46 protein-coding genes (2 of these 46 only partly in view) are annotated in these 47,899 nt (G+C 67.9%); 28 read left to right on the top strand and 18 right to left on the bottom strand.

The features are described from left to right. Positions 1 to 725, bottom strand: partial view of a tyrosine--tRNA ligase gene (gene tyrS / locus ACZK45_RS01495; RefSeq protein WP_180838593.1) — the 5' portion only. 487 nt of this gene lie to the left of the window's left edge; the window shows 725 of its 1,212 coding nt (coding positions 1–725); its start codon is at positions 723 to 725; its stop codon lies off the left edge, out of view. A gap of 167 nt (positions 726 to 892) precedes the next feature. Between tyrS and ACZK45_RS01490 the strand changes: the two genes are divergently transcribed. Further along, positions 893 to 2,365, top strand: a complete 1,473-nt coding sequence (locus ACZK45_RS01490) for a M23 family metallopeptidase (RefSeq protein WP_032128447.1) — start codon at positions 893 to 895, stop codon at positions 2,363 to 2,365. Between the two features lie 65 nt (positions 2,366 to 2,430). Continuing rightward, positions 2,431 to 3,558: an anhydro-N-acetylmuramic acid kinase gene (locus ACZK45_RS01485; protein ID WP_180838592.1), complete on the top strand. Its 1,128-nt coding sequence runs from the start codon at positions 2,431 to 2,433 to the stop codon at positions 3,556 to 3,558. 70 nt (positions 3,559 to 3,628) lie between these two features. Here ACZK45_RS01485 and ACZK45_RS01480 read toward each other — a convergent pair whose 3' ends face one another. From ACZK45_RS01480 to ACZK45_RS01470, 3 genes are all read right to left on the bottom strand, one after another. Next, on the bottom strand, positions 3,629 to 3,859 hold the full coding sequence (locus tag ACZK45_RS01480; RefSeq protein WP_180838591.1) for a hypothetical protein: 231 nt from the start codon (positions 3,857 to 3,859) through the stop codon (positions 3,629 to 3,631). A gap of 78 nt (positions 3,860 to 3,937) precedes the next feature. Next, a complete protein-coding gene (locus ACZK45_RS01475) occupies positions 3,938 to 5,311 on the bottom strand; it encodes an AmpG family muropeptide MFS transporter (protein ID WP_032128445.1) in 1,374 nt (457 codons plus the stop codon). Further along, positions 5,308 to 6,108: an exodeoxyribonuclease III gene (locus ACZK45_RS01470; RefSeq protein ID WP_014035707.1), complete on the bottom strand. Its 801-nt coding sequence runs from the start codon at positions 6,106 to 6,108 to the stop codon at positions 5,308 to 5,310. Before ACZK45_RS01470 ends, ACZK45_RS01475 begins: the two co-directional genes overlap by 4 nt. A gap of 162 nt (positions 6,109 to 6,270) precedes the next feature. On the opposite strand from ACZK45_RS01470, the gene pyrE reads away from it, so the two are divergent. From pyrE to ACZK45_RS01430, 8 genes are all read left to right on the top strand, one after another. Beyond that, on the top strand, positions 6,271 to 6,930 hold the full coding sequence (pyrE, locus tag ACZK45_RS01465) for an orotate phosphoribosyltransferase (RefSeq protein ID WP_010486876.1): 660 nt from the start codon (positions 6,271 to 6,273) through the stop codon (positions 6,928 to 6,930). 19 nt (positions 6,931 to 6,949) lie between these two features. Continuing rightward, entirely contained in the window at positions 6,950 to 7,618 is a 669-nt protein-coding gene (locus ACZK45_RS01460) for a hypothetical protein (protein ID WP_125894852.1), read from the top strand. A 174-nt stretch (positions 7,619 to 7,792) separates the two neighbouring features. Beyond that, a complete protein-coding gene (locus ACZK45_RS01455) occupies positions 7,793 to 7,885 on the top strand; it encodes a potassium-transporting ATPase subunit F (protein WP_005407770.1) in 93 nt (30 codons plus the stop codon). A 12-nt stretch (positions 7,886 to 7,897) separates the two neighbouring features. Beyond that, the gene (kdpA, locus tag ACZK45_RS01450) at positions 7,898 to 9,604 is read left to right on the top strand and encodes a potassium-transporting ATPase subunit KdpA (RefSeq protein ID WP_253146021.1); all 1,707 of its coding nucleotides are present in this window, start codon (positions 7,898 to 7,900) and stop codon (positions 9,602 to 9,604) included. A 10-nt stretch (positions 9,605 to 9,614) separates the two neighbouring features. Then, entirely contained in the window at positions 9,615 to 11,672 is a 2,058-nt protein-coding gene (gene kdpB / locus ACZK45_RS01445; protein WP_478445330.1) for a potassium-transporting ATPase subunit KdpB, read from the top strand. Then, a complete protein-coding gene (kdpC, locus tag ACZK45_RS01440; RefSeq protein ID WP_346486561.1) occupies positions 11,669 to 12,319 on the top strand; it encodes a potassium-transporting ATPase subunit KdpC in 651 nt (216 codons plus the stop codon). Before kdpB ends, kdpC begins: the two co-directional genes overlap by 4 nt. Before the next feature lie 51 nt (positions 12,320 to 12,370). Next, positions 12,371 to 15,031, top strand: coding sequence for an ATP-binding protein (locus ACZK45_RS01435; RefSeq protein ID WP_478445329.1), 2,661 nt, complete (start codon positions 12,371 to 12,373; stop codon positions 15,029 to 15,031). Next, positions 15,012 to 15,725 (top strand): response regulator transcription factor, encoded by a 714-nt coding sequence (locus ACZK45_RS01430; protein ID WP_478445328.1) that lies wholly within the window; start codon positions 15,012 to 15,014, stop codon positions 15,723 to 15,725. Before ACZK45_RS01435 ends, ACZK45_RS01430 begins: the two co-directional genes overlap by 20 nt. 361 nt (positions 15,726 to 16,086) lie before the next feature. Here the strand turns inward: ACZK45_RS01430 and ACZK45_RS01425 are convergent, their stop codons facing one another. From ACZK45_RS01425 to coaBC, 3 genes are read right to left on the bottom strand one after another with little or no spacing between them, the layout of a single operon-like run. After that, positions 16,087 to 18,432, bottom strand: a complete 2,346-nt coding sequence (locus ACZK45_RS01425; RefSeq protein WP_478445327.1) for a phosphomannomutase/phosphoglucomutase — start codon at positions 18,430 to 18,432, stop codon at positions 16,087 to 16,089. 12 nt (positions 18,433 to 18,444) lie between these two features. Then, positions 18,445 to 18,918, bottom strand: a complete 474-nt coding sequence (dut, locus tag ACZK45_RS01420; RefSeq protein WP_180838585.1) for a dUTP diphosphatase — start codon at positions 18,916 to 18,918, stop codon at positions 18,445 to 18,447. Continuing rightward, positions 18,915 to 20,177, bottom strand: a complete 1,263-nt coding sequence (gene coaBC / locus ACZK45_RS01415) for a bifunctional phosphopantothenoylcysteine decarboxylase/phosphopantothenate--cysteine ligase CoaBC (RefSeq protein WP_478445326.1) — start codon at positions 20,175 to 20,177, stop codon at positions 18,915 to 18,917. The genes dut and coaBC overlap by 4 nt, the downstream gene beginning before the upstream one ends. 228 nt (positions 20,178 to 20,405) lie before the next feature. Here coaBC and ACZK45_RS01410 point away from each other — a divergent pair, with 228 nt between their 5' ends. The 4 genes from ACZK45_RS01410 (at position 20,406) to ACZK45_RS01395 (ending at position 24,537) form a co-directional block, all read left to right on the top strand. Next, positions 20,406 to 21,032, top strand: coding sequence for a response regulator (locus ACZK45_RS01410; protein ID WP_293798007.1), 627 nt, complete (start codon positions 20,406 to 20,408; stop codon positions 21,030 to 21,032). A gap of 70 nt (positions 21,033 to 21,102) precedes the next feature. Continuing rightward, the gene (gene radC, locus ACZK45_RS01405) at positions 21,103 to 21,807 is read left to right on the top strand and encodes a RadC family protein (protein WP_478445325.1); all 705 of its coding nucleotides are present in this window, start codon (positions 21,103 to 21,105) and stop codon (positions 21,805 to 21,807) included. A gap of 114 nt (positions 21,808 to 21,921) precedes the next feature. Further along, entirely contained in the window at positions 21,922 to 23,610 is a 1,689-nt protein-coding gene (gene argS / locus ACZK45_RS01400; protein ID WP_012478915.1) for an arginine--tRNA ligase, read from the top strand. Positions 23,611 to 23,631: 21 nt separating this feature from the next. Beyond that, positions 23,632 to 24,537, top strand: coding sequence for an SPOR domain-containing protein (locus ACZK45_RS01395; RefSeq protein ID WP_049399052.1), 906 nt, complete (start codon positions 23,632 to 23,634; stop codon positions 24,535 to 24,537). Positions 24,538 to 24,692: 155 nt separating this feature from the next. Here ACZK45_RS01395 and ACZK45_RS01390 read toward each other — a convergent pair whose 3' ends face one another. Continuing rightward, positions 24,693 to 25,445 (bottom strand): SDR family NAD(P)-dependent oxidoreductase, encoded by a 753-nt coding sequence (locus tag ACZK45_RS01390; RefSeq protein ID WP_019337645.1) that lies wholly within the window; start codon positions 25,443 to 25,445, stop codon positions 24,693 to 24,695. Positions 25,446 to 25,562: 117 nt separating this feature from the next. On the opposite strand from ACZK45_RS01390, the gene ACZK45_RS01385 reads away from it, so the two are divergent. Next, complete coding sequence (locus ACZK45_RS01385; RefSeq protein ID WP_005411992.1) at positions 25,563 to 26,030, top strand: YehS family protein; 468 nt, start codon at positions 25,563 to 25,565, stop codon at positions 26,028 to 26,030. Here the strand turns inward: ACZK45_RS01385 and ACZK45_RS01380 are convergent. After that, positions 25,999 to 26,886, bottom strand: a complete 888-nt coding sequence (locus ACZK45_RS01380; protein WP_149909351.1) for a LysR family transcriptional regulator — start codon at positions 26,884 to 26,886, stop codon at positions 25,999 to 26,001. The two genes, ACZK45_RS01385 and ACZK45_RS01380, sit on opposite strands and share 32 nt — an antisense overlap. A gap of 143 nt (positions 26,887 to 27,029) precedes the next feature. Here ACZK45_RS01380 and ACZK45_RS01375 point away from each other — a divergent pair, with 143 nt between their 5' ends. Continuing rightward, positions 27,030 to 28,178: an MFS transporter gene (locus tag ACZK45_RS01375; RefSeq protein WP_332838306.1), complete on the top strand. Its 1,149-nt coding sequence runs from the start codon at positions 27,030 to 27,032 to the stop codon at positions 28,176 to 28,178. On the opposite strand, the gene ACZK45_RS01370 is transcribed toward ACZK45_RS01375, so the two are convergent. Next, positions 28,175 to 28,873: a TorF family putative porin gene (locus tag ACZK45_RS01370; protein WP_032130339.1), complete on the bottom strand. Its 699-nt coding sequence runs from the start codon at positions 28,871 to 28,873 to the stop codon at positions 28,175 to 28,177. The genes ACZK45_RS01375 and ACZK45_RS01370 overlap by 4 nt on opposite strands. Positions 28,874 to 29,051: 178 nt before the next feature. Here ACZK45_RS01370 and ACZK45_RS01365 point away from each other — a divergent pair, with 178 nt between their 5' ends. Further along, entirely contained in the window at positions 29,052 to 29,441 is a 390-nt protein-coding gene (locus tag ACZK45_RS01365) for a DUF6165 family protein (protein WP_032130333.1), read from the top strand. Between the two features lie 7 nt (positions 29,442 to 29,448). On the opposite strand, the gene ACZK45_RS01360 is transcribed toward ACZK45_RS01365, so the two are convergent. Both ACZK45_RS01360 and ACZK45_RS01355 read right to left on the bottom strand, forming a co-directional pair. Further along, positions 29,449 to 30,120 (bottom strand): response regulator, encoded by a 672-nt coding sequence (locus ACZK45_RS01360; RefSeq protein ID WP_478445324.1) that lies wholly within the window; start codon positions 30,118 to 30,120, stop codon positions 29,449 to 29,451. Between the two features lie 190 nt (positions 30,121 to 30,310). Further along, on the bottom strand, positions 30,311 to 30,883 hold the full coding sequence (locus ACZK45_RS01355) for an OmpO family porin (protein ID WP_032130335.1): 573 nt from the start codon (positions 30,881 to 30,883) through the stop codon (positions 30,311 to 30,313). Between the two features lie 210 nt (positions 30,884 to 31,093). Between ACZK45_RS01355 and ACZK45_RS01350 the strand changes: the two genes are divergently transcribed. Further along, positions 31,094 to 33,496, top strand: coding sequence for a S9 family peptidase (locus ACZK45_RS01350; protein ID WP_478445323.1), 2,403 nt, complete (start codon positions 31,094 to 31,096; stop codon positions 33,494 to 33,496). A 91-nt stretch (positions 33,497 to 33,587) separates the two neighbouring features. Beyond that, positions 33,588 to 33,947 (top strand): DUF1428 domain-containing protein, encoded by a 360-nt coding sequence (locus ACZK45_RS01345; RefSeq protein WP_005407745.1) that lies wholly within the window; start codon positions 33,588 to 33,590, stop codon positions 33,945 to 33,947. A gap of 15 nt (positions 33,948 to 33,962) precedes the next feature. On the opposite strand, the gene ACZK45_RS01340 is transcribed toward ACZK45_RS01345, so the two are convergent. Next, a complete protein-coding gene (locus ACZK45_RS01340) occupies positions 33,963 to 34,658 on the bottom strand; it encodes a hypothetical protein (RefSeq protein WP_253143740.1) in 696 nt (231 codons plus the stop codon). Positions 34,659 to 34,765: 107 nt separating this feature from the next. After that, positions 34,766 to 35,674 (bottom strand): histone, encoded by a 909-nt coding sequence (locus ACZK45_RS01335; protein WP_478445322.1) that lies wholly within the window; start codon positions 35,672 to 35,674, stop codon positions 34,766 to 34,768. Positions 35,675 to 36,165: 491 nt separating this feature from the next. On the opposite strand from ACZK45_RS01335, the gene ACZK45_RS01330 reads away from it, so the two are divergent. The 9 genes from ACZK45_RS01330 (at position 36,166) to ACZK45_RS01290 (ending at position 44,080) form a co-directional block, all read left to right on the top strand. Then, a complete protein-coding gene (locus ACZK45_RS01330; protein ID WP_049421476.1) occupies positions 36,166 to 37,599 on the top strand; it encodes a Do family serine endopeptidase in 1,434 nt (477 codons plus the stop codon). A 101-nt stretch (positions 37,600 to 37,700) separates the two neighbouring features. Next, positions 37,701 to 38,066, top strand: a complete 366-nt coding sequence (locus ACZK45_RS01325) for a hypothetical protein (RefSeq protein WP_032128158.1) — start codon at positions 37,701 to 37,703, stop codon at positions 38,064 to 38,066. Positions 38,067 to 38,074: 8 nt separating this feature from the next. Beyond that, positions 38,075 to 38,545: a phage holin family protein gene (locus ACZK45_RS01320; RefSeq protein ID WP_049398102.1), complete on the top strand. Its 471-nt coding sequence runs from the start codon at positions 38,075 to 38,077 to the stop codon at positions 38,543 to 38,545. Further along, on the top strand, positions 38,542 to 39,009 hold the full coding sequence (locus ACZK45_RS01315; protein ID WP_071229379.1) for a protein sip-5: 468 nt from the start codon (positions 38,542 to 38,544) through the stop codon (positions 39,007 to 39,009). The genes ACZK45_RS01320 and ACZK45_RS01315 overlap by 4 nt, the downstream gene beginning before the upstream one ends. A gap of 67 nt (positions 39,010 to 39,076) precedes the next feature. Beyond that, complete coding sequence (locus ACZK45_RS01310) at positions 39,077 to 40,186, top strand: AI-2E family transporter (protein WP_253143741.1); 1,110 nt, start codon at positions 39,077 to 39,079, stop codon at positions 40,184 to 40,186. Between the two features lie 31 nt (positions 40,187 to 40,217). Further along, a complete protein-coding gene (locus ACZK45_RS01305; RefSeq protein ID WP_121505148.1) occupies positions 40,218 to 40,937 on the top strand; it encodes an HAD family hydrolase in 720 nt (239 codons plus the stop codon). A 3-nt stretch (positions 40,938 to 40,940) separates the two neighbouring features. Then, positions 40,941 to 42,308: a leucyl aminopeptidase family protein gene (locus ACZK45_RS01300; protein ID WP_253143743.1), complete on the top strand. Its 1,368-nt coding sequence runs from the start codon at positions 40,941 to 40,943 to the stop codon at positions 42,306 to 42,308. A gap of 135 nt (positions 42,309 to 42,443) precedes the next feature. After that, positions 42,444 to 43,547 (top strand): catalase family peroxidase, encoded by a 1,104-nt coding sequence (locus ACZK45_RS01295; RefSeq protein WP_180838488.1) that lies wholly within the window; start codon positions 42,444 to 42,446, stop codon positions 43,545 to 43,547. Continuing rightward, positions 43,544 to 44,080 (top strand): cytochrome b, encoded by a 537-nt coding sequence (locus ACZK45_RS01290; RefSeq protein WP_012509795.1) that lies wholly within the window; start codon positions 43,544 to 43,546, stop codon positions 44,078 to 44,080. The genes ACZK45_RS01295 and ACZK45_RS01290 overlap by 4 nt, the downstream gene beginning before the upstream one ends. A gap of 624 nt (positions 44,081 to 44,704) precedes the next feature. On the opposite strand, the gene ACZK45_RS01285 is transcribed toward ACZK45_RS01290, so the two are convergent. The 4 genes in view from ACZK45_RS01285 to ACZK45_RS01270 are tightly spaced (at most 6 nt apart) and all read right to left on the bottom strand, a layout consistent with a single transcriptional unit that may run on beyond the window. Beyond that, positions 44,705 to 45,307 carry a response regulator transcription factor gene (locus tag ACZK45_RS01285; RefSeq protein ID WP_005407733.1) on the bottom strand — a complete coding sequence of 201 codons (603 nt, stop codon included), beginning with the start codon at positions 45,305 to 45,307 and terminating at the stop codon, positions 44,705 to 44,707. After that, on the bottom strand, positions 45,304 to 46,518 hold the full coding sequence (locus ACZK45_RS01280; RefSeq protein ID WP_478445321.1) for a sensor histidine kinase: 1,215 nt from the start codon (positions 46,516 to 46,518) through the stop codon (positions 45,304 to 45,306). Before ACZK45_RS01280 ends, ACZK45_RS01285 begins: the two co-directional genes overlap by 4 nt. A gap of 6 nt (positions 46,519 to 46,524) precedes the next feature. Then, positions 46,525 to 47,301 carry an ABC transporter permease gene (locus ACZK45_RS01275; protein ID WP_125894892.1) on the bottom strand — a complete coding sequence of 259 codons (777 nt, stop codon included), beginning with the start codon at positions 47,299 to 47,301 and terminating at the stop codon, positions 46,525 to 46,527. Then, positions 47,298 to 47,899, bottom strand: the 3' portion of a protein-coding gene (locus tag ACZK45_RS01270) for an ABC transporter ATP-binding protein (protein WP_125894894.1). Its footprint extends 295 nt past the window's final position; 602 of the gene's 897 nt are visible here — the last part of the coding sequence; its start codon lies beyond the right edge, outside the window; the stop codon is at positions 47,298 to 47,300. Before ACZK45_RS01270 ends, ACZK45_RS01275 begins: the two co-directional genes overlap by 4 nt.

Raw genomic sequence — 47,899 nt, 5'->3', positions numbered from 1 at the left:
ATGGCCGGCTCGCTGATACCAATGTAGTTGCCCAGCGACTTGGACATCTTGTTGACGCCGTCCAGGCCTTCCAGCAACGGCATGGTCAGCACCACCTGCGGCCTCTGGCCGTGGTGCTCCTGCAGGCCGCGGCCCATCAGCAGATTGAACTTCTGGTCGGTGCCGCCGAGCTCGACGTCCGCTTCCAGGGCCACCGAGTCGTAGCCCTGCACCAGCGGGTACAGGAACTCGTGGATGGCGATGGACTGCTGGGCGGCATAGCGCTTGGCGAAGTCGTCGCGCTCGAGCATGCGCGCCACGGTGTGCTGGCCGGCCAGGCGGATCATGTCGGCGGCGCCCATCTTGCCGAACCACTCCGAGTTGAAGCGGACTTCGGTACGGTTGCGGTCCAGCACCTTGAATACCTGCTCTTCATAGGTACGGGCATTGGCCAGCACGTCGTCCTTGCTGAGCGGCTTGCGGGTCAGGCTCTTGCCGGACGGGTCGCCGATCATGCCGGTGAAGTCGCCGATCAGGAAAATGACCTGGTGGCCGAGGTCCTGGAACTGGCGCATCTTGTTCAGCAGCACCGTATGGCCCAGGTGCAGGTCGGGCGCGGTGGGGTCGAAGCCGGCCTTGATCCGCAGCGGGCGGCCTTCCTGCAGGCGCGCACGCAGATCCTCGAGCTTGAGGATCTCGTCGGCACCACGGCCGATCAGGGCAAGGGCTTCTTCAATCGAGGACACGTGACTACTCCCGGCAACGCCGATTCTTGTGTGGGGTGTTAAAGCAAAGTTAACCCGATTGGCTTCACAAAAGCCAATGGGCACAAGGGTTTGACGCGGTTTTCTCAGGTGTCTATGGTAACCGGCGATCAGGCCCGCGCTCCCGGGCTGCCAGGAAAAAACCGCCGATGCACAATTCCGAACAAGGGCGCGCACGCAAGCAGCGCTTCCAGGAACGCCTCCACGTCCTGCACGACAACGCCCTGCATCGGAAGCTCAGGCAACATCTTCCCGCCGCCTTCAATGAGCGCTGGACGCGCCGCCATTGGATGCATGCCAGCCTGTTCGCGACCATCGGCGCCCTGGTGGCGACGATCGTTCCCGGCTTCTCGCACACCATCGATGCGCCCTTCGCCGACAGCCACACCAGCCTGGCGCTGCCGTTGCCGCCGCTGACCATGGCCCGCCAGCAGCAGGTGCCCGGAGACAGCTGGCAGGTGCTGCGGGTGCAGCGCGGCCAGACCCTGAGCGACCTGTTCGACAAGGCCGGCATTCCGGCCACCACCCTGCACCGGGTACTGGACCACCCAGGTGCACGTGAGGCGCTGACCAAGCTGCGCCCGGGTGCCGAGATCGCCTTCGACATGCCGCTGTCCGGTGACCTGCGCAGCATCCGCTTCGACCGCGATGCCGACAACCGGGTGGAACTGAGCCTGGCCGGCGATGACATCAAGGAGAAGGTGACCAAACGCGAGACCTCCACGCGCACGGTGGTCACCAGCGGCGAGATCACCAGCTCGCTGTATGCCGCGGCCCGCCGCGCCGGGCTGTCGCCGTCGGCGATCGCGACGATGACCGACGACATCTTCAAGTACGACATCGACTTCTCGAAGGACCTGCAGCCGGGCGACCGCTTCAGCGTGGTGATGGATGAAACCTGGCGCGAAGGCGAGAAGGTGGACACCAGCAAGATCCTGGCGGCGACCTTCACCACCGGTGGCAAGACCTATTCCGGCTTCCGCTTCGACCGCAACGGCAAGTCCGAGTACTACGACATCAACGGCCGTTCGCTGAAGAAGAGCTTCATCCGCATGCCGATCCCGTTCGCACGGCTGAGCTCGACCTTTGGCGCGCGCAAGCACCCGGTGCTGGGCAAGATGCGCATGCACAAGGGCGTGGACTACGCCGCGCGCACCGGCACCCCGATCATGGCCGCCGGCGACGCCCGCGTGCAGTTCGCCGGGGTGCAGCGCGGCTACGGCAACGTGGTGATCCTCGACCACGGCCGCGGCCACACCACCCTGTACGGCCACATGTCGCGCTTTGCGAACATCAAGACCGGCCAGCGTGTGGCCCAGGGCACGGTGATCGGCTATGTCGGCTCGACCGGCCTGGCGACCGGCCCGCACCTGCACTACGAATTCCGCGTCAACGGCGAGCACCGCAACCCGCTGACCGTGACCATGCCGCCGCCGGAGCCGCTGAAGGGCGCCGAGCTGGTCGCCTTCCGCGCGCAGACCGCACCGGCGATGGCGCGCATCCAGGGCATGGAGAAGCTGATCTACGCCGACGCCAGCCCGGCACCGACCAGCCGCGACGAGGCCGCCCCCGAGGTTGCCAGCGCCAAGGACAAACAGGCAACCGGCCGCAAGCGCGGCTGAGCCCCTGCGTTGACGAAGAAGGACGCGGCAGCCCAAGCTTGCCGCGTCCTTTTTTTATGCCTGCCATGAACACAACTGTCGACGCTGACGCCCCCCTGTACCTTGGCCTGATGTCGGGCACCAGCGCCGATGGCATCGATGCCGCGCTGGTGCAGTTCCCCAGCGGCGCTGGCTGCCGCTTCGTGCATGGCCTGACCGCCCGCTGGGAGCCGGTGCTGCGGGCGCGGCTGGTGGCACTGGGCGAAGGGGGCCCGCTGGACTCGCTGGAGGAGCTGGGCGAACTGGACGCGCGGATCGCGATCAGCTTCGCTGAAGCCGCCAATCAACTGCTGGCCGAGGCCGGTGTGGACCGCAGCCAGGTCCGCGCGATCGGCTCGCACGGCCAGACCGTGCGCCATCGCCCGCTGGCCAATCCGGCCTTCACCGTACAGCTGGGCGACGGCAACCGCATCGCCGAGCTGACCGGGATCACCACGGTGTGTGATTTCCGCCGCCGCGACGTGGCAGCCGGAGGCCATGGTGCGCCGCTGATGCCGGCCTTCCACCTCGGCATGCTGGGCACGGCTGATGAAGACCGCGCCGTGCTCAACCTGGGCGGGATCGCCAACCTGACCCTGATCCCGCGCGAAGGCGCGGTGCGTGGCTTCGATACCGGCCCGGCCAACGCGCTGATGGATGCCTGGTGCCAGCGCCACACCGGCCGCACCTTTGATGCCGACGGCGCGTATGCCGCCAGTGGCGCGGTGGACGAGAGCCTGCTGGCGGGTTGGCGTTCGGAGCCGTGGTTCGCGCTGCCGCCGCCGAAGAGCACCGGCCGCGAACAGTTCCACCTGGCCTGGGCCGAGGCCCACATGGGCGAAGGCCAGTACGCTGCCGCCGATGTGCAGGCCACCCTGCTGGAGCTGACCGTGGCGACGGTGGCCGATGCGCTGCTGGCGCAGCAGCCGCAGACCCGGCGCCTACTGGTCTGCGGCGGCGGGGTGCGCAACCGGCAGCTCATGAAGCGGCTGGCTGCACGGCTGCCGGGGGTGCAGGTGGAGTCCAGCGCAGTGCATGGGCTGGACCCGGAGTACGTGGAAGCGATGGGCTTCGCCTGGCTGGCGCAGCGGACGATGGACGGGCTGGCCGGCAACCTGCCGGGCGTGACCGGGGCAACGGGGCCGCGGATCCTGGGGGCGATCCACCTGGCGTGAGGTGGTCATCCACGCATGGCGTGGATCTACCGGGAACGGCGGTCGAGCGTGGCTCGACGCTACATGGGCACTAATCGAAGCCCTGCCCTGCGGGCAGGGCCTGCAGGGCGGCGATGGCGTCGGAGAGCGCGTTCACTTCGGGATCGCCGAAGCCGGAGCGGACCTCCAGTTCACTGCCGAACAGGCCCTGCTCCAGCAAGGCGGCGCAGGTCTGTTCGTGGGTCCAGCCGCGGGCAACCGCGACACGTCGGATACGTTCCAGCAGCAGCGGGTCCAGGTCCCGCAGCACAACGTCGGCCATGCTCACTTCCCCGTTCGCAAGGCACCGCCCCCTCGGCGCGTCGGGGGCGATGATCCCGCAGACCGGGCGGGCAGGCAATCAGGTGGCGCTTGCGGCCTGGCGACGACGCTGCTGCAGGATCAGCAGGGCGCAGAGGATCACCACCGGGATCGCCACCAGCGCGGTACCGACGAAGAACAGCGCGTAGCCTTCCAGCAGCGTCCGGCCCTGCGCGAGCGTCTGTACCGACCACCCCGAGAGCCCCTTGAGCGCCTTGCCTGGCATCGCGTAGAACGAACTCAGCAGCGCGTACTGGGTTGCGGTGTATCCGATGCTGGTCAGGCTCGACATATAGGCGATCAGCGCCGTACCGGCGAAACCGCTGGCGAAGTTGTCGATTGCCATGGCCACCGCGAAATGGGTGGTGTCCGGGCCCGAATAGGCCAGCCAGGCAAACGCCAGGTTGGAGGCCGGACCCAGCACGGCGCCCACCATCAGCGCCGCCAGCACCCCCCAGCGCACCGAGACCAGGCCCGCCGCAGCAATGCCGACGAAGGTCGCGACCAGACCCACCGAGCCTCGCACAGCGCCAACGGTGTCCTCGTCCAGGCCGAGATCGACGTAGAACGGGTTGGCCATCGGCCCCATGACGAAGTCGGCCATGCGATAGACGCTGATGGCCACCAGGATCAGGATCGCACCACTACGATGCTCGCGGACGAAGGCGATGAACGGCCCCGCCACGGCGTCGAACAGGCCCCGCGGCGTCCACAGCGAGGTCGCCTGAGCCTGCACGGCAGCCACTTCCCGCGCAGGCTCACGGGCCATGACCACGGCCACCACGCCAAGCGCCATGAGGACGGCCATGATCTCGTACGAGACCTGCCAGCCGACACGGGCCGCGATGATCAGGATCAGCGCATCGGTGACCAGCAATGCGGTGCGATAGCCCAGCGCCGAGGATGAGGTCAGCAGGCCCAGCTGCTCGCTGTTGTCAGCACTTTCAATGCGCCAGGCATCGATGACGATGTCCTGGGTGGCCGAAGCAAACGCCACGATCACGGCCATCACGCCGAACACGACGATGTGCTGCCAGGCGATACCCAGGAACTGGATCTGGCCCCCCTTGGGCTGGACCAGCGCCATGCCGACCAGGCCCACCACCACGACCAGCTGCGACAGCAGCATCCAGCCACGGCGGCGGCCAAAGCGACCGAACAGAGGCACGTCGGTCTTATCAACGATCGGCGCCCACAGGAACTTCATGGTGTAGGCCAGCCCGACCCATGACAGGAAACCGATCGTGCTCAGCTCGATGCCTTCCTTGCGCATCCAGAAGCCGAGCGTGTTGCCCACCAGATAGATCGGCAGGCCGGAACTGAAGCCGAGCAGCAGCATCGCCAGCACCTTGCGCTGGCTCAGGTTGGACACCACCTGCTGCCACGGCCGACGCGGCTTGGCAGCCTCGGTCACAGGTCGTAGTCCACGATGAACGGCGCGTGGTCGGAGAAGCGCTCGTCGCGGTAGATCGAGCAGCTGCGCAGGCGGTCACGCAGGCCCGGGGTGATGAACTGGTAGTCGATGCGCCAACCGACATTGTTGGCACGGGCCGCGCCACGGTTGCTCCACCAGGTGTAGTCCTCGCCGGTGGGGTTGAGCAGGCGGTAGGCATCGGCCCAGCCACGTCCGGCGGCGACATCGGTGGCCTGGCCATGGTCGGCGCACAGGGCATTGAGCCAGTCGCGCTCTTCCGGCAGGCAGCCGGAGTTCTTCTGGTTGGACTTCCAGTTCTTGATGTCCAGCGCCGAACGCACGATGTTCCAGTCGCCGCACAGCACGTAGTCGCGGCCGCTGCGCGCCCATTCCTCGAGGATCGGCCGCAGCCATTCCATCACTTCGAACTTGAAGCCCTGGCGCAGGTCGCCCGAGCTGCCCGACGGGATATAGAAGGAGACCACGCTGAGGTTGCCGTAGCGCGCCTCGATGTAGCGGCCTTCGTCGTCGAACGGGGCCCAGCCCAGCGAGGTGATCACCTGGTCCGGCTCGCGCTTGCTGTAGATCGCTACACCGCTGTAGCCCTTCTTGGTGATGGCGTCGCGGTAGAAGCAGTGGTGGCCGTCCGGGCGGAACATCGGATCGGTCAGCTGGTCTTCCTGGGCCTTGGTTTCCTGGATGCACAGGACGTCGGCGTCCTGGGCCCGGAACCAGTCGAGGAAGCCCTTGGTCGCGGCGGAACGGATGCCATTGGCGTTGAAACTGATGATGCGCATGCGGGGGACCTGCGGCGGGAAACCGGGCAAGCATACCGGTTGCCCGCCGGGCTGCGCAGTCCGCCAGGCTGGGCCTGGACGGCTTTCACATGGCGCTGGACGAGCGCGAAACGCCCAGCTGGATTAGGATTTGTGCTCCAAATGAAGATGAATCGAGTTTTGATGAGCGACCACCGCCACCGTTTCCTGCAGCTGGCCCTGACCGCCGACGCCCTGCGCTTCGGCCAGTTCACCCTCAAGTCCGGCCGGCTGAGCCCCTATTTCTTCAACGCCGGTCGTTTCGACTCCGGTTCGCTGCTGTCGCAGCTCGGCGCCTGCTACGCCGATGCCATCGATGCCACCGGGATCAAGTACGACGTGGTGTTCGGCCCGGCCTACAAGGGCATTCCGCTGGCCACCGCGATGGCCTGCGAGCTGGCCCAGCGTGGCCGTGACCTGCCGCTGTCGTTCAACCGCAAGGAAGCCAAGGACCACGGTGAAGGCGGCCAGCTGATCGGCGCCGACATGAATGGCAAGCGCGTGCTGATCGTCGACGACGTGATCACTGCGGGTACCGCGATCCGGGAAGCGCTGGGCATCATCCGCGCCGCCGGTGGCACCCCGGCCGGCATCGTGGTGGCACTGGACCGCCAGGAGATCGCTTCGGAAACCGATCGCCGTTCGGCGGCACAGTCGGTGGCCGAAGAGGCCGGCATTCCGGTGATCGCCGTGGCGTCGCTGGCCGACCTGCTTGATTTCGCCTCCGGCAACCCGGAACTTGTGGGTTACCGGCAGCCGCTGGAAGCCTACCGGGCCCAGTACGGCGTCCGTTCGATCCGCTGACCGACCCAGGGGAAAGGTCATGTCCCGAGTTCCTGCTGTCCTCTTTGCCGGCCTGCTGCTGGCCGTGCCGTTCACCGTACTGGCGCAGTCGCGCGACAGCGGCAAGACGGAAAAGAAGCTGTACTGCTGGAACGAGGGCAAGGAGCGGATCTGCAGTGATTCGCTGCCGGCCGATGCGGTCAACCATGCCCGCGAGGAGTTCAACGCGAAGAGCGGCCTGCGCAATGCGCAGGTCCAGCGCGCGTTGACCGACGAAGAGCGCGCCGCCGCCAGCACGGAGGCGGCGCAGCAGCAGCTGGACCTGATGGCCGCGCAGACCCGCCAGCGCACCGAGCAGGCGATGCTGACCACCTATGGCAGCGAGGACGACCTGCGCCGGGTGTTCGCCGAGCGCCAGGAAGTGCTGGACAACAACCTGAAGACCGCCGAGTACAACGTCACCAGCCTGCGTGAGTCGCTGGTGGCGCTGCTGGCGGCCGCAGGTGACCGCGAACTGGCCGGTGGCAAGGTGGCCGACAAGCAGGCCGAGGCGATCCGCCAGCGGCATGTGCAGCTGCAGTCGCAGCAACGGCTGCAAGCCGGGTTCCTGCAGCAGCAGCAGGCGTTGAAGGCCGAGATCGACAGCACCCTGCAGCGCTATCGCGAGCTGAAGGGGCTGGTGCCGGCGAGCCAGGCTCCGGCGGGCTGACCACGCTCCCGTCGCCGGGCATGGCCCGGCGCTACCCAGGGCCTGGTTACGGATTGGACCACGGAATTTATGCACTCTTTACGCGTCGGCCCGGTCCGGCGCGTAGTGCGTTTATGGGGGGCAGGACGACGATGACGGCCTGAGGTGGAGGGGTTCCACCAGGACGCTATTGCAATGTCCCCCTGGCTGTCGTTGTTGTGTGGCGTGCTGGTGCTGGTCGCCGCCGCCTATCTTCTTTATGTCGTGCTGCGGCCCGAGTCGTTCTGAGCGGAGCCGGCCATGACTGAGATGCTTGTGATTATTGCCGCCAGCCTGCTGCTGGCGTGGCCGCTGGGCCTGTACCTGGCCCGCGTGATGCGTGGCACGCCGATGAAGGTCGACGTGCTGTTCCACTGGATCGAGAAGCCGCTGTACAGGGTGTTCGGGGTCGATCCGTCGCGCTCGATGTCCTGGCGCGGCTACGTGCTGGCCTTCGTGCTGAGCAACGTGGTGGTTGCTGTGTTGACCCAGGCGGTGTTCATGACCCAGGCCTGGTTGCCGCTGAATCCGGACCAGATCCCGAACATGCGCTGGGACACCGCGCTGCACACGATGATCTCGTTCCTGACCAACACCAACCAGCAGCACTATTCGGGTCAGGCGCAGCTGTCCTATCTCTCGCAGATGACCGGCATCACCGGCCTGCAGGTGGTGACGCCGATGATGGGCCTGGCGCTGGCAGTGGCGACGCTGCGCGCGTTGTTCTCGCGTGCGCCGCAGGCGGCGGCGACGGGTACCGGCGATGACCGCCAGGTGGCGGTGGGCAACTACTACGTGGACGTGGTGCGCCTGTGCGTGCGCTTCCTGTTGCCGCTGTGCCTGGTGTGGACCCTGCTGCTGACCAGCCAGGGCGTGCCGTCGACGATGACCGGTGGGCCGCAGGCCACGCCGATCGACGCCAGCGCCGGCATGGCCGAACAGAAGCTGCCGCTGGGCCCGGTCGCGGCGATGGTCGCGGCCAAGCAGCTGGGCGCCAACGGTGGCGGCTGGTACGGCCCGAACAGCAGCTTCCCGCTGGAGAACCCGACCCCGCTGTCGAACGCGCTGGAAATCGTCGGCATCCTGTTGGTGCCGATGGCAGTGATCTTCATGATCGGTGCGTTCACCGGCCGACGTCGCTTCGGCGCCCTGGTGTTCAGCTGCATGCTGGGCATGTCGCTGCTGTCCACCGGCGCGATGATGTGGAGCGAAGGACATAGCGCCAGCGCCGCCACGCCGCTGCTGATGGAAGGCAAGGAAGTGCGCTTCGGCGCCGATGGCACCGCGCTGTGGGCGGCAGTGACTACCCAGGTCTCCAATGGCTCGGTCGACGGCATGCACGATTCGCTGGCGCCGCTGAGTGGCGGCATCGCGATGGTCAACATGCTGGTCAGCGCGATCTGGGGCGGCATCGGCTGTGGCCTGCAGCAGTTCATCGTGTACCTGCTGCTGGGTGTATTCCTGGCCGGGTTGATGACCGGGCGTACGCCGGAACTGTTCGGCCGCAAGCTGGAGACGCCACAGGTGCGCCTGCTGGCCCTGCTGGTGCTGCTGCAGCCGATCACCCTGCTGGTGTTCACTGCGATCACCCTGGCCGTGCCCGGCCTGGCGGGCACCTCCAACCCCGGCTTCCATGGCATCAGCCAGGTCTTCTACGAGTACGTCTCGGCCTACGCCAACAACGGCTCGGGCTTCGAAGGGCTGGGCGACGCCACGCTGTGGTGGAACCTGAGCTGCTCGCTGGTACTGCTGCTGGGCCGCTTCCCGCTGCTGATCATTCCGCTGGTGGTGGCCACACAGCTGGCTGCCAAGCGCCAGGCCCCGGAGTCTGCCGGCAGCCTGCAGATCGAAACCCCGACCTTCGCCCTGACCCTGGTCTCGGTGATCGTCATCCTGACCGTGCTGCAGTTCATGCCGGCGCTGGTACTCGGCCCGATCGCCGACCACCTGAGCCTGGGACTGCACTAAGGACACCCTGATGAGTACCCAAGCAAGTTCAACCCGTAGTACCCATGCAGCGCGCCCTGCCCTGCTGGATGGCGCCGGCCTGCGCCGTGCGCTGGTCGAAGCGGTTCTCAAGCTGTCGCCGATGCATCTGGTGCGCAGCCCCGTGATGGCGGTGGTGATGGCCGGCACGATCGTCGCCGCGATCGTCACCCTGACCGGCAACGCGCCGCTGGGCTTCGGCCTGGCGGTGACCGCGATCCTGCTGGTGACCGTGCTGTTCGGCAACTTCGCCGAAGCCGTAGCGGAAGCGCGTGGCCGTGGCCAGGCCGCGTCGCTGCGGCGTGCCCGCCAGGACCTGGTGGCACGCCGGCTGGCGGCGCCGCAGCCAGGCGCCGCCGAAACCCAGGTGCCGGCCGCCGAGCTGCGCCCGGGCGACCACGTGATCGTCAGTGCCGGTGAGCTGGTGCCGGCCGATGGCGAGATCGTGCAGGGCCTGGCCACCATCAACGAAGCGGCGGTGACCGGCGAATCGGCACCGGTGTTGCGCGAGGCCGGTACCGACCGTTCCGGCGTGATCGGCGGCACCAAGGTGCTGTCCGACCAGATCATCGTGCGGGTGACCGCCGAGCCGGGCCACAGCTTCCTGGACCGGATGATCGCGCTGGTGGAAGGTGCCAACCGCCAGAAGACCCCCAACGAGATCGCGCTGACCCTGCTGCTGGCGGCGATGACACTGACCTTCCTGGTGGTGGTGGCGACGCTGCCGGCGATCGGCGCGGCCGTAGGCGTGCAGGTCGATCCGCTGCTGTTGATCGCGCTGCTGGTGTGCCTGATCCCGACCACCATCGGCGGCCTGCTGCCGGCCATCGGCATCGCCGGCATGAACCGTGCGCTGGCCGCCAACGTGCTGGCCAAGTCGGGCAAGGCAGTGGAGGTGGCCGGCGACGTCGACGTGCTGCTGCTGGACAAGACCGGCACCATCACCTACGGCGACCGTCAGGCCAGCCACTTCCATCCGCTGGCCGGCATCGATGCCAGCCAGCTGCGCGAGGCCGCACTGCTGTCCTCGCTGGCCGACCCGACCCCGGAAGGCAAGTCGATCGTGCGCCTGGCGCGCGAACAGGGCTGCGCTACCGCCGAACCGCACCACGCCGAGTACCTGGCGTTCAGTGCGCAGACCCGCATGTCCGGCGTGGACCTGGAACATGGGCGGCAGATCCGCAAGGGTGCCGCCGATGCGATCCGTGCCCACGTGCAGGCGCTGGGCGGCAACGTGCCGGCGGAACTGGCCGGGCGCGTCGAGCAGGTCGCACGCAACGGTGCCACCCCGCTGGTGGTGGCCGAGGGCCGCCACGTGCTGGGCGTGATCGAGCTGTCGGACGTGGTCAAGCACGGCATGCGCGAGAAGTTCGCGCAGCTGCGGGCGATGGGTATCCGCACGGTGATGATCACCGGCGACAACCCGCTGACCGCCGCCGCAATCGCCGCCGAAGCCGGCGTCGACGACTACATCGCCGAGGCTCGCCCGGAGGACAAGCTGGCACGCATCCGCCAGGAGCAGGCCGGCGGCCGCCTGGTGGCGATGGTCGGCGATGGCACCAATGACGCGCCGGCGCTGGCCCAGGCAGACATCGGTCTGGCGATGAACTCCGGTACGCAGGCGGCGAAGGAGGCCGGCAACATGGTCGACCTCGATTCGGACCCGGCCAAGCTGCTGGCGGTGGTGGAAGTAGGCAAGCAGCAGCTGATCACCCGCGGCGCGCTGACCACCTTCTCGCTGGCCAACGACGTCTCCAAGTACTTCGCGATCCTGCCGGCGCTGTTCGCCGCGGCCGTGCCGACCATGGCCGCCTTGAACGTGATGCAACTGTCGAGCCCGCGCAATGCGGTGCTGGCAGCGCTGATCTTCAACGCCCTGGTGATTCCCGCCCTGATCCCGCTCGCCCTGCGTGGCGTGCGCTTCCGCCCGGCCACTGCAACCGCACTGCTGCGCCGGAACATGCTGGTGTACGGCCTCGGCGGCGTGCTGCTGCCGTTCGCAGCGATCAAGGCGATCGACCTTCTTCTTGTCCTGGTATTCGGCGCATGAACCGTACTGCTTCCACTTCATCTTCCCTTCCGCGCGAACAGAAGGCCGAGGCCCGCGTGGCCAGCCTGCAGGATGGTGCCAGCTGGCGCCCGGCGATCGGCCTGGGCCTCGCCACCCTGCTGCTGGCCGGTGCGGTCTACGCCGGTATCGCCACCGGTTTTGCCGGCCTGGCCTACCCGACCCAGGCCGAGGGCAGCCTGCTGCGCGATGGCAACGGCCAGGTACGCGGCTCGGCATGGTTGTCGCAGCCGTTCACCGGTGACGGCTACTTCCAGGCACGTCCGTCGGCAGCCAACTACGACCCGATGGCCGCGGCCGGTTCCAACATGGCGCGCAGCAATCCGGCCCTGGCCGAGCGTGTTGCCGCCAGCACCGCTGCGGTGGCCGCGCGCGAAGGCGTCACCCCGGCGCAGGTACCGGCAGACCTGGTCACGCAGTCCGCAGGTGGCCTGGATCCGCAGCTGTCGCCGGCGGCGGCGCGCCTGCAGGTGGCACGCGTGGCACGTGCCCGCGGCCTGCCGGTGGAGCGCGTGCAGGCACTGGTGCAGGCGCATACCGAAGGGCGCCAGTGGGGCCTGTTCGGCCAGCCGCGGGTGAACGTGGTGACGCTGAACTTCGCGCTGGACCACGCGGCCAAGGCACCGTGATGCCGGCCTGCACCGGCTGCGCGCACAATGGCGCCCATGACAGCGGCACCCATGACTGATGCGCGTACCCGCCAGGCCGATGCCCTGGTTGAAGGCCTGCAACGCGAAGCCGGCGGCAAGCTGACCGTGTTCCTCGGTGCGGCGCCGGGCGTGGGCAAGACCTACACCATGCTGACCCGCGCACAGGAACAGCTGCGCCGCGGTGTCGACCTGGTGGTGGGCCTGGTGGAAACCCACGGCCGCGCCGATACCCAGGCGCTGCTGGAGGGCCTGCCACAGCTGCCGCTGAAGGCAGTGGCCTACCACGGCCATACCCTGCAGGAAATGGACCTGGATGCCGTGCTCGCACGGCATCCGGCGCTGGTGCTGGTGGACGAACTGGCCCATCGCAATGCGCCGGGCAGCCGCCATGAGCGGCGCTGGCAGGACGTGATCGAGCTGCTGGATGCCGGCATCGATGTCTGGACCACGGTCAACATCCAGCATCTGGAAAGCCTCAACGATGTGGTGATGCGCATCACCGGCGTGCGCGTGAGCGAGACCGTGCCGGACGGCGTGCTCGACCGCTTGCATGACATCGTGCTGGTCGACCTGCCGCCGCGCGAGCTGATCGCGCGCCTGCAGCAGGGCAAGGTCTATGTGCCCGAACAGGCCGCGCAGGCGCTGCAGGCGTTCTTCTCGCCGGCCAACCTCACCGCACTGCGCGAGCTGGCCATGCAGGAGGCCGCCGACCGCGTCGACAGCAGCCTGCGTGAAGCGCGCGCCGCGCGCGGCGAGAGCAACCTGCCACTGCGTCGTGGCGTGCTGGTGGCCATTGATGGCGGCGGTCAGAGCGAGTACCTGGTGCGGGTGGCGCGGCGCATCGCCGAACGTCGCGATGCGCCGTGGACGGTGGTGACCGTGCAGGGCCGACGCCAGGACGAGGCGACCCGACGCGAAATCGATGCGGCCTTCGCCCTGGCACGCCGCCTCGGCGGCGACGCCGAACTGCTGCATGGATCGAGCATCGCCGATGCCCTGCTCGATCACGCCGCGCACAACGGCGTGTCGACCCTGGTGCTCGGCCGGACCCGCGAACGTCCACTGGCGCGGATGTTCAACCGCACCCTGACCCAGCAGCTGATCCAGCGCGGCGCGCATTACGAGATCACCATCATCAGCACCCCGCAGGCACGTGCGCGCTCGCGTCGCGAGGGCCTGCTGCCGCCGGTGCGCGGCATCAGCTACGAACCGGTACAGGCGCTGATCGCCACCGCGCTGGCCTGTGCGGTGGCATGGCTGGCCGAACGCTGGGTCGGCATGGCCGACCTGTCGATGGTGTTCATCGTGGCGGTGGTGCTGGTGGCCGCACGCACGCGCGCCAGCGTGGCGGTGATGGCGGCGATCCTGTGCTTCCTCGCCTACAACTTCCTGTTCATCGCGCCGCGCTTCACCTTCGCCATCGGCGCGCGCCAGGGCGTGATCACCGTGTTCCTGTTCCTGGCCGCCGCGCTGGTGGCCGGACGCCTGGCCTCGCGCCTGCGCATGCAGGTGATCGCGCTGCGTGCGGCGAATCGACATGCGCGTGCGCGCCAGCAGCTGGGACGGCAGCTGGCCAGCGCGGCCGGCAACGGCGAGGTGGCGCAGGCGGGTCGGCATGCACTGGAACAGGCCATGGACGTGCCGGCGTGGCTGCGGATCGGCGCCGATACCGCAACCGGTGGCCGCAGCCAGCCGGGCGATACCGACTTGGCCGCCGCCGATTGGGCACTGCGCCACGGCCAGCCGAGCGGGCGCTTCACCGACACCCTGGCCGGTGCGCAATGGTGGTTCCTGCCGCTGCTGGATGGCGAGGACCGCGCGATCGGCGTGGCTGGCCTTTACCTGCCCGACGCACAGGCGCGCCTGCTGCCCGAACAACGGCAACTGGCCGAAGCGATGGTCGATGACATCGCGCAGGCCGCGCTGCGCACCCGGCTGGTGGCGGAACTGGAGCAGGCGCACGTCAGCAACGAGACCGAGCGGCTGCGCTCGGCCCTGCTCTCTTCGGTGTCGCACGACCTGCGCTCGCCACTGGCGGCGATGATCGGCTCGGCCGACAGCCTGGCCAGCTATGGTGCGGCAATGGATACGGCCGATCGCCGTGCCCTGCTCGACACCATCCTGGTCGAGGGCGAACGGCTGGACCGCTACATCCAGAACCTGCTGGACATGACCCGCCTCGGCCACGAGGGATTGAAGATCAACCGCGACTGGATCGGCGTGGACGAACTGATCGGCTCGGCCGCACGGCGCCTGCAGCGCTACCAGCCGAAGGTGCGGCTGGAGCTGGACATTCCGGCCACGCTGGCGCCGATCTGGGTACACCCGGCGCTGGTCGAACAGGCGGTGTTCAACGTGATGGAAAACGCGGCCAAGTTCTCACCGCAGGATGCGGCCGTGCAGGTGCAGGCGCGTGAACTGGACGGCCAGCTGCGCATCGACGTGATCGATGCCGGCCCCGGCATTCCCGACGACGAGCGTGCGCGCATCTTCGACATGTTCTACAGCGTTGAACGTGGCGACCGTGGCCGCCATGGCACCGGCCTGGGCCTGACCATCTGCCAGGGCATGATCGGCGCACATGGCGGCAGCGTGCAGGCGCTGCCCGGACGCGACGGTCGCGGTACCCTGATCCGCATCACCCTGCCCCTGCTCAAGCCAGCCTCCCACGATGAGCCCGACCCCGATTGATGCCAGCGTGCCGGCCGCGCGCGTGCTGGTGATCGATGATGAAACCCAGATCCGCCGGTTCCTGGACATCAGCCTGCGCGCGCAGGGCTACCAGGTGCGGCAGGCCGCCACCGGCCAGGAAGGCCTGCAGCTGGCCGCCAGCGAGGACATGGATCTGGTGATCCTGGATATCGGCCTGCCGGACATGGAAGGCCACGAGGTGCTGGAACAACTGCGGCAGTGGAGCCAGGTGCCGGTGATCATGCTGACCGTGCGTGCCGGCGAGGCGGAGAAGGTGCGTGCGCTGGATACCGGCGCGAATGACTACGTGACCAAGCCGTTCGGCACGCAGGAGCTGATGGCGCGGGTGCGGGCGCTGCTGCGCACGCGCAGCGTACCCAGTGATGGCACGCCACCGGTATTCGACGATGGCCACCTGCATGTGGACCTGGTCCGCCGTGAAGTGGCGCTGGATGGCGAGCCGGTAGCGTTGACCCGCAAGGAGTACGCGCTGCTGTCGCTGCTGCTGCGCAACGCCGGGCGGGTGGTGACCCAGCCACAGATCCTGCAGGAGATCTGGGGCCCGACCCACCAGCACGACACCCATTACCTGCGCATCCTGGTCGGCAAGCTGCGGCACAAGCTGGGCGATTCAGCGCTGGATTCGCGCTACCTGTTCACCGATCCGGGCGTCGGGCTGCGGTTCAAGGGGTGAGGGTGTGCCGACCAACGGTCGGCACCCACCAAAGCGAATCCGGAAGAGCATCCACGCATGGCGTGGATCTACTGTGTCGACCAAGGTCGACACCTACCAACAGCGGTCCATGCCGTTCCGACAGATCGCGGAAATTGTCAGGGGTGGGGCGGTGTCGGAGTGCGGGGTGTCAGCCGCATGGATGCGGCTGCCAAGCCTACAGGGACGTACTTGCGGCGTCCCCGCACTCCGACACCGCCCCGCCATTTCGCGGATAGCTCGCTATTGATGTTGATGTTGATGTTGATGTTGATGTTGATGTTGATGTTGATGTTGCTGCTGCCGTTGCTTCGGCGGGTGCCGGGCGCAGCCCGGCCCCACCTCAGAACCCCAGCGGGGTGTCGCCCAGCACCGGCTGCAGCTGGCTGCGGAACAGCGCCTGGATGCGTTCCAGCGCCGCCTCGTCATTGCCCTCGAAGCGCAGCACCAGCACCGGCGTGGTGTTGGAGGCGCGCACCAGGCCCCAGCCATCGGGGAAGTCCACGCGCAGGCCATCGATGGTCGACAACCGACCGCCCACATACGGGTTGTCCGGCGACTGCGCCGCCGCCACCAGCATCGCCACCAGCGCGTGCGGCGTACCGTCGGCCACCGGCACCTTCAGTTCCGGCGTGGCCACCATCTCCGGCAGCTCTGCCAGTACCTCGTCCGGAGTCTCCTCGCGCTGGGCCAGGATCTCCAGCAGGCGCGCAGCCGCATACAGGCCATCGTCAAAACCGAACCAGCGCTCCTTGAAGAAGAAGTGGCCGCTCATCTCGCCAGCCAGCTCGGCATCGGTCTCGCGCATCTTCGCCTTCATCAGCGAATGCCCGGTCTTCCACATCAGCGGGCTGCCACCATTGCGCAGCACGTGGTCGGACAGCTTGCCGGTGCACTTCACGTCGTAGATCACCATCGCGCCCGGATTGCGCATCAGCACGTCGGCGGCGAACAGCATCAGCAGGCGGTCGGCATAGATGATCTTTCCTTCGCCGGTGACCACGCCCAGGCGGTCACCGTCGCCATCGAAGGCGACGCCGAGATCGGCACCGAAGCGCTTCACCGTCTGCACCAGGTCTTCCAGGTTGGCCGGCTCGCTGGGGTCGGGATGATGGTTGGGGAAGGTACCGTCGACATCGCAGTACAGCGGGATGACTTCCGCACCGATCGCTTCCAGCAGCTGCGGCGCGAGCGCGCCGGCCACGCCGTTGCCGGCATCGGCCACGACCTTCAACGGGCGGTCCAGCTGCACGTCGTCGGCGATGCGCTGGATGTAGTCGGCGCTGACATCGCGCTGCTGGTAATCGCCCGGCTCGGCGGCCTGTACCAGGCGGCCTTCGACGATGCGCTGGTACAGATCGGTGATGGCATCACCGGACAACGTCTCGCCGCCGATGACCACCTTGAAACCGTTGTACTCGGGCGGGTTATGGCTGCCGGTGACCGCCACGCAGGTGCCGGTACGCAGATGGAAGGCGGCGTAGTACACGACCGGGGTCGGTGCCAGGCCGATGTCGATCACCGCGCAACCGGCGCGCCTCAGGCCCTCGGCCAACCCTGCGGCCAGTTCCGGGCCGGACAGGCGGCCGTCGCGGCCGATCACCACCTCGCGCAGGCCCTGCTCCAGGGCCACGGTGCCGATGGCCTGGCCGATCAGCGCCGCCGTTTTCGGCGTCAGTTCACTGCCAACCACGCCGCGGATGTCGTAGGCGCGGAAGATACCGGCCGCCAGTTCCTCGGCCGGAACCGGTGGCGGGGGCGGCGGTGCACTTTCAGTTGTGCTGGCCTCGGCCACCGGCGGCGGCGCCATCTGCAGGCTCTCGCTCAGGGTCGGGCCATGATCGGCTTCCGCCACGGTCGCCCGGCGCGGCAGCGGCAGCGACTTCGGCAGGCGGCCGCGCCCCACCACCAGCAGCACGGCGATGAACGCCAGCAGCAGCGCAACGATGGCGCTGGCCAGCGAACCCAGGCCCAGCGGACCAGGTTCGACATTGGGTACCGCGGCCACCAGCCGCAACGGCGTCCCCGGAATCGGCCGCGCCAATGCTTCGGCGCTTTCGGCCAGGCCGGCATCGCCCTGGGCGACGAGGTCATGCGCGCCCTGGCGCAGGCCAAGGAAACCGGCCGATGGCGCACTCACCTGGTCCAGCGGTGAGGTCAGCCGCAGCAATGGCTGGCGCACGTAGAGCACCGCCGGGCCGAGACTGCCCAGTTGAACCGGCGCTGCCAGGCCCAGGCGATTGCCACCGCCATCGCGGACCACGCGCAGGCTGGGCTTGCCTTCGGCCAATGCCGCTTCCAGCAGCGCCAATCGCGCATAGCCAAAGGCGGCCGGGTCGGCGTAGGCGTTGGCCAGATCAGCGGCCAGTACCTCGGCGTGCTCGACGCCGGTCCAGCTCTCGCGGACCGCGAGTGCCGCCGCAGCGGCATCACCGGCCTGCAGCGCCTGCTGCACGCGCTCGTTCTTCAGCTGCTGCTGCAGCTGCTTCAGCTGGCCGGCAGCGGCCTCCTGCAGGCCCTGCACGGCCTGGTCACGTGCAGCTTCCAGCGCCTGGCCGTTGGCCTCCTGGCGCCATTGCTGGACTGCGCTCCATCCGAACCAGCCGGCCAGCAGGATCAGCAGCACCCCCAGTAGTGGCGCACTGCGTCCCAACGACCGTCCCCGCTGTCCTTCCCCGATGCCGCTCATCGATGTCCCCTGTCAACGCACCCCGGTGTGGCCGAATCCACCCGTTCCCCGCACGCTGTCGGTGAAAGTATCCACCACCTGCAGGCTGACGCGGGCAATCGGCACGATCACCAGTTGCGCGATGCGATCGCCCGGCTCGATGGTGAAGGCCTCGCGGCCACGGTTCCAGACGCTGATCAGCAGCGGGCCCTGGTAATCGGCGTCGATCAGGCCGGTGCCATTGCCGAGCACGATGCCGTGGCGATGGCCCAGCCCCGAGCGCGGCAGGATCACCGCGCACAGGTTCGGATCGGCGATGTGGATGGCCAGGCCGCTGGGAACCAGCGCGGTGTCGCCCGGCTGCAGGGTCAGCGCGGTATCCAGCGCCGCGCGCAGGTCCATGCCGGCGCTGGCCTCGGTGGCGTAGGCCGGCAGCGGCCAGCTGTCGCCGAAGCGCGGATCGAGCAGCTTGACCTGCAGCGGTTGGGAAGTGGATGCCTGGGTCATGCCTGGAGTCTCCGCGCGATCAGCGCCAGCAGTTGTTCGGCCAGCTCGCGCTTGGAGGTGGCCGGGAATACCTGTTCACCGTCCTGCCAGAAGGCCGTGGCGGCATTGTTGTCGCTCTCGAAACCGCCGCCGCTGATGCCGACCTGGTTGGCGATCACCAGGTCCAGGCGCTTGTCGACCAGCTTGCCACGCGCGTATTTCTCCACGTCGTGGGTTTCGGCGGCAAAGCCGACCACCAGCTTCAGCGACTGCGTCTGCGCAGCCACCTCGGCAAGGATGTCCGGCGTGCGCACCAGCTCGATCACCAGCGACTGGCTGTCGGCGGTCTTCTTCAGCTTCTGCGGCGCGACCTGGCGCGGCGTGTAGTCGGACACTGCAGCGGCACCGATATAGATGTCGGCCGGCAGCGACTTCAGCACGGCATCGCGCATCTGCGCAGCCGAGCGCACGTCCACACGCTGCACGCCGGGCGGCGTCGGCAGCTGTACCGGGCCGCTGACCAGCACCACCTGAGCACCCATCGCGGCGGCGGTCGCGGCCAGGGCAAAGCCCATCTTGCCGCTGCTGCGGTTGCCGACATAGCGCACCGGATCGATGTCTTCATAGGTCGGGCCGGCGCTGATCAGCAGGCGCAGGCCCTGCAGCGCGCGGGTTTCCGGCGCGGCAACGGACGCCGCGCTGCTGCCATTGGCGGCCAGCGCGGCCACGATGTCGCCCGGTTCGGCCAGACGCCCCGGACCGGACTCGCCTTCGGCCAGCGGGCCATCGACCGGGCCGATCACCTGCGCGCCGCGCTGGCGCAGCAGGGCGATGTTGGCCTGGGTGGCCGGGTGCAGCCACATGCGATGGTTCATCGCCGGGCAGATCGTCAACGGCGCGGTACTGGCCAGGCACAGCGTGCTGACCAGGTCATCGGCATGGCCCTGGGCCAGCCGGGCCAGCAGATCGGCGGTTCCCGGGGCAACCACGATGCGGTCGGCCCAGCGCGCCAGCTCGATGTGGCCCATGGCCTGTTCGGCGGCGCTGTCCCACAGCGTGGTGCGGGTAGGCTGCCCGGACAGGGCCTGGAAACTGAGCGGAGTGACGAACTGCTGGGCACCGGCGGTCATCGCCACCTGCACCTGGGCACCGGCGTCGCGCAGGCGCCGCACCAGTTCCAGGGCCTTGTAGGCCGCGATCCCGCCTCCGACGCACAACAGCAGTTTCTGACCTTCCAGCGCGCGGGCCTGCGCGGGGGAAGCGTTGGGGGAGTCAGCCACCTGGAATTCCTGTGCAAACGAGGGCGCTAGCTTACCCGATGGTCGGTAATGTCCCGGTGCAGGGTGCACATAGCGGACAGCTATCAGTAGATGGAGCGCGCTGCGCCTGACCCTGGGCTAGCCGGGCATCGGTTTCGGACCTTTCCTATACCTCTACGGGTCTGCGCTTTTGCAGAATCAGGCATTGGCTGCCGTCTGCCGTGGCCTGTTCGACCTTCGAGGAGCCTCGTGCATCCACGCATCATCATTGCCGACGACCATCCCGTGGTCCTGCATGGCATCCGTATCGTGCTGCAGACCCACCTGATGGACATCGTCGGCAGTGCACGTGACGGCGCCCAGCTGCTGGAGCTGGTGGACCACCACGACTGCGATGCGGTGCTGACCGACCTGTCGATGCCGGGTGACGGCCCGGACGGTCCAGAGCTGATCGACGCGCTGCGCGTGCGTCACCCCGGGCTGCCGGTGGTGGTGCTGACCGGCGCCCGCCATCCCGGGCTGCTGGACGGACTGCTGCGCGAGGGCATCAGTGGGCTGGTCGACAAATGCGCCGATTTCGCCGAACTGCCGCAGGCACTGAACGCCGCACTGGCCGGCCAGGTGTTCGTTTCCCAACAACTGCGCCACCACCTGCAGGCGCGCGACCTGCTGTTCCCGCGCGAACCGGCGCCGCTGTCGGCGCGGGAACAGGAAGTGCTGGATCTGCTGGCGGCCGGGCTCAGCGTGAATGCCGTCGCCGAGCGTTGCGGGCGCAGCCCGAAGACCATCAGCCGGCAGAAGGCCGAAGCCAAGCGCAAGCTGGGCCTGCAGAACAACCAGGAACTGTTCGACTATCTGCAGACCCGGCGCGGGTGAGGCATCGCCCGACCCGGTGCTGCGGTATGCACTGATGGGAGCCGCCACCCGGGCTGGCGATGATGCAGGCATGCCCATCCATGACTGGCCCGAACAGGAACGCCCCCGTGAGAAGCTGATCGCGCGCGGGCCCACGGCACTTTCCGACGCCGAACTGCTGGCCCTGTTTCTCGGCTCCGGGTTCGGTGGCCGCGATGCCGTGCAGACCGCGCGCGACCTGCTGCAGGCGCACGGCCCGTTGCGGGTGCTGCTGGACCGCCCCGCGCGTGATCTGGCCCGCCTGCCCGGGCTCGGCCCGGCGCGCAGCTGTACGCTGGCTGCCGGGCTGGAACTGGCCCACCGCTACCTGGCTGCCGAGCTGGAACACGGCGAAGCGGTCGGCAACAACCCGGCCGCGGTCGGCCGCTATCTGCAGCACCGCCTGCGGGGGCAGGCCCGGGAGATCTTCATGGCCCTGTTCCTGGACAACCGGCACCGCCTGATCGCTTGCGAGGAGCTGTTCCACGGCACCATCAACGCCGCACCGGTCTACCCCCGCGAAGTGGTGCGGCGCGCCCTGCTGCACAACGCGGCGGCGGTGATCCTCAGCCACAACCACCCCTCCGGCGACCCGGAACCCTCCAGCGCCGATACCCGCATCACCGACGAACTGCAGCAGGCACTGGCGCTGGTGGATGTCCGCCTGCTGGACCACTTCGTGGTCGGTGAGGGCCGCCCCGTTTCGTTTGCTGAACGAGGCCTGCTGTCGCCGCCCCAGCCCCGCCTGTTCGGCTGAGCGCCCGCCCTCCAGGCGCCATCGGTCGCCCCCACAGGCAGGTTTCGGTCAGCGTGGCCGCTGGTATCTGCGCTAAAATGGGCGATTCCGCCGCTCATTCTCACAGCAGGCCTCGTGAAAAATCTCCTCCGCGCCCTGATCAGCCAAGGCATCGAAGCCTTGCGCGCCAATGGCACCCTGCCCGCCGACTCCCTGCCGCCGGACTTCGTGGTCGAGCGCCCGAAGACCCGTGACCACGGCGACTTCGCCACCAATGCCGCGATGCTGCTGGCCAAGGCCGCGCGCAGCAATCCGCGCGCACTGGCACAGGCGCTGGTCGAGGCACTGCCGCGCAGCGAGGACGTCAGCAAGGTCGAGATCGCCGGCCCCGGCTTCATCAATTTCCACCTGGCGCCGGCCGCGTACCAGCGTGAAGCCGCGTCGGTCATCAAGGAAGCCCACGACTACGGCCGCAACCTGTCCGGCAATGGCCGCACGGTGGGTGTGGAGTACGTGTCGGCCAACCCGACCGGCCCGCTCCATGTCGGCCATGGCCGCGCGGCGGCGATCGGCGACTGCGTGGCGCGTGTGCTCGACGCCAACGGCTGGAACGCCAAGCGTGAGTTCTACTACAACGACGCCGGCGTGCAGATCGAGAACCTGGCGCTGTCCACCCAGGCGCGGATCAAGGGCATCGCGCCGGACCAGGATGGCTGGCCGGAAGGTGGCTACCGCGGTGAATACATCGCCGACGTCGCCCGCGCCTACATGGCCGGCGCCAGCGTCGATCTGGAAGGCAGCACCGTGGTCGGTGCCAAGGACCCGGACGACATGCAGGCGATCCGCCGCTTCGCCGTGGCCTACCTGCGCAACGAGCAGAATCTGGACCTGGCCGCGTTCGGCGTCGACTTCGACATCTACTTCCTGGAAAGCTCGCTGTACGCCGATGGCAAGGTGGCCGAAGCGGTGGCCAAGCTGCAGGCGTCGGGTCATACCTATGAAGAAGGTGGCGCGCTGTGGCTGCGCAGCACCGACTTCGGTGACGACAAGGACCGCGTGATGCGCAAGTCCGACGGCACCTTCACCTACTTCGTGCCGGACGTGGCCTACCACCTGTCCAAGTGGCAGCGCGGCTACGAGCGCGCGATCACCGAGCTCGGCGCCGATCACCATGGTTCGCTGGCACGCGTGCGCGCCGGCCTGCAGGCCATGGAAGTGGGCATCCCGCAGGGCTGGCCGGAGTACGTGCTGCACCAGATGGTCACCGTCATGCGTGGCGGCGAGGAAGTGAAGCTGTCCAAGCGTGCCGGCAGCTACTTCACCCTGCGCGACCTGATCGAGGAAGCCGGCCGCGATGCCACCCGCTGGTTCCTGATCGCGCGCAAGCCCGATTCGCAGCTGACCTTCGACATCGACCTGGCCCGCCAGCAGAGCAACGACAACCCGGTGTTCTACGTGCAGTACGCGCACGCCCGCGTCTGCAGCCTGCTGCGCCAGGCACAGGAGAAGGGCCTGGTGTACGAACAGGGCAATGGCCTGGCCAACCTCGGCCGCCTGGCCGACGACGCCTCGCTGCTGCTGATGAACGAGATCTCGCGGTACCCGGAAGTGGTGGAGGCGGCCGGCGTGGCGCTGGAACCGCATCTGGTGGCGCAGTACCTGCGTGAATTGGCGCACGCGTTCCACACGTGGTATCACGGGACGCCGGTGCTGGTGGAAGACGCTGCGGATCGCAACGCCAAGCTGACCCTGGCCTGCGCCGCGCGCCAGGTGCTGGCCAACGGCCTCGAACTCCTGGGCGTCAGCGCCCCGGAAAAAATGTAAGCATCAGGAGACGCAGTACACATGGCAGCACGACGCGGCAAAAACCAGGCACGACGCAACAGCAGCAGCCAGGGCACACCCGGATGGGTGTGGCTGGTCGCTGGCGTGGCGATTGCGGCCGTGGTGTTCCTGGCGGCGCCGAACCTGTTCAAGGGCGAAGGCGATGGCTTCCTTCGCGCCGGTCCGCAGCCGAACCCGAACGCGCAGCCTGCCCCGGTCGCTGATGCCGACAGCGATGTCGGCACCCAGCCGGCCGCGCAGCCGGCCACGCCGAAGCCGGCCGAACCGGAAAAGCCGGCCGCCACCCAGTACGACTTCTACACCCTGCTGCCGGGCAAGGAAGTTGAAATGTCCGACGCCGAACTGGCTGCCAGCGCGCGTGCCGAGGACCAGCGCCGGGCCAAGGCCGAAGCGCAGCGCGCGCAGGCGGCACTGGAAGGCAAGCCGGTTCCGCCGCCAGCGGCTACCGCGCCGGCACCGACGGCAACCGCCAGCGTGGCCAGCACCGCGCCGGTGACCGCCACCAGCCGTCCGCTGCCGGCACCGCTGAGCGAACGACCGGCTGCGGCAACGCCTCCGGCCAGCACGCCGACGGCGTCGACCAGCACCGCCGCCGCCACTCCGGCAGCGCGTGCGGAAACCGCGCCGACCGCGGCCACTACCCCCGCCGCTGCGGCACCGGCTGCCGCCGACAATGCCCGCTACATCCTGCAGGCGGGTGCGTTCGGTGCCTCCGGCGATGCCGAAGCGACCAAGGCCAAGCTGGCGATGATGGGCCTGGCGGCACGCGTCGAATCGGCGCAGATCAACGGCAAGACCGTGTACCGCGTGCGCATGGGACCGTATGGCAGTGCAGGTGAACTGTCTGAAGCCAAGCAGAAGCTGGATGGCACCGGCCTGCAGGCGATGGCGATCAAGGCACAGTGAGTCTGCCGAAGTGAATGAAAAAGCCGGGCACAGCCCGGCTTTTTTTTGTCTGTGTAGAGTCGAGCTTGCTCGACTGCCGTTCAAAGCAGTCGAGCAAGCTCGACTCTACAAAGGGCGAAGAGCAGTCGAGCATGGCTCGACTCTACAAATGAACGTCAGCCTTCGCGGGCGACCTGGAAACCGGCGAAGGACTGGCTGACCGGCATCAGTTCCAGGCGATTGATGTTCAGGTGCGGCGGCAGGCTGGCCACCCAGAAGATCTGTTCGGCGATGTCTTCGGCGGTCATCGGGTTGGCGCCGGTATAGAGCTTGTCCGACGCCGCCTGGTCGCCATGGGTACGCACCACGGTGAACTCGGTTTCGGCCATGCCCGGCTCGATCGTGGTCACGCGCACGCCGGTGCCGTGCAGGTCCGAACGCAGGCCGAGCGAGAACTGGCTGACGAAAGCCTTGGTGCCACCGTAGGCATTGCCGCCCGGGTACGGGTAGACGCCGGCCACCGACGAAATGTTGATGATTGCGCCCTTGCGCTCCACCAGCTGCGGCAGCAGGCGGTGGGTCAGGGTCACCAGCGCGGTGATGTTGGTGTCGATCATCGTGGTCCAGTCCGACAACTTGGCGCTCTGTGCCGGCGCAGTGCCCTGCGCCAGACCGGCGTTGTTGACCAGCAGATCGATCTCGCCAAAGGCCGGCGGCAGTGCCAGCAGCGCCGCTTCCATCGCCACCGGATCGCGGATGTCGAAGGCGGCGGCATGCACCACGTCCTTGCCGTAGCGCTCGACCAGCGGCTGCAGGCGTTCGCCGCGGCGGCCGGTGGCGATCACCTTCCAGCCCGCCTGGGCGAAGCGGTGGACGGCGGCGGCGCCGAAGCCGGACGTGGCGCCGGTAATCAGGACAGTGCGGGTCATCAGGCAACTCCAGGGGGAAAAACCAGACCCCCATTCTGGCACCGTCGGCCGGGGGTTGCGTTGCCTGATCGGCCAGATCCGGCCCCACCTGTCGGGGTGACCGGTACAATTGGGGCCATGATCAACAACGATGTCCTGCGCAGCGTGCGCTACTCCCTGGACCTGGGCGACCACCACGTGGTGACCCTGTGCCAGATGGCCGACCCGGCCTTCGCCGTGGATCCGGAACAGGTGAAGGCCTGGCTGCGCCGCGAGGACGAAGCCGGTTTCGAGGCGATGAGCGACAGCGCGCTGGCGCACTTCCTCGACGGCCTGATCGTGCACCTGCGCGGTCGCGACGAAAGCCAGCCGCAGCGTGCGGTGGAAACCCGCATCGACAACAACCTGGTGCTGAAGAAGCTGCGCGTGGCCTTCCAGCTGCGCGACGTCGATCTGATGGAGATCTTCGCCAGCGCCGGCTTCAACGTCTCCAAGTCGGAAGTGGGCGCCTTGTTCCGCCAGCCCGGGCACACCAACTACCGGCGCTGCCTGGACCAGATGCTGCGCAATTTCCTCAAGGGCCTGAGCCTGCGCCTGCGCGGCTGAGCACGGCCTCGACGAACGCACGCGCCGCCGGTGTCGGCAGTCGCTGCCAGACCAGGTGCACGCGGCGGGTCGGGGTCGGCTGCAGCGGAATCTGTACCACCCCCTGGAACCCGTCGGCGATCAACGCTGGCACGATGCCAACCGCCAGCCCATGGCGGACGAAGCGCTCGATCAGTTCCATCAGATTGACCTCGAAGCGCACCGTGTGCGGCAGGCCAGCGGCAGCGAAGGCATCGTCGGTCTGCCGCCGCGCACCGGTGCCGCGCGGAAAGTCGACCAGCGCCTCGTCCTGCAGTTCGGTCAATGGCAGCCGCTTGCGCCGGGCCAAGCGGTGCGATGGCGCCAGCACCGCCACCAGGTCTTCTTCCTGCAGCATCTGGTGGCAGACCCCGTCCAGCCCCGCCGACGGCGCCAATCCGACCAGTGCCACGTCCAGCTCTCGCGACTGCACCTGCGCGATCAGGTCCTCGCTCTTGTCGACCCGCAGCTGGAACTCCACCTGCGGGTGCGCCTGCTGGAAGGCCGCCAGCATCGCCACCACATCAATGTCGGTCAGCGAGGAGATCTGCCCGATCGCCAGCAGGCCACGCACCTCACCAGTAACGGCGGCCACGTCGGCGCGCAGGTGGCGCAGGCTGGCCAGCACCTGGCGTGCATGCACCAGCAGCGCCTCGCCGGCGGCGGTGGCCCGCACCTGCCGCGGCAGGCGCTCGAACAGGGGCGTACCCAGTTCCTGCTCCAGGTAGGCAATCTGGTGGCTCAACGCGGACTGCACCACATGGCAGCGTTCCGCGGCGCGGGTGAAATTGCCCTCTTCGGCCAGGGCGACGGCAAACTCGAGCTGTTTGAGATTCATCCAACTATCTCGTTTCCAGATGGCATGGATGATGATGATTCATTTCCATCATGGCCGCAGCAGGCGGACACTGTGCATCCCGCTTTGTGGAATACCGCGTGAGTCCGTCCCTCCCCCCTCTGCACCGCTGGCAGGTGCTGCTGATGTCGGTGGCTACCGGCGTGGCCGTGGCCAGCAACTACTATGCGCAGCCACTGCTGCACACCATCGCCGATGCCTTCGGCGTGCCATTCGGCCAGGTCGGCATGGTGGTCACTGCCGCACAGCTGAGCTATGCCGCCGGACTGATCCTGCTGGTGCCGCTGGGAGACCTGTTCGAACGCCGCCGCCTGATCGTGGTGATGAGCCTGCTGTCGGCAGGCGGGCTGGTGATCAGTGCCTGTGCACCATCGCTGGCCTGGTTGCTGGTCGGCACCGCGATCACCGGCCTGTTCTCGGTGGTGGCGCAGGTACTGGTGCCGTTTGCGGCCACGCTGGCCGCGCCGGAACATCGTGGCCGCGTGGTCGGCACATTGATGAGTGGCCTGCTGCTGGGCATCCTGCTGGCGCGCACCGTGGCCGGCCTGCTTTCCAGCCTGGGCGACTGGCGCCTGGTGTATGCGATCGCCGCCGGCACCCTGGTGCTGACCGCGCTGGCGCTGCAGCGCGGCCTGCCGCGATTCCACCACAGCGCCGGCCTCGGCTATTTCGCATTGCTGCGCTCGATCGGCGTGCTGTTCGTGCAGGAGCCGGTACTGCGCCAGCGCACCCTGCTGGGCGCCTGCAGCTTCGCCATGTTCGCGATCTTCTGGACGCCGCTGGCGTTCCTGCTGGCACAACCGCCCTACGCCTACAGCGATGCCACCATCGGCCTGTTCGGGCTGGTCGGCGCCGCCGGTACGCTGGCGGCCGGCCTGGCCGGGCGCATGTCCGATCGTGGCCAGACCGGACGTGCCACTGCCATCGCACTGATGCTGTTGCTGCTCTCGTGGCTGCCGTTGGGGCTGTCGGCACACTCGCTGCTGGCGCTGCTGGTCGGCGTGGTGGTGCTGGACCTGGCCGCGCAGCTGCTGCACGTGAGTAACCAGAACCTGATCTATGCACTGCAACCGGCAGCGCGCAACCGCCTCAATGCCGGCTACATGACCGGCTACTTCATCGGCGGTTCGCTGGGTTCGCTGCTGTCGGCGCAGGTCTACCAGCGCTTCGGCTGGACCGGCGTCTGCGTGGCCGGTGCTGCGGTGGCCATGCTCGCCCTGCTGCTGTGGCTGCCCGGCGCGCTGCGCGCGCGCCAGGCTTCGGTGACTGACTAGAAGCTGCCCTGCAGCGCCAGCTCCCAGCGTCCGCCGGCATTGCCCGGAAACAGCCGCTTCGCTGCGTTGTCGGTGTCATGCACGGTGGCGCGCAGTTCCCATGCCGGGGTCAGCGAGGCGATGGCACTGAGCTGGCCATGCAGGTAATCAGGCCCCTGTGCGGTGGCCAGCCAGTACTGGCCTACCGCCGCTTCGAGGCGGAACCGCTCGTGCAGCGGCACCCGCACACCCAGCTGGGCGTAGGTGCCGCGATGGCCGCCCGCCAGCGCGTCGTTGGAATGCGCCAGCTGCAGCCAAGCGCGCTGCTTCCAGGTCACGGTGGTATTGAGCTCGGTCCAGTCCAGCGCGCGGCCGGTGCCCGGGTACACGTAGCGGGTCAGGTTGGCATCCAGTGCCCAGTCCGGTGCCAGTGCACCACTCCAACCGGCCACCAGGTCGAACTCGCTGCGCGCGCCGTTGTCCGGCTTGAACGATACGTTGGACCCCCACACGCTGGCGTACCAGCCCGATGGGATCGAGACCTTCGCGCCGGCCTGCACCGCCGGGTCGCCGTCGCTCTGCGAGCTGCCGCGCCACACGTAATCGCTGGTCAATGCGGCACTGCCACTCACCTGCACCTGCGCCTGGGCGGTGCCGATGCCGAGCAGCCCTGCCAGGGCGGCCACCACTGCCGCCATCATCCCCTTGCTGTTCACTGCACTGTGTTCCTCGTCGAAGGCGGTCACGCCGCCGGGACCGCAGTGTCGAGGCGGTGGCCGTAACGGATCGAGGGTGCTGCCGGGCCCGTGGCGCAAATTCGGCGTAAATCCCGCGGACCGGGGCCACATGCCAGCAGCGCGGTATCATGGCGCCCTGTTTCCAGGAACCAACCGCGTGGACGCCATCCTGACTCCGGTATCGATCGGCGAGCTGATCGACAAGATCACCATTCTCGAGATCAAGGCCGAGCGCATCGACGATGCCGCCAAGCTGAGCAACGTGCGCACCGAGCTGGACGGCCTGCTGCCGTTGCTGCAGCTGCAGCTGCAGGCTCAGCCGGCGCTGGCCGTGCTGAAGCAGCAGCTGAAGGCGATCAACGAGCGCATGTGGGACATCCAGGACCAGCTGCGCGACAAGGAAGCGGCCCAGGTGTTCGACGATGCCTTCATCCAGTTGGCGCGTGGTGTCTATGGCACCAATGGCGAGCGCGTGCAGGTGAAGAACGAGATCAACCGCGTGGCCGGTTCGGCCCTGGTGGAAGAAAAGCAGTACCAGGGCGAGTAACGCCACCTCAATCAGCGTCGATCAGATGGCGGAAGCGGAACAGCTCGCCATCGTTGCGGATGCCCAGCTTGCGGTACGCCGCTCGCTTCTGCGTGCTGATGGTGCTGGCTGCACGCCCACTGCGGCGTGCCATCTCGCCGGTGCTGCAACCACGCAGCACCCACTGCAGGACGGTGCGCTCGCGGGTACTCAACCGTGGTGAACGCATGGACTGCTGGCGCTGCCGACGGGACTGGTTCAACTGTGCACGCAGATCCGGCGGCACGAAGCGCCCGCCACGGGCAACCACGCTCACTGCCCGCAGCAGCATCTGCGGCGCGCAGGCCTTGGACAGGAATCCGCGCGCACCGGCCTGCAAGGCCAAGGACATGACACCCGCGTTGCAGTGTGCGGTCAGCACCAGGATCGGCACTGCCGGCCAGTGGCGTGATAGGTGCCGCAGCAGTTCCAGGCCTTCGCCGCTGTCACCGATCGGCAAGGCGTCGACCAGCAGCAGATCGATCGCGGCCGCCTGCTGCTGCAGGCGCTGCAGCAGATCACCGCTGCGGCCGTAGCTTCCATCGACCTGCAGGCCCGCCTGCCGGGCCAGGACTTCCTGCACGCCATGCCGCAACAGCGGGTGTGGATCCAGCAGCAAGAGGCGGCAGGGAGGATCGCGGGGCGACGGAAACGTGGGCATCGTTGCATTCCTGCAGAACAGGCCACTCACCCTAGGGCGCAGCCGACGCCTGCGGAATCCAATTCGTTGCAATGCCGCCCTTCCGCCGCGACACGGTCAGGTAGCGTTTGCCCAGCCGGAAACGCAACAGGCCCGGCATGGGCCGGGCCTGTCGAGGCATCTTCGGCGCGCAGGCGCGCCGAGGAAGCAATTACCAGCTGAAGCGCGGGCCGACGGTGTATTCCTTGTCGCCGTCGCGGTTCATCTTCAGCTCGCCATTCAGGCCCCAGTTCTGGTTCAGCTTGACCTGACCACCCAGGCGGCCGTACCACTGGCCTTCCGGATTGATGCCGTGCTTCTTCGAGAAATCTTCGTAGCCGACCATGCCGTAGACTTCGGCGTGGGCACCGAAGGCGGTGCGGATACCGGCTTCAGCGCTGTAGCCATTGAAGTCCAGGCCGTGCTTCTGGTCGCGCTTCTGGTAAGCAACGCGGGCAACGAAGTCGGTGGTCGGGGCGATTTCAACGTTGTAGCCGGCGCCGATCTTCCACTGGTCCAGCTTGATGTTGGTGTGGTCGATTTCCTGGCGGCTGTACTCACCGAAAGCGTGGAAGTTCGGCAGGAAGCCGTACGAACCCTTCACGCCCCAGCCGTCGGCCTTGAACGCGTCGATGTCGGTCTTGGCGTAGTCGGCTTCGGCGTAGTTGTACGACAGGTTCTCAGCAGCCGAGGCGGTGAACGGCAGGGCAGCGGCCAGGGCCAGAGCAATCAGCGAATTCTTCATGGGGGTACACCTTTACTTTCTTATGGTGTGCAGCAGCGCCAGGGCGCCATCGCATCGGGAATGTAAATTCTCCGTTATTCGCCACAACGCTCCCTGAAAACAGCGCTCTTCGCATTGCTGAATTTTTTGCCTTGATTCAGGCTGTCTCTGGCATACGCGCGCGGCGCGCGTGCATTTGTGATTCGTCGTCGATTGCAACAGGAGGTTGCCTTGTACGTTTCCGATCCGCCGCTGGTGCCTGTTCGCGCCGCGCTCCTGGCATGCGCTGCCCTGTTCCCGATCCACGCTGCGCACGCACTGCAGGCCGCTGACTACCAGCGCGCCGAACGCGTGCATGACAGTCACCTTCGCGGTGCGCTGCGCAATGCTTCGGTGCTGCCCCACTGGCTGGCCGATGGGCGCTTCTGGTACGAACGCGAAACCACGCAGGGCCGGCGCCAAGCGGTACTGGTCGATCCAGTCCAGGCCACACGCCAGATCCTGTTCGAACCCGATGCGCTGGACGCGGCGGTTGCACCTCTCGGCGCCAGCGGACCACGCCTGCGCTTGAACAACGTGCAGGTACTGGATGGAGGCCTGCGCCTGCAGTTCAACGGCGAGGCGGCGATCAGCTGTCAATGGCCACGCCTGCAGTGCGTGCGTTCGCGGGATGCAGCGCCAGCGACCGATGCACTGCCATCGCCCGGCGGTGATGCCTGGCTGCAGGTACGCGATCACAACCTGTGGCTGCACTCGCCCGGAATGGCAGCACGAGCGCTGACCAGCGGCGGTGAATCCAATCATGGCTATGGCGTGCTGCCGGACTTCACCCTGCGCGGCATTCCACGCCGCCAGGGCCGGATGCCGACGCGGCCGTTCGCGGTCGGCTGGTCACGGGATGGCCGCTACGTGGCCGGCATCCGCTACGACGAACGCGCGCTGCAGGACTACCCCTATCTGGAAAGCAGCCCGGCCAACAGCGCGCGGCCGCGCGTGCATACGGTGAAGCTGGGGCTGCTGGGTGACACCCGGCAGGTGCGCGACAGCCTGTATGTGGTCGACACCCGCAACGGCCAGCAGCATGACATCGCCTTGCCGGAAGGCTGGAACACCCTCAGCGAAGCCGGCGTACTCGGCTGGGACGGCGACCGGTTGTATGCCGTGATCGCGCACTTCGGCGCACCGCGCAGGCTGCGCCTGGTGGAGATCGATGCCAACAGCGGTGCGTTGCGCACGGTTCTGGAAGAAGCCAGCGACACCCGCCTGCAGCTCAACGTGTATTCCTACAACCGGCCAGCGGTGGCCATCCTGCCCGGCCAGGACACGGCGGTGTGGTTCTCGCAGCGCGATGGCTGGGGCCATCTGTACCGGGTCCGCCTGTCCGACGGCAAGGTGCTGCGCCAGCTCACCCGCGGCCAATGGGCGGTGCGCGACCTGCTGGGCGTGGACGCTGCGGGTGGCTGGGCGTACTTCAGCGCCGGCGGCGTCGACGGTGGCGACCCCTACGTACGCGGCCTGTACCGTGTATCGCTGCAGGGGGGACCGGTCCAGCGCCTGGCCGCCGATGGCAACGACCATCTGGCCGATGCCGGCACCGGCGCGTTGTTCGGCGGGCGCGCCCCCCAGGCGCTGTCGCCTGGCGGTGGCTATCTGGTGGATACCGTTTCCCGTCTCGACCAGCCACCACGCACCGTGCTGCGGGCCAGCGATGACGGCCGTGAAGTGATGGTGCTGGAAACAGCGGATGACGGCGCGATCATTGCTGCCGGCTGGCGCCCCCCACGGCGCGAACGGCTGCTGGCCGCCGATGGGCGAACGCCGATCTTCGCCACCGTCTACCTGCCCCGCGACTATCGCGACGACGGCCGCTTTCCGGTGATCGACGCGATGTACGGTGGCTCCTTCGTCAGCAATGCGCCGGTGACCTACGCCGAGGCGGTGTCCGCCTTGAATCCGGTGTCACGCGCCAGCCTGACCGAACTGGGCTTCGTGGTGGTCAGCATCGACGCGCGCGGCACCGGTGGCCGCGACAAGGCGTTCCATGACAGCAGCTTCCTGCACGGGGCAGATGTGCAGCTGGATGACCATGTGGCTGCGCTGCGCCAGCTGGGCGAACGCTACCGGGGCATCGACCTGCAGCGGGTCGGCATCTACGGGCATTCGTTCGGTGGTTACAGTGCAGCGCGCGCCCTGCTGCGCTATCCGGCGTTCTACAAGGTGGGCGTGGCCTCGGCCGGCAGCCACAATTTCCAGGGCATGTACGGCGGTGCATTGCACGGCATGGACCGGCTGTTCGGTGGCGTGCTGCCACCAACACCCCTGGCCGATGGCGTGCCGGCGCCGTTTGCCGGACTCGACAATGCAGCGTTGGCCGGCAACCTGCGTGGGCATCTGATGCTGGTCTATGGCGAACTGGACGAGAACGCGCCGCCGGCGCTGACCCTGCAGCTGGCCGCCGCCCTGAACAAGGCCCAGCGCAGCTACGACCTGCTGTACCTGGCCCGGCAGGACCACGAACTGTTCCGCAACGACGCCACCTACACGCACCGCATGTGGGACTACTTCGTGCGCCACCTGGCCGGCCAGCAGCCACCGGAGACGGTGCTGGCGCCGCTGCCCGGTGGGCCGGGCTGAACAGGCGCACACAGGATGTCGATCCACGGCGCCCTGGTTCGTCGGGTACTTGAAGGCCGTGCATGCGGCACGGTCCATCCGGAGGCAGGCAATGAGCTACATCGATGGTTTCGTCCTGGCGGTGCCCACCGCCAACAAAGAGAAGTTCCTCGCCCATGCACGCACAGGGGATCCCGTTTTCATCGAGTACGGCGCGCTGCGCGTGGTCGAGTGCTGGGGTGACGACGTACCGCACGGCAAAACCACCGACTTCTTCGGTGCGGTGAAAGCCACACCAGATGAGACGGTCGTGTTTTCCTGGATCGAATGGCCGGACAAGCCGACCCGCGACGCCGGCATGAAGAAGATGATGGAAGACCCGCGGTTTGATCCCGCGACGAATCCGATGCCGTTCGACGGCGCGCGGATGATCTACGGTGGGTTCGTGCCGATCTACGAGCTGACGCGCTGAACCGGGCGGACGTGCTCAGCGCGCGTCCGTGTCATCGCTGGCGGAGGCATGGCCGGCGCCCAGTGCGGCGCCGGCGCCGAGGCCCATGCCGCCCATTCCGGCCCCCATTCCGCCACCGCCGCCGCCACCGCCACCACCCGCACGACCGCCCTTGGCATCGCCATCGTTGCGGCCCTTGCCACCGCCACTGGCAGCGGGCCGGGTCGGGCCCTGCGGTGGAATCTGCAGGTCGGTCGGGATGGGGGCCAGATCCAGCGCTTCGCGCACGAAGTCGCGCAGCGAGACCACCAGTTCGTGGAGGTGCACCGGCCGCCCCTGTGCCAGTTCGTTGGCCGCACGCGCGGCCAGCCGCACCTGCTCGTCGGTGCCCAGCAACAGGATGTCCGACAACGCGGCCTCGACGGCATCGCGGATGCGGCGCGCGCGATCCGAGCGGGGTTCGGCGATGCCTTCGACATCTTCGCGCTGGCGCAGGTCGCGGCGATGGCTGGGATCCACGCCCAGTTCGCCAGTGAACGACCCGCCCAGGGTCTTGTAGGCCGCCATCAGCGTGCGCAGCCGTTCGTTGATCTGCCGGTTCTCGCGCTCGCGGCGCTGTTGCAGGGTCTGCATCACCAGCAGGCGGATGCCCACGCCCAGCAGGGTGATCAGGACCAGGCCGGCCAATGTGGACAGCACGCCCTGCCAGGAACTGAAGTCGATACCACGCATGCCCGGGGCTCCTGCAGGAAGAACCTGCATCTTGCCCCAGACCGTGCCCCAGAAACGCGAAAGGCCCCACCACCCGTTGGGTGGCAGGGCCTTCGGTCACGGCGCGATTACTTGCGCTTGGCGACCTTGCGCACGGCCTTCTTGGCCGGAGCCTTCTTGGCGGCGACCTTCTTCAGCGGCGCAGCCTTCTTGGCGACCGTCTTGCGGGTGGCGGCAACCTTCTTGCCCACCGCCTTCTTGGCAACGGCGGTCTTCTTGCCGACAACCTTCTTGGCAGCAGCGGTCTTCTTGCCGACGGCCTTCTTGGCGACAGCGGCCTTCTTGCCGACAACCTTCTTGGCGGCCGCGGTCTTCCTGGTGGCGACCTTCTTGGTAGCGGCAACCTTCTTGCCGACAACCTTCTTGCCGACAACCTTCTTCGCAGCCACGGCCTTCTTGCCAGCGACCTTCTTGGCGGCGACGGTCTTCTTGGCCACGGCCTTCTTGGCGGTGGCGACCTTCTTGCCGACAACCTTCTTGGCGGCCGCGGTCTTCTTGGCAACGGTCTTCTTCGCGACGGCGGCCTTCTTGGTGGCAGCCTTCTTCACGGTAGCGACCTTCTTGCCAGCAGCCTTGGTGGCAGCCTTGGTGGTCTTCTTGGCAGCGGCGGCCTTCTTGGTCACGGCCTTGCCTGCAGCCGCCTTCTTCTTGGCCACTTCCTTCTTCAGGGCAGCGGCTTCGGCCTTGGCGTTCTTCTTGGCGGCTTCCAGCTTCTTCTTGGCGTTGGCAACAGTCTTGCCGACCGACTTGGCAGCCTTCTCGGCCTTCTTGGCAACGGTCTTCTCGACCTTCGCCACGGCCTTCTTGGCCTTGGCAACGCGGGTGCCGGCAGCCTTGGTGGCGCGCTTGACGGTCTTCTTGACCGACTTCACTGCGTCTTCGGCAGCGTGGGCGATGGTCTCGCCAACGTTGGTGGCGGTTTCTTTGACGTTCTCGACGGCGTCGGTCACGACCGACACACCATTACCGTTGCTCATGTTGCCCTCCTGCGGGCCTTAAGTATCAAAACGGGGCGATGCTATACCGACATTGACGATCGTGGAACGGGGCATGCGCCCGCAATCGCATCTGCTGCGACGGTAATGGTGTAGCCCAGCACCCTCTCGAGCACAGTGGGTTGACAGGAAACCCCTTTTTTTCAGTGCTGCGCCGCACGGTGCGGGTAGCGGCAGGTGCTGCCTGCGCGCACCTGCCAGAGTGCTGCGAAAGGCATGCGATATGGCGCATCGCGGCACCAGGATGCGCAGAACTGCGCAAGTATCAGCCTGTATCCACACGCGCTTCGGCAGACGTCGGCACATTGCGAAGCACGCCCGACGTTGTCGCCACCGCCCCACAGATGGCGACGCCGACCCGCGTTCCGGGCGCCCGGTTTTCATGGCGCATTTATCCAGATCGCGACACACTCATTCAGCTTGTTTTACCGTAGGGCCGAACCGCCCCCACCCACGCCAGCGAACCGACTCCCATGCGACCGCTTCCCACCCTGCTCACGCTCGCAATCGCCGCCGCCTTCGGTGGCTTCGTTGCCACCGGCATCAATGCCCACCTGGACAACCGCGCCGACGCCGCGCCGCTGCCTGCGGTACTGCCGACCACGGCGGCATTGCCGGCCTCGGTGGCCGGACAGGCGGTGCCGTCGCTGGCACCGATGCTGGAGAAGGCGATGCCGGCCGTGGTCAGCGTCAACACCAAGCAGGTGGTGCGCGTGCGCAACCCCTTCTTCAACGATCCGTTCTTCCGCCGCCTGTTCCCGGACATCCCGCAGGAACGCATCAACGAATCGCTGGGCTCGGGCGTGATCATCGACGCCAAGGAGGGCCTGGTGCTGACCAACCACCACGTCATCGACAACGCCGATGACGTGCAGGTGACACTGGCCGACGGGCGCACGGTCAAGGCCGAGTTCCTCGGTTCGGACCGCGATACCGACATCGCGCTGATCCGCATCCCGGCGCAGAACCTGACCGACATCAAGCTCGGCAACAGCGACCAGCTTCGGGTCGGTGACTTCGTGGTGGCCATCGGCAACCCGTTCGGTTTCAGCCAGACGGTCACCTCCGGCATCGTCTCGGCGGTGGGCCGCAGCGGCATCCGCGGGCTGGGCTACCAGAACTTCATCCAGACCGATGCGTCGATCAACCCGGGCAACTCCGGTGGCGCACTGGTCGACCTGCAGGGCCAGCTGGTCGGCATCAATACCGCCAGCTTCAACCCGCAGGGCAGCATGGCCGGCAACATCGGCCTGGGCCTGGCGATCCCCTCCAACCTGGCGCGCAGCGTGGTCGACCAGCTGGTCAAGCACGGCGTAGTGGTGCGCGGCACGCTGGGCGTGGAGAGCCAGAACCTGACCGCGCAGATCGCGCAGGGCCTGGGCCTGGGTGAAACCCGTGGTGCGCTGATCACCCGCGTGCTGGCCGGTTCGGCCGCTGCGACCGCCGGACTGAAGCCGGGCGACGTGGTGGTTTCGGCCAACGGCCAGCGCGTGGACAGCGCAGAAGCCCTGCACAACGTGGAAGGCCTGGCGGCGGTCGGCAGCACGCTGACGCTGGACGTGCGCCGCGAGGGCAAGCCGCTGCAGATCAAGGCAACCTTGAAGGAACAGGCGCGCGCGGTCACCGGCGAGAGCCTGGACCCGCGCCTGACCGGGGCCACCTTCGTCGACCTGCCCGAGTCGCTGCGCCAGTCCGGTGTCGGTGGCGTGCTGGTCAGCGAGGTCAAGCGCGGCAGCCGCGCGGCCACCAACGGCCTGCAGCAGGGCGACATCATCACCGATGCCACCGTGGGCGAATTCGCCGACCTGGCCAGCTGGCGCGCCAACTTCCAGCAGCGCCCGCCGACCCTGGTGATACGCGTGCTGCGCAACAATGGCCAGCAGCAGGGCCAGCTCGTGATGCGCTGATCGCCCTGCCGTAACACCCCCTATACCCCGGCAATGCTATTGCTGTCAGTCCAGGTCGGCACCGCCGACTCCCGTTCCCCCATCGCAACAGGAGTGATTCGATGAGCCCCACCAATACCGAGAACCTGAAGGAACACCTGGGTGAAGCCGGTTCCCACCTGAAGCAGGCCGCGTCGGCCGCCGGCGGTGCGATCAAGGGTGCAACCGGCGCAGCCGGCGACGAACTGCGCATCGGCAAGGCCAACGTCAAGGCTGAACTGTCCGACAGCGCGCTGTCCGGCCTGGCCGCCGCCGAGTTTGGTGGTGCAGCCGCCAAGGAACAGGTCGACGCACTGATGGACAAGGGCAAGGACCTGATCGACAGCGCCGCTGAGCTGATCCGTGAACGTCCGCTGGCCTCGTTCGGTGTCGCCTTCGCTGCCGGCTGGATCATCGCCAAGCTGGCCCGCGGCAGCAGCGACAAGTAAGCCGCGGCGTGAGCGAAGACAACGCGCAAGCGCCTGATCCGGCGGCTACCCCGCCGCTGGATGAGAGCATCCGCCAGGTCGGCGCGGCCGGTCGTGCCGCTGCCGATTCTGCCAAGCACACGCTGCGCTCGCTGCGCCGGTTGGCCTCGGCCGACTTCGCGCTGGCGCGTAGTGCATTCGGTCGCGCGCTGGCCTGGGCCGGCGTGGCGATCGTGTTCGGTGCCTCGGCCTGGCTGCTGATGGCCGCCACCCTCATCGCCCTGCTGCAGAGCTGGGGCCTGAGCTGGCTGCAGGCGCTGCTGATCACCTCGCTGCTGAGCCTGGCCGTCACCGGTTATGCGATCTGGCGGGTGTCCTACTTCTTCCACCACACTGGCATGCACGCTACCCGGCGCCAGCTGTCACGCTTGGGCCTGTTCGACGAACCCAGCGAAGACGATCCCGATGCCGAAGTGCAGCTGCCCGAGGGCAAGCCATGAAGTTCGGCGCGCTGCAACGGCGTGTGAAACGCTGCGAACAGGTGGTGACCGTGCGCCTGGGCGAAACCCAGGACCACTGGTCCACGCTCAGCGACGTCTGGCGAAAGGGCTGGTCGCCGCTGCGCATCGTGGTGGTCGGCCTGGCCGGTGGCTTCATCGCCGGCAAGCTGGAAGTGCCGGGCAAGGTCAACGGTGCCCGCTGGCTGCAGATGGTGGGTTCGGTCTCGAACCTGTTCGCCAGTGCACAGGCGGCGTTCGCCACGGCGATGGCGGCGCAGGCCGCAGCCACTGCCGACGACGCGGCTGAGGAAGCCGACGAAGCCAGCGAACAGGCACAGGCGGCGGCCTCCGCTGCCGAGCCACGGCCGGCACCGGCTCCACGTTCCGTGCCGGAGCCAGAACCGGAACCGGACCTGCGCGGACCGCGTCCGGCCGAAGCGGCTACCGAGCTGTCCGAACGTTGATCCATGGAATCCGCCGCGCCGATCGCGGCCGGCGGATAATGCGCTCCCCTTCCCGGTTGGTGCGTCGATGAGCGAGTCCCTCCTGTCCCCGTCACCGGCCGGCCCCGAACAGCCCGACGCCCCGTTGCCGCCACCGTCGCGTCCGCGCGGACCGATGTCGCTGGTGGTGCTGGCGACCCTGGCGGTGGGCTACACACTGTGGGCGGCACAGGACATCATCCTGCCGGTGCTGCTGGCGATGTTCTTCGCACTGGTCGGCAATCCGATCCTGCGCCTGCTGCAGAAGCTGTGGATTCCGCGTGCGCTGGGCGCTCTGCTGATCCTCGGCGCGGGCCTGGGCGTGACCGGTTCGCTGGCGGTGCAGTTGATCGGCCCGGCAATGGAATGGGCACAGGAAGCACCGCAGCAGCTGCGCAAGATCGCCCGCCAGGTGCAGGACCTGACCAAGCCGGTGCAGCAGGCCAACCAGGCCGCGGAGAACTTCGCCCGCGTCGCCGGCGGTGACAGCAACCGCAAGGTGCAGGTGATCCGCACCCAGCTGGACGACCCCTACCGCATGCTGACCCGCGCGCCACGGCTGGCCGCCTCGGTGCTGGCGGTGGTGCTGCTGACCCTGTTCTTCATGATCTACGGGCAGAGCCTGCAACGCGCGGCGATCGCCCTGTTCCCGAACCGTCAGCAGCAGCGCTTCACCAGTGACATCCTGCGTTCGATCGAGCGCGAGGTGTCGCGCTATGTGCTGACCATCAGCGTGATCAACACCCTGGTCGGGCTGGTGTTCGCCGGCGTACTGATGCTGCTCGGCATCGGCCTGCAGGAAGCGTTGCTGTGGGGCACGGTGGCCGCACTGCTGAATTTCGCTCCGTATGTGGGTCCGTTGATCGGCGTGGCGCTGATGCTGCTGATGGGCTTCGTGGAATTCCGCGACCCGCTGCAGGCCCTGCTGCCAGCCGCCGCCTACCTGGGCCTGCACACCCTGGAAGGGCAGATGGTGACCCCGATCGTGCTGGGCCGTCGCATGAAACTGTCGCCACTGGTGCTGATCCTGGCGCTGATGGTGTTCGGCTGGGCCTGGGGCATGATCGGCCTGCTGCTGGCGGTGCCGCTGCTGGTCTGCATCAAGCTGGTGCTGGCGCGGCTGGACGGGATGCAGGGCTGGGCGCGTCTGCTGGAATGAAAGCCCGCGCGGGCAGGGGTAGAATGGCGGGGTGAATTTCCCCGTCCAAGCCATCACCCTCGACCTTGACGACACGCTGTGGCCGTTCGCTCCGATCGGCGCCCGCATCGACCTGGTCCTGCACGCGTGGATGCGTGAGCACAGCCCCGCCACGGCCGAGATGTATCCGGTGGCGGCGATGCGCGAACTGCGCGAGCGCCTGTACCACGCCCATCCGCACCTCCATCACGACCTGAGCGCACTGCGCCGGCTGACCCTGCACGAAGCGCTGCACACCAGTGGTGCCAGCCTGGATCTGCTGGAGCCGGCGTATGACGTGTTCTTCGCCGCGCGCAACCAGGTCGAGTGCTACCCCGATGCGATCGACGCACTGGCGCGGATTGCCGCGCGGGTGCCGGTGGCGGCGCTGAGCAACGGCAATGCCGATCTGGAGCGGATCGGCCTGGCCCATCATTTCGCCTTCCAGCTGGGCGCGCGCGAACACGGCGCAGCGAAGCCGGAGGCGAGCATCTTCCACGCCGCCTGCACCCGCCTGGGTGTTGCGCCGGCACAGGTACTGCACGTCGGCGACCACGCCGAAATGGACGTGGCCGGGGCGATCGCCGCCGGCCTGCGCGGCTGCTGGATCAACCGCGAAGCAGCCACCTGGACCCATCCGCAGCTGCAGCCGGACCTGCAGTTCGACACCCTCACCGGCCTGGCCGACTGGTTGGATGCCAACCTCGACGCTGCCGCACCCCGGAGTACCTGACGCATGAGCGAGATCACTGGTTTCACTGCCGACACCGCCGCAGCACTGCCGCTGTACGTGCTGGACCGCGAGCAGTTCGCGTCCTGGAAGGACGGCCAGCCGGCCGCCACCCAGGCATGGCTGGCGTCGCAGGGCTTCACCGCCGGTGCCTTCACCACGGCGTTGCTGCCCGGCGCCGATGGCCTGGCCGGTGCGGTGATCGGCGTGGGTGATCGTGGCGATGCCTACAGCTACTCGCATGCTCCGCATGCCCTGCCGGAAGGCAGCGTGTGGCAGCTGGCCAGCGAACTGCCGGCCGCCGAACAGGCGCTGCTGCAGCTGGGCTGGGGCCTGGGCAGCTACCGCTTCGATCGCTACCGCAAGCGCCACCGTGCACCGGCACGCCTGGTGGCTGAGCCGACCGGCGAAGTGGCCGACCTGATCGCCGCCAGCCTGCGCGTGCGCGACTGGGTCAACACCCCGACCGAAGACATGGGTCCGCAGCAGCTGGAAGACGCCGCGCGCGCGCTGGCCGATGCGCACGGTGCGCAGGTCGAGGCGATCACCGGCGATGAACTGCTGAAGCAGAACTTCCCGGCCATCCATGCCGTCGGCCGCGCCTCGCACCGCGCTCCGCGCCTGGTCGTGCTGCGCTGGGGCAAGGACACCGATCCGGCACTGGTGCTGGTCGGCAAGGGCGTGTGCTTCGATACCGGCGGCCTGGACATCAAACCGGCCGACGGCATGCGCAACATGAAGAAGGACATGGGCGGTGCCGCGCATGCACTGGCCCTGGCCGGCCTGGTGATGGCGCGCGGCCTGCCGGTGCGCCTGACCCTGCTGGTGCCGGCGGTGGAAAACGCGATCGGCCCCGATGCCTTCCGCCCGGGCGAAGTGATCGCCACCCGCAAGGGCCTGAGCGTGGAGATCGACAACACCGACGCCGAAGGCCGCGTGATCCTGTGCGATGCGCTGACCTTCGCCAGCGAGCAGAAACCGGACCTGGTGCTGGACTTCGCCACCCTCACCGGCGCCGCGCGCATCGCGCTGGGCCCGGACCTGCCGGCGCTCTTCAGCAACGACGACAGCGTGGCCCAGCAGTGGCTGCAGGCCGGCAACGCGACCCGCGACCCGGTCTGGCGCATGCCGCTGTGGCGCCCCTACCTGCGTTACCTGAGCAGCGGCATCGCCGACCTGGCCAACGCCGGTTCGCGCATGGCTGGCTCGGTCACCGCCGCGCTGTACCTGGAACGCTTCCTGGAAGACGGCCAGCGCTGGGCGCATCTGGACGTGTACGCCTGGAACGACGGCGAACGCCCGGGCCGGCCGGCTGGCGGTGAAGCACTGGCGCTGCGTTCGGCGTGGGCGATGCTGAAGCAGCGCTACAGCTGATCGGGTGAGTGCCGACCTTGGTCGGCACGCCGTCCCCGGCAAACTTGACGAAAAATTGAATACCGGGCCTGGAAGGGTTCTGCGAGGATGTGTGGGTCGACCACCCACACGCTCCGTGAAGGCAGGACTCCGACCATGTCGCTCTTCCGCTACACCCGCGCCGGCCAGACACCGGGCGCGCCGCGCAAGCATTCCCCCCTGCTCTGGATCGCACTGATCGCACTCATTCTGGGTGCGGTGGCGCTGGCCTTCGCCTGGTTGGCCGGCTGGATTGGCGGCCGCCTGACCGCGCAGCGCTTCACCGACACCATCGAGGCCACCGGCCCGGCCCATCCGGGCTTCCGCCGTGCGCACAGCAAGGGCGTGTGTGTAAGCGGTTGGTTCGAACCCAGTGCGCAGGCCCCCACCCTGTCCAGCGCCCGCGTGTTCTCGCAGCGCCGCGTGCCGGTGATGGGCCGCCTGTCGATCGGCGGCGGCGACCCGTACGGCGCCGACAACACCGCACGCGTGCGCAGCCTCGCGGTGCAGATGGTCAGCGATGACGGCCAGGAATGGCGGATGGCGATGAACAGCTTCCCGTTCTTCGCCGTGCCCAACGCCGAGGCGTTCTACGCGCAGACGCGCGCCTCCATCCCGGACCCGGCCACCGGCAAGCCCGACCCGCAGAAAATGGCCGCGGTGCTGGCGAAATACCCCAGTGCACAAGCGTTCCAGCAGTGGGCCAAGACCGCGCCGTGGACCAGCAGCTGGGCTGACACCACCTTCAACAGCGTCAACAGCTTCTGGTTCACCAACGCGCAGGGCCAGAAACGCGCGGTGCGCTGGCGCTGGCAGCCGCAGGCGCCGGTGGTGGAGATGGATGCGGAAACCCGCAAGCAGGCCAGCGTCGATTTCCTCAGCCAGGAACTGCAGCAGCGCCTGGCCAGCGGCCCGGTGCGCTGGAACCTGGTCGTGACCACCGCCGAGCCCGGCGATGCCATCGATGATCCTTCAGTGCCGTGGCCCGAGTCGCGTGATCAGGTGGTGGCCGGCGTACTCAGCCTGGACCGCATGCAGTCGCAGGAACAGGGCGCGTGCGGCCAGATCAACTTCGATCCGCTGATCCTGCCCAGTGGCGTGCGTGGCAGTGACGATCCGATCCTGGCGGCCCGCTCCGCCGTGTACTCGCAGTCCTTCAACCGCCGCGAACGCGAGCGCGCCACCGGCAACGTCGAGCAACCGAAGGAGGCCGCACGATGAGCACCGGCAACGGCCACTTCAACCTGCTCGCGCGCGTGCTGCACTGGTCCATGGCACTGATGATCATCGCCATGCTGTTCATCGGCGTGACCATGGTCGCCTCGCTGCACCTGCGGCCGATGCTGATCGACCTGCACCGCCCGCTGGGCATCGCCATCGGCGTACTGGTGCTGTTGCGCCTGTACAACCGGCTGCGCCATCGCCCGCCGCCGTTGCCAGCGGATCTGCCGGTATGGCAGGTGATGGCGGCCAAGGCCTCGCACTGGATGCTGTATGCACTGATGCTGGCGATGCCGCTGATCGGCTGGGCGATGCTGTCGGCCGGCGGTTACCCGATCGTGCTGTGGGGTGGCCTGCACCTGCCGCCGATCGTGCCGCACACCCCGGCGCTGTATGCCGCGTTGCGCAATGCGCACAGCCTGCTGGCGTATGTGTTGTTCGCCACGGTGCTGATGCACGTGGGTGCGGCGCTGTTCCACCTGTGGGTGCGGCGTGATGGGGTGTTCCAGGCGATGGCGCGCGGGAAGGATTGAAAGGGTTCGCCGGGTGTTCCCGGCGGATCGTTTCCGCGACCGCGGGGGGTGTCACTTTCTTTGCGCGAAAAGAAAAGCAACCAAAAGAAACGCGCCGCCAGAGCGCGAGCCGGTGCTGCGCACCGGTGCCCTGTGCTTCTCGGTGAATCAGGGGACGGCGCCGAACTCGCTGCGCTCAAACACCGGCGCCTCTTCGCCCCTGATTCCCCTGCGATGCTCGGCTCGCTCAAGGCGGACCCAAGGTCAAATGCCACAGCTGCACCCAGTAGATCCACGCCATGCGTGGATGCTCTTGCTGTTGATCTTGCCCTTCAAGTCCGCCTTGAGCGAGCCGAGCACCGCAGGTCCGGCGAGGGCGAAGAGGTGCGGGTGTCTGAGCGCAGCGAGTTCCCGCACCGTCCCTCGCCGGACCGAGGAGCGCAGGGCACCGGCGTGCGAAGCGCGCCGGCTCGCGGCCGGCGGAGCGTTTCTTTGGTTACTTTCTTGATGGCGCACATCCATGTGCGCCACCCTGCGGGCCGGCTACGCCGTTCCACGCTGCTCCTGCAGCGTGGTGCACGAGCAAAGAAAGTGACACCCACCCGCGGTCGCGGAAACGACATCATTGGGAACAGCAGGGCGCCGCTACAACCACCCCTTCTGCCGCGCCAGCCGATACGCCTCGATCCGATTGGCCACACCCAGCTTGCCGATGCACTCGGACAGGTAATTGCGCACCGTGCCGTGCGACAACCCCAGCTGCTCGGCGATCTCACTGGCGGTACGGCCCTCGCCCGCCAGCCGCAGCACGCGGCGCTCACGGTCGGTCAGCGGGTCGGCCTGCGACCACGCATCCAGTGCCAGCTGCGGGTCGATCGCGCGGATGCCCTGCTTCACCTTGCGCAGGGCGTCGGCCAGGTTCTCGGCCGGTGCGTCCTTCAGCAGGTAGCCCAGCACGCCAGCTTCCAGCGCGCGGCGCAGGAAACCGGCGCGGGCGAAGGTGGTCACGATCACCACCTTGATCGGCAGTTCGTGGCGGGCGATGCGCTGCGCCAGTTCCAGACCGGACAAGCCAGGCATCTCGATGTCGGTGACCAGAATGTCCGGCTGCAGCTGCTGCAGCATCCGCCACGCGGCCTCGCCATCGGCAGCACTGCCCAGCACTTCGATGTCCGGCTCCAGGCCGAGCAGCGCCGACAACGCACCGCGCACCATGGCCTGGTCTTCGGCCAGCAGGATGCGGATCATGCGACACCGTCCTGCGCCAACGACGTGGGCGACAGCGGCGTGGTCGCGGCCATCAACGGCACGCGTACCGTCAGCACGGTGCCCGCCCCGCGCGGCGACTGCAGCGTCAACTGGCCACCCAGTGCTGCGGCCCGCTCACGCATGCCACTCAACCCATTGCCCTCGGCCTGCACGCCTCCACGGCCGTCATCGCGTATCTGCATCGCCAACTGTCGTTCCTCAAGCATGAAATCCACCTGCACCCGGGTCGCCTGCGCATGGCGCACGATGTTGGTCGCCGCCTCGCGCAGCACCAACGCCAGCCCGCGCTCCACCTCCACCGGCATCGCAGGTGGCGTCGTGTACTGCAGATGTACCTGCTGGCATTCCAGCAGCAGGCGCGCCGATGCCAGCTCGCCAGCAAGGTCGCTGGCGCGGATGCCGGTCACTGCACTGCGCACCTGTGCCAGCGCTTCGCGTGCAATGTCCTCGGCCTCGCCGATCTCCTGCCGTGCACGCGCGTCATCGCGATCGTAGAGCTTGCGTGCCAGCTCCAGCTTCAGCGTGATCAGCGACAGCGTGTGCCCCAGCAGGTCGTGCAGGTCGCGGCCGATACGCTCGCGCTCGGCGGTGGTGGCCAGTCGCCGCACCTCGTCCTGCGACAGCTGCAGGGCAACGTCGCGCTGCTGGCTCAGGGCCTCCACGTTCACCACCAGCCCGACGATGAACGACACCGCCGGCATCCACACCATGGCCTGCCACGGATAGCCGAAGTACAGCGCGGTGCCGCAGAACAGCAGGTTCAGCGCGGTCAGCTGCAGCAGGTACGCCCACCAGCTGCTGCGCCCGCTCATGCGAATCATCACGCAGCCGAACACGAAGTAGCTCAGTCCCGAGGGGTACCAGGGCAGCAGTACCAGCGCTAGCACGATCATGCCCAGCGCATAGCGCCACCCATGATGCCGTGGCGACAGCATCACCCTGGCATAGAGCAGCAGGAACAACGGATAGCTGGCCAGGGTCAGCAGCAGCCAGCGCAGCGTGAAGCCATTGCCCAGCACCGGGGTGAGGAAGATCCATACCGACCACAGCAGGTGGATCGCTCCGCTCCAGGGCGACTTGCCACGTCGCAGCAGTTCGGCCACCGCCGAATCCGGCGCAGGGCGCAGCAGGGACGCAAGCCAGCTCGACGACACGGGAGAATCCAGGCGGGGACGATCGCTGCCGATCATGCCAGTTCAGCCGATCCGGCGCAGGCGACGGCGCGCCAGCAGCAGCGCCACCACCGTGACCGCCAGCAGCACCAGCAGGTGGCCGGCGAGGCTGCCCACCGACGGCAGCCCGACCACCGGCAGCGCCAGCTGCGCCAGATGCCAGGTCGGCCACAGTGGGGCCATCGTCGAGAACAGCGTGGGCAGCACAGACAACGGCAGCCACAGGCCCGACAGCAGGGCCAACGGCAGGTAGACCAGATTGACCATCGCCGGTGCCGCGCTGGCACTGACATGGCTGCCGATCAGCAGGCCAATCGCCCCCAGCGGCAGTGCCGCCAGGCCCGCCACCACCAGCAGCTGCACCATCTGCAACGCCTGCAGCTGCACACCACCGAACACGCGTGCGACGCCGATCAGCAGCAACGCCACCAGCAGCGCGAACATCACCGCCATCGCCAGCCGTGCCAGCAGCGGTGCCGCCGCCGGCATCGGCAGCGCGCGCTTGAGGGTCAGCAGGCCGCCTTCACGATCCAGCGCCAACTGCACGCCGAAGCCGAACAGGGCCGGGGCCATCGCGCCGAACACGCAGTAGGTGGCCAACAGGTACAACGGCGCATGACCGCGCCCCAGCAGCACGCCGAACAGCAGGTAGAACAGCACCGGGAACAGCAGCGAGGGCACCGCGAACGCCGGCGTGCGCCAGGCGCGGCGCAGTTCGGCCATCAGCTCGGCGCGGTACGGACGTAGTGCCTGTCGCCATGCAGGCAGCGGCAATCCGGTGGTACGGACAAGGGTGTTCATGCGGCCTCCCGGGTCATGTCGAGGAAGGCGTCGGCCAGCGCCGCGCCCTGTACTTCCAGTTCGCGCAGCTGCGCATCGGCGGCCAGCAGGCGCGCCACCACAGGCTCGGCCGGGCTCGCCAGCAGCTGCAGGTGCTCGCCGTCGCGCTGCACCTCCTGCACGCCCGGCCACTGCTGCACGTCCGCAATGGGCAACCCGCTGCGGCAGCGGATGCGGCGCGGCCGATCGGCCAGCCGCAGCTCGCTCAGCGGCGCGTCGGCCAGTACCCGGCCCTGCTCCAGCACCACCACCTGCTGCGCCAGCGCTTCGGCTTCCTCCAGGTAATGGGTGGTCAGCAGCACACCACAGCCTTCGGCCACCAGCTGCCGGATCGCCTGCCACATCGCCTGCCGCGCCTGGATGTCCAGGCCGGTGGTGGGCTCGTCCAGGAACAGCACGCGCGGGCGGCCACACAGCGCGATGGCGAACTGCACGGCGCGCTGCTGGCCACCTGACAGCTGGCCGTAGCGGCGGCGCGCGAGCGCCTGCAGGCCAGCACGCTGCAGCACCTCCTGCAACGGCATCGGGTCGGGATAGCAGGCGCTGGCCTGTGCCACCA

Source organism: Stenotrophomonas sp. 63632_Sma, assembly GCF_056482875.1.
Note: the sequence above shows the minus strand (reverse complement) of the source record. Positions and strands in the feature narration are given on the sequence as shown.

Coding starts and splice junctions, on each gene's coding strand:
- pyrE (WP_010486876.1), top strand. CDS start 6,271: ATGAGCGACCACCGCCACCGTTTCCTGCAGCTGGCCCTGACCGCCGAC.
- ACZK45_RS01385 (WP_005411992.1), top strand. CDS start 25,563: ATGATCAACAACGATGTCCTGCGCAGCGTGCGCTACTCCCTGGACCTG.
- ACZK45_RS01340 (WP_253143740.1), bottom strand. CDS start 34,658: ATGCGTGGTATCGACTTCAGTTCCTGGCAGGGCGTGCTGTCCACATTG.
- ACZK45_RS01395 (WP_049399052.1), top strand. CDS start 23,632: ATGGCAGCACGACGCGGCAAAAACCAGGCACGACGCAACAGCAGCAGC.
- ACZK45_RS01310 (WP_253143741.1), top strand. CDS start 39,077: ATGAGCGAGTCCCTCCTGTCCCCGTCACCGGCCGGCCCCGAACAGCCC.
- dut (WP_180838585.1), bottom strand. CDS start 18,918: ATGACCCAGGCATCCACTTCCCAACCGCTGCAGGTCAAGCTGCTCGAT.
- ACZK45_RS01355 (WP_032130335.1), bottom strand. CDS start 30,883: ATGAAGAATTCGCTGATTGCTCTGGCCCTGGCCGCTGCCCTGCCGTTC.
- ACZK45_RS01380 (WP_149909351.1), bottom strand. CDS start 26,886: ATGAATCTCAAACAGCTCGAGTTTGCCGTCGCCCTGGCCGAAGAGGGC.
- ACZK45_RS01335 (WP_478445322.1), bottom strand. CDS start 35,674: ATGAGCAACGGTAATGGTGTGTCGGTCGTGACCGACGCCGTCGAGAAC.
- radC (WP_478445325.1), top strand. CDS start 21,103: ATGCCCATCCATGACTGGCCCGAACAGGAACGCCCCCGTGAGAAGCTG.
- ACZK45_RS01485 (WP_180838592.1), top strand. CDS start 2,431: ATGAACACAACTGTCGACGCTGACGCCCCCCTGTACCTTGGCCTGATG.
- ACZK45_RS01480 (WP_180838591.1), bottom strand. CDS start 3,859: ATGGCCGACGTTGTGCTGCGGGACCTGGACCCGCTGCTGCTGGAACGT.
- ACZK45_RS01360 (WP_478445324.1), bottom strand. CDS start 30,120: ATGCCCACGTTTCCGTCGCCCCGCGATCCTCCCTGCCGCCTCTTGCTG.
- ACZK45_RS01325 (WP_032128158.1), top strand. CDS start 37,701: ATGAGCCCCACCAATACCGAGAACCTGAAGGAACACCTGGGTGAAGCC.
- ACZK45_RS01430 (WP_478445328.1), top strand. CDS start 15,012: ATGAGCCCGACCCCGATTGATGCCAGCGTGCCGGCCGCGCGCGTGCTG.
- ACZK45_RS01275 (WP_125894892.1), bottom strand. CDS start 47,301: ATGAACACCCTTGTCCGTACCACCGGATTGCCGCTGCCTGCATGGCGA.
- ACZK45_RS01300 (WP_253143743.1), top strand. CDS start 40,941: ATGAGCGAGATCACTGGTTTCACTGCCGACACCGCCGCAGCACTGCCG.
- ACZK45_RS01295 (WP_180838488.1), top strand. CDS start 42,444: ATGTCGCTCTTCCGCTACACCCGCGCCGGCCAGACACCGGGCGCGCCG.
- kdpC (WP_346486561.1), top strand. CDS start 11,669: ATGAACCGTACTGCTTCCACTTCATCTTCCCTTCCGCGCGAACAGAAG.
- ACZK45_RS01455 (WP_005407770.1), top strand. CDS start 7,793: ATGTCCCCCTGGCTGTCGTTGTTGTGTGGCGTGCTGGTGCTGGTCGCC.
- ACZK45_RS01435 (WP_478445329.1), top strand. CDS start 12,371: ATGACTGATGCGCGTACCCGCCAGGCCGATGCCCTGGTTGAAGGCCTG.
- ACZK45_RS01490 (WP_032128447.1), top strand. CDS start 893: ATGCACAATTCCGAACAAGGGCGCGCACGCAAGCAGCGCTTCCAGGAA.
- ACZK45_RS01290 (WP_012509795.1), top strand. CDS start 43,544: ATGAGCACCGGCAACGGCCACTTCAACCTGCTCGCGCGCGTGCTGCAC.
- ACZK45_RS01315 (WP_071229379.1), top strand. CDS start 38,542: ATGAAGTTCGGCGCGCTGCAACGGCGTGTGAAACGCTGCGAACAGGTG.
- ACZK45_RS01280 (WP_478445321.1), bottom strand. CDS start 46,518: ATGATCGGCAGCGATCGTCCCCGCCTGGATTCTCCCGTGTCGTCGAGC.
- ACZK45_RS01285 (WP_005407733.1), bottom strand. CDS start 45,307: ATGATCCGCATCCTGCTGGCCGAAGACCAGGCCATGGTGCGCGGTGCG.
- ACZK45_RS01425 (WP_478445327.1), bottom strand. CDS start 18,432: ATGAGCGGCATCGGGGAAGGACAGCGGGGACGGTCGTTGGGACGCAGT.
- kdpA (WP_253146021.1), top strand. CDS start 7,898: ATGACTGAGATGCTTGTGATTATTGCCGCCAGCCTGCTGCTGGCGTGG.
- ACZK45_RS01375 (WP_332838306.1), top strand. CDS start 27,030: ATGTCGGTGGCTACCGGCGTGGCCGTGGCCAGCAACTACTATGCGCAG.
- kdpB (WP_478445330.1), top strand. CDS start 9,615: ATGAGTACCCAAGCAAGTTCAACCCGTAGTACCCATGCAGCGCGCCCT.
- ACZK45_RS01330 (WP_049421476.1), top strand. CDS start 36,166: ATGCGACCGCTTCCCACCCTGCTCACGCTCGCAATCGCCGCCGCCTTC.
- ACZK45_RS01390 (WP_019337645.1), bottom strand. CDS start 25,445: ATGACCCGCACTGTCCTGATTACCGGCGCCACGTCCGGCTTCGGCGCC.
- ACZK45_RS01460 (WP_125894852.1), top strand. CDS start 6,950: ATGTCCCGAGTTCCTGCTGTCCTCTTTGCCGGCCTGCTGCTGGCCGTG.
- ACZK45_RS01470 (WP_014035707.1), bottom strand. CDS start 6,108: ATGCGCATCATCAGTTTCAACGCCAATGGCATCCGTTCCGCCGCGACC.
- ACZK45_RS01345 (WP_005407745.1), top strand. CDS start 33,588: ATGAGCTACATCGATGGTTTCGTCCTGGCGGTGCCCACCGCCAACAAA.